The 57,671-nt window shown below is 57.0% G+C and carries 58 protein-coding genes (2 of these 58 running past the window's edge); 16 read left to right on the plus strand and 42 right to left on the minus strand.

Annotated features, from left to right (window positions below; translation table 11 throughout):
* Both dnaN and dnaA read right to left on the minus strand, forming a co-directional pair.
* Nucleotides 1–387: the beginning of a DNA polymerase III subunit beta gene (dnaN, locus tag SB13_RS00905; RefSeq protein WP_026738549.1), read on the minus strand. The gene continues 714 nt to the left of window position 1, outside the view; the window shows 387 of its 1,101 coding nt (coding positions 1–387); its start codon is at nt 385–387; its stop codon lies off the left edge, out of view.
* Between the two features lie 4 nt (nt 388–391).
* Nucleotides 392–1,792, minus strand: a complete 1,401-nt coding sequence (gene dnaA, locus SB13_RS00910) for a chromosomal replication initiator protein DnaA (RefSeq protein WP_051616362.1) — start codon at nt 1,790–1,792, stop codon at nt 392–394.
* 663 nt (nt 1,793–2,455) lie between these two features.
* On the opposite strand from dnaA, the gene rpmH reads away from it, so the two are divergent.
* From rpmH to kdpC, 9 genes are all read left to right on the plus strand, one after another.
* Nucleotides 2,456–2,596, plus strand: a complete 141-nt coding sequence (gene rpmH / locus SB13_RS17095) for a 50S ribosomal protein L34 (RefSeq protein WP_015842368.1) — start codon at nt 2,456–2,458, stop codon at nt 2,594–2,596.
* An 18-nt stretch (nt 2,597–2,614) separates the two neighbouring features.
* Nucleotides 2,615–2,974 carry a ribonuclease P protein component gene (gene rnpA / locus SB13_RS00920; RefSeq protein ID WP_071999804.1) on the plus strand — a complete coding sequence of 120 codons (360 nt, stop codon included), beginning with the start codon at nt 2,615–2,617 and terminating at the stop codon, nt 2,972–2,974.
* Nucleotides 2,938–3,195 carry a membrane protein insertion efficiency factor YidD gene (gene yidD, locus SB13_RS17100; RefSeq protein WP_071999803.1) on the plus strand — a complete coding sequence of 86 codons (258 nt, stop codon included), beginning with the start codon at nt 2,938–2,940 and terminating at the stop codon, nt 3,193–3,195. Before rnpA ends, yidD begins: the two co-directional genes overlap by 37 nt.
* 2 nt (nt 3,196–3,197) lie before the next feature.
* Nucleotides 3,198–4,832: a membrane protein insertase YidC gene (gene yidC / locus SB13_RS00925; protein WP_026738553.1), complete on the plus strand. Its 1,635-nt coding sequence runs from the start codon at nt 3,198–3,200 to the stop codon at nt 4,830–4,832.
* Between the two features lie 82 nt (nt 4,833–4,914).
* Complete coding sequence (gene mnmE / locus SB13_RS00930) at nt 4,915–6,279, plus strand: tRNA uridine-5-carboxymethylaminomethyl(34) synthesis GTPase MnmE (RefSeq protein WP_026738554.1); 1,365 nt, start codon at nt 4,915–4,917, stop codon at nt 6,277–6,279.
* 589 nt (nt 6,280–6,868) lie between these two features.
* A complete protein-coding gene (gene kdpF / locus SB13_RS17105) occupies nt 6,869–6,958 on the plus strand; it encodes a K(+)-transporting ATPase subunit F (protein WP_071999802.1) in 90 nt (29 codons plus the stop codon).
* Nucleotides 6,958–8,631, plus strand: coding sequence for a potassium-transporting ATPase subunit KdpA (kdpA, locus tag SB13_RS00940; RefSeq protein WP_026738555.1), 1,674 nt, complete (start codon nt 6,958–6,960; stop codon nt 8,629–8,631). Before kdpF ends, kdpA begins: the two co-directional genes overlap by 1 nt.
* A 30-nt stretch (nt 8,632–8,661) precedes the next feature.
* Entirely contained in the window at nt 8,662–10,710 is a 2,049-nt protein-coding gene (gene kdpB / locus SB13_RS00945) for a potassium-transporting ATPase subunit KdpB (protein WP_026738556.1), read from the plus strand.
* Nucleotides 10,711–10,721: 11 nt separating this feature from the next.
* Nucleotides 10,722–11,303 (plus strand): potassium-transporting ATPase subunit KdpC, encoded by a 582-nt coding sequence (kdpC, locus tag SB13_RS00950; RefSeq protein WP_026738557.1) that lies wholly within the window; start codon nt 10,722–10,724, stop codon nt 11,301–11,303.
* Between the two features lie 80 nt (nt 11,304–11,383).
* Here the strand turns inward: kdpC and SB13_RS00955 are convergent, their stop codons facing one another.
* The 7 genes from SB13_RS00955 to nac form a co-directional block, all read right to left on the minus strand.
* Nucleotides 11,384–12,121 (minus strand): amino acid ABC transporter ATP-binding protein, encoded by a 738-nt coding sequence (locus SB13_RS00955; RefSeq protein WP_026738558.1) that lies wholly within the window; start codon nt 12,119–12,121, stop codon nt 11,384–11,386.
* 10 nt (nt 12,122–12,131) lie between these two features.
* Nucleotides 12,132–12,887: an amino acid ABC transporter permease gene (locus SB13_RS00960; protein ID WP_026738559.1), complete on the minus strand. Its 756-nt coding sequence runs from the start codon at nt 12,885–12,887 to the stop codon at nt 12,132–12,134.
* 4 nt (nt 12,888–12,891) lie between these two features.
* Entirely contained in the window at nt 12,892–13,587 is a 696-nt protein-coding gene (locus SB13_RS00965) for an amino acid ABC transporter permease (RefSeq protein WP_026738560.1), read from the minus strand.
* A 35-nt stretch (nt 13,588–13,622) separates the two neighbouring features.
* Complete coding sequence (locus tag SB13_RS00970) at nt 13,623–14,375, minus strand: SDR family oxidoreductase (protein WP_026738561.1); 753 nt, start codon at nt 14,373–14,375, stop codon at nt 13,623–13,625.
* A 119-nt stretch (nt 14,376–14,494) separates the two neighbouring features.
* Nucleotides 14,495–15,295: a LamB/YcsF family protein gene (locus tag SB13_RS00975; protein WP_235202352.1), complete on the minus strand. Its 801-nt coding sequence runs from the start codon at nt 15,293–15,295 to the stop codon at nt 14,495–14,497.
* Complete coding sequence (locus SB13_RS00980; RefSeq protein WP_026738563.1) at nt 15,295–15,723, minus strand: acetyl-CoA carboxylase biotin carboxyl carrier protein; 429 nt, start codon at nt 15,721–15,723, stop codon at nt 15,295–15,297. Before SB13_RS00980 ends, SB13_RS00975 begins: the two co-directional genes overlap by 1 nt.
* Before the next feature lie 254 nt (nt 15,724–15,977).
* Nucleotides 15,978–16,901 carry a nitrogen assimilation transcriptional regulator NAC gene (gene nac, locus SB13_RS00985; protein WP_026738564.1) on the minus strand — a complete coding sequence of 308 codons (924 nt, stop codon included), beginning with the start codon at nt 16,899–16,901 and terminating at the stop codon, nt 15,978–15,980.
* A gap of 382 nt (nt 16,902–17,283) precedes the next feature.
* Between nac and SB13_RS00990 the strand changes: the two genes are divergently transcribed.
* The gene (locus SB13_RS00990) at nt 17,284–18,486 is read left to right on the plus strand and encodes a pyridoxal phosphate-dependent aminotransferase (protein ID WP_026738565.1); all 1,203 of its coding nucleotides are present in this window, start codon (nt 17,284–17,286) and stop codon (nt 18,484–18,486) included.
* A gap of 277 nt (nt 18,487–18,763) precedes the next feature.
* Here SB13_RS00990 and SB13_RS00995 read toward each other — a convergent pair whose 3' ends face one another.
* From SB13_RS00995 to SB13_RS01005, 3 genes are read right to left on the minus strand one after another with little or no spacing between them, the layout of a single operon-like run.
* A complete protein-coding gene (locus SB13_RS00995) occupies nt 18,764–19,753 on the minus strand; it encodes a 5-oxoprolinase subunit C family protein (protein ID WP_026738566.1) in 990 nt (329 codons plus the stop codon).
* Entirely contained in the window at nt 19,750–20,454 is a 705-nt protein-coding gene (gene pxpB, locus SB13_RS01000) for a 5-oxoprolinase subunit PxpB (protein WP_051616379.1), read from the minus strand. The genes SB13_RS00995 and pxpB overlap by 4 nt, the downstream gene beginning before the upstream one ends.
* 9 nt (nt 20,455–20,463) lie before the next feature.
* A complete protein-coding gene (locus SB13_RS01005) occupies nt 20,464–21,306 on the minus strand; it encodes a transporter substrate-binding domain-containing protein (protein WP_026738568.1) in 843 nt (280 codons plus the stop codon).
* A gap of 340 nt (nt 21,307–21,646) precedes the next feature.
* On the opposite strand from SB13_RS01005, the gene SB13_RS01010 reads away from it, so the two are divergent.
* The 5 genes from SB13_RS01010 to SB13_RS01030 all read left to right on the plus strand — a co-directional run bounded on the left by SB13_RS01010 (nt 21,647) and on the right by SB13_RS01030 (nt 28,138).
* Nucleotides 21,647–22,570, plus strand: coding sequence for a DMT family transporter (locus tag SB13_RS01010; RefSeq protein ID WP_026738569.1), 924 nt, complete (start codon nt 21,647–21,649; stop codon nt 22,568–22,570).
* A gap of 475 nt (nt 22,571–23,045) precedes the next feature.
* Nucleotides 23,046–24,143: an FUSC family protein gene (locus SB13_RS01015; protein WP_026738570.1), complete on the plus strand. Its 1,098-nt coding sequence runs from the start codon at nt 23,046–23,048 to the stop codon at nt 24,141–24,143.
* Nucleotides 24,144–24,598: 455 nt separating this feature from the next.
* Nucleotides 24,599–26,605 (plus strand): formate-dependent uric acid utilization protein AegA, encoded by a 2,007-nt coding sequence (gene aegA, locus SB13_RS01020; RefSeq protein ID WP_026738571.1) that lies wholly within the window; start codon nt 24,599–24,601, stop codon nt 26,603–26,605.
* Nucleotides 26,602–27,126, plus strand: a complete 525-nt coding sequence (locus tag SB13_RS01025; RefSeq protein ID WP_026738572.1) for a 4Fe-4S dicluster domain-containing protein — start codon at nt 26,602–26,604, stop codon at nt 27,124–27,126. Before aegA ends, SB13_RS01025 begins: the two co-directional genes overlap by 4 nt.
* 292 nt (nt 27,127–27,418) lie before the next feature.
* Nucleotides 27,419–28,138, plus strand: a complete 720-nt coding sequence (locus tag SB13_RS01030; protein WP_026738573.1) for a 4'-phosphopantetheinyl transferase family protein — start codon at nt 27,419–27,421, stop codon at nt 28,136–28,138.
* A 113-nt stretch (nt 28,139–28,251) separates the two neighbouring features.
* Here the strand turns inward: SB13_RS01030 and SB13_RS01035 are convergent, their stop codons facing one another.
* Nucleotides 28,252–29,589 (minus strand): NCS2 family permease, encoded by a 1,338-nt coding sequence (locus SB13_RS01035; protein WP_026738574.1) that lies wholly within the window; start codon nt 29,587–29,589, stop codon nt 28,252–28,254.
* 261 nt (nt 29,590–29,850) lie between these two features.
* Here SB13_RS01035 and yieH point away from each other — a divergent pair, with 261 nt between their 5' ends.
* On the plus strand, nt 29,851–30,525 hold the full coding sequence (gene yieH, locus SB13_RS01040) for a 6-phosphogluconate phosphatase (protein WP_026738575.1): 675 nt from the start codon (nt 29,851–29,853) through the stop codon (nt 30,523–30,525).
* A 4-nt stretch (nt 30,526–30,529) separates the two neighbouring features.
* Here yieH and SB13_RS01045 read toward each other — a convergent pair whose 3' ends face one another.
* The 29 genes from SB13_RS01045 to SB13_RS01185 form a co-directional block, all read right to left on the minus strand.
* Nucleotides 30,530–31,246, minus strand: coding sequence for an amino acid ABC transporter permease (locus tag SB13_RS01045; RefSeq protein WP_036150115.1), 717 nt, complete (start codon nt 31,244–31,246; stop codon nt 30,530–30,532).
* Nucleotide 31,247: 1 nt separating this feature from the next.
* On the minus strand, nt 31,248–31,997 hold the full coding sequence (locus SB13_RS01050) for an amino acid ABC transporter permease (protein WP_051616377.1): 750 nt from the start codon (nt 31,995–31,997) through the stop codon (nt 31,248–31,250).
* A gap of 64 nt (nt 31,998–32,061) precedes the next feature.
* Nucleotides 32,062–32,898, minus strand: a complete 837-nt coding sequence (locus tag SB13_RS01055) for an ABC transporter substrate-binding protein (RefSeq protein WP_026738577.1) — start codon at nt 32,896–32,898, stop codon at nt 32,062–32,064.
* Nucleotides 32,899–33,080: 182 nt separating this feature from the next.
* Nucleotides 33,081–33,812: a phosphate signaling complex protein PhoU gene (phoU, locus tag SB13_RS01060; RefSeq protein ID WP_026738578.1), complete on the minus strand. Its 732-nt coding sequence runs from the start codon at nt 33,810–33,812 to the stop codon at nt 33,081–33,083.
* A gap of 13 nt (nt 33,813–33,825) precedes the next feature.
* A complete protein-coding gene (gene pstB, locus SB13_RS01065; protein ID WP_026738579.1) occupies nt 33,826–34,602 on the minus strand; it encodes a phosphate ABC transporter ATP-binding protein PstB in 777 nt (258 codons plus the stop codon).
* Nucleotides 34,603–34,654: 52 nt separating this feature from the next.
* The gene (pstA, locus tag SB13_RS01070) at nt 34,655–35,542 is read right to left on the minus strand and encodes a phosphate ABC transporter permease PstA (protein ID WP_026738580.1); all 888 of its coding nucleotides are present in this window, start codon (nt 35,540–35,542) and stop codon (nt 34,655–34,657) included.
* Nucleotides 35,542–36,501 (minus strand): phosphate ABC transporter permease PstC, encoded by a 960-nt coding sequence (gene pstC / locus SB13_RS01075; protein WP_026738581.1) that lies wholly within the window; start codon nt 36,499–36,501, stop codon nt 35,542–35,544. The genes pstA and pstC overlap by 1 nt, the downstream gene beginning before the upstream one ends.
* 123 nt (nt 36,502–36,624) lie before the next feature.
* Nucleotides 36,625–37,665, minus strand: a complete 1,041-nt coding sequence (gene pstS / locus SB13_RS01080) for a phosphate ABC transporter substrate-binding protein PstS (RefSeq protein WP_026738582.1) — start codon at nt 37,663–37,665, stop codon at nt 36,625–36,627.
* A 607-nt stretch (nt 37,666–38,272) separates the two neighbouring features.
* Nucleotides 38,273–39,499: a beta-ketoacyl-ACP synthase gene (locus SB13_RS01085; protein ID WP_026738583.1), complete on the minus strand. Its 1,227-nt coding sequence runs from the start codon at nt 39,497–39,499 to the stop codon at nt 38,273–38,275.
* A complete protein-coding gene (locus SB13_RS01090) occupies nt 39,499–40,230 on the minus strand; it encodes a 3-ketoacyl-ACP reductase FabG2 (protein WP_026738584.1) in 732 nt (243 codons plus the stop codon). Before SB13_RS01090 ends, SB13_RS01085 begins: the two co-directional genes overlap by 1 nt.
* On the minus strand, nt 40,227–40,703 hold the full coding sequence (locus SB13_RS01095) for a hotdog family protein (RefSeq protein WP_026738585.1): 477 nt from the start codon (nt 40,701–40,703) through the stop codon (nt 40,227–40,229). Before SB13_RS01095 ends, SB13_RS01090 begins: the two co-directional genes overlap by 4 nt.
* Nucleotides 40,696–41,853 carry a beta-ketoacyl-[acyl-carrier-protein] synthase family protein gene (locus SB13_RS01100; RefSeq protein WP_026738586.1) on the minus strand — a complete coding sequence of 386 codons (1,158 nt, stop codon included), beginning with the start codon at nt 41,851–41,853 and terminating at the stop codon, nt 40,696–40,698. The genes SB13_RS01095 and SB13_RS01100 overlap by 8 nt, the downstream gene beginning before the upstream one ends.
* Nucleotides 41,850–42,425 (minus strand): DUF3261 domain-containing protein, encoded by a 576-nt coding sequence (locus tag SB13_RS01105; protein ID WP_200873529.1) that lies wholly within the window; start codon nt 42,423–42,425, stop codon nt 41,850–41,852. Before SB13_RS01105 ends, SB13_RS01100 begins: the two co-directional genes overlap by 4 nt.
* Nucleotides 42,425–44,746, minus strand: a complete 2,322-nt coding sequence (locus SB13_RS01110; RefSeq protein WP_026738588.1) for an MMPL family transporter — start codon at nt 44,744–44,746, stop codon at nt 42,425–42,427. Before SB13_RS01110 ends, SB13_RS01105 begins: the two co-directional genes overlap by 1 nt.
* Nucleotides 44,718–45,299, minus strand: a complete 582-nt coding sequence (locus tag SB13_RS01115) for a LolA family protein (protein WP_036150133.1) — start codon at nt 45,297–45,299, stop codon at nt 44,718–44,720. The genes SB13_RS01110 and SB13_RS01115 overlap by 29 nt, the downstream gene beginning before the upstream one ends.
* A 20-nt stretch (nt 45,300–45,319) precedes the next feature.
* Nucleotides 45,320–45,748, minus strand: a complete 429-nt coding sequence (locus SB13_RS01120; RefSeq protein ID WP_026738590.1) for an acyl-CoA thioesterase — start codon at nt 45,746–45,748, stop codon at nt 45,320–45,322.
* Entirely contained in the window at nt 45,745–47,454 is a 1,710-nt protein-coding gene (locus tag SB13_RS01125) for a glycosyltransferase family 2 protein (RefSeq protein WP_026738591.1), read from the minus strand. Before SB13_RS01125 ends, SB13_RS01120 begins: the two co-directional genes overlap by 4 nt.
* Nucleotides 47,445–47,798 (minus strand): ApeI family dehydratase, encoded by a 354-nt coding sequence (locus tag SB13_RS01130; RefSeq protein ID WP_026738592.1) that lies wholly within the window; start codon nt 47,796–47,798, stop codon nt 47,445–47,447. The genes SB13_RS01125 and SB13_RS01130 overlap by 10 nt, the downstream gene beginning before the upstream one ends.
* On the minus strand, nt 47,785–49,143 hold the full coding sequence (locus tag SB13_RS01135) for an AMP-binding protein (protein ID WP_026738593.1): 1,359 nt from the start codon (nt 49,141–49,143) through the stop codon (nt 47,785–47,787). Before SB13_RS01135 ends, SB13_RS01130 begins: the two co-directional genes overlap by 14 nt.
* Nucleotides 49,143–49,736, minus strand: a complete 594-nt coding sequence (locus tag SB13_RS01140) for a COG4648 family protein (protein ID WP_051619044.1) — start codon at nt 49,734–49,736, stop codon at nt 49,143–49,145. The genes SB13_RS01135 and SB13_RS01140 overlap by 1 nt, the downstream gene beginning before the upstream one ends.
* Entirely contained in the window at nt 49,723–49,974 is a 252-nt protein-coding gene (locus SB13_RS01145) for an acyl carrier protein (RefSeq protein WP_026738595.1), read from the minus strand. The genes SB13_RS01140 and SB13_RS01145 overlap by 14 nt, the downstream gene beginning before the upstream one ends.
* Before the next feature lie 2 nt (nt 49,975–49,976).
* Nucleotides 49,977–50,261 carry a phosphopantetheine-binding protein gene (locus SB13_RS01150; protein ID WP_026738596.1) on the minus strand — a complete coding sequence of 95 codons (285 nt, stop codon included), beginning with the start codon at nt 50,259–50,261 and terminating at the stop codon, nt 49,977–49,979.
* Between the two features lie 33 nt (nt 50,262–50,294).
* A complete protein-coding gene (locus tag SB13_RS01155; protein WP_026738597.1) occupies nt 50,295–51,083 on the minus strand; it encodes a lysophospholipid acyltransferase family protein in 789 nt (262 codons plus the stop codon).
* Nucleotides 51,076–51,804, minus strand: a complete 729-nt coding sequence (locus SB13_RS01160; protein ID WP_026738598.1) for a beta-ketoacyl synthase chain length factor — start codon at nt 51,802–51,804, stop codon at nt 51,076–51,078. The genes SB13_RS01155 and SB13_RS01160 overlap by 8 nt, the downstream gene beginning before the upstream one ends.
* A gap of 47 nt (nt 51,805–51,851) precedes the next feature.
* On the minus strand, nt 51,852–52,934 hold the full coding sequence (locus SB13_RS01165) for a methyltransferase (RefSeq protein ID WP_026738599.1): 1,083 nt from the start codon (nt 52,932–52,934) through the stop codon (nt 51,852–51,854).
* 63 nt (nt 52,935–52,997) lie between these two features.
* Nucleotides 52,998–53,390 (minus strand): hypothetical protein, encoded by a 393-nt coding sequence (locus tag SB13_RS01170; protein ID WP_026738600.1) that lies wholly within the window; start codon nt 53,388–53,390, stop codon nt 52,998–53,000.
* 317 nt (nt 53,391–53,707) lie between these two features.
* Nucleotides 53,708–55,543, minus strand: coding sequence for a glutamine--fructose-6-phosphate transaminase (isomerizing) (glmS, locus tag SB13_RS01175; RefSeq protein ID WP_026738601.1), 1,836 nt, complete (start codon nt 55,541–55,543; stop codon nt 53,708–53,710).
* A gap of 252 nt (nt 55,544–55,795) precedes the next feature.
* Nucleotides 55,796–57,166, minus strand: coding sequence for a bifunctional UDP-N-acetylglucosamine diphosphorylase/glucosamine-1-phosphate N-acetyltransferase GlmU (gene glmU / locus SB13_RS01180; protein WP_026738602.1), 1,371 nt, complete (start codon nt 57,164–57,166; stop codon nt 55,796–55,798).
* 268 nt (nt 57,167–57,434) lie between these two features.
* A protein-coding gene (locus tag SB13_RS01185) for a F0F1 ATP synthase subunit epsilon (RefSeq protein ID WP_026738603.1) crosses the window boundary here: on the minus strand, nt 57,435–57,671 show its 3' portion. Its footprint extends 177 nt past the window's final position; only the last 237 of its 414 coding nucleotides appear in the window; the start codon falls outside the window, past its right edge; it ends in the stop codon at nt 57,435–57,437.

Here is a 57,671-nt window from a genome sequence, read left to right on the forward strand (position 1 = left end):
AGAAAACTCCACCTCGCTCTGCCAGTCATCCAGATTGGGAAAGTCTTCCGCCGGCAGCGTGGACAGCGAAAAGCGGCTGCGCCCGGAGCGCACCAACATGCGATCGCCGTCCAGCATGATGGTGATTTCGGCGCCGTCCGGCAAACCGCGACAGATGTCGAACAGCTTGCGGGCCGGCACCGTGGTCGCACCCGCCTCGTGGGGCTGAGTCAGCGCCACGTGCGCCACCATTTCCATTTCCAGATCGGTGCCAGTCAGCGACAGCCGACCTTCACTGACCTGCAATAACAGATTCCCCAGGATCGGCAACGTCGGCCGGCCTCCCAAGGGACTGCTGACCTGCTGTAGGGGTTTTAACAGATGCTCGCGTTCAATAATAAATTTCATGATATTAGGAAGATAATGTTCTGATTAAATTGGAAAAATCTTCTTTAATGTCGTGACTTTCCTCGCGCAGCTGCTCAATCTTGCGACAGGCATGCAGCACGGTGGTGTGGTCTCGACCGCCAAAAGCATCACCGATTTCCGGCAGGCTGTGATTCGTCAATTCTTTCGCCAGCGCCATCGCCATCTGACGTGGACGAGCCACCGAGCGCGAGCGACGTTTGGACAAAAGATCGGCGACTTTGATTTTATAATATTCCGCTACGGTCTTCTGAATGTTGTCGATAGTGACCAGTTTTTCCTGCAACGCCAGCAGGTCGCGCAGCGCTTCGCGCACGAAGTCGATCGTGATGGAGCGTCCGGTAAAGTTGGCGTTGGCGATGACGCGGTTCAGCGCCCCTTCCAGCTCACGCACGTTGGAACGCAGGCGCTTGGCAATAAAGAAGGCTACTTCTCCCGGCAGACGGATATCGTTCTCATCCGCCTTTTTCATCAGGATCGCCACGCGGGTTTCCAGCTCAGGCGGTTCGATGGCGACCGTCAGCCCCCAGCCAAAGCGGGACTTCAGGCGATCTTCCACTCCGTTGATCTCTTTTGGATAGCGGTCTGAGGTCAAAATAATCTGCTGATTGCCTTCCAGCAAGGCATTGAACGTGTGGAAAAACTCTTCCTGAGAACGCTCTTTGTTGGCAAAAAACTGAATATCATCGATCAGCAGCGCATCGACGGAGCGGTAGTACCGTTTGAACTCTTCTATGGCGTTGTTCTGCAGGGCTTTCACCATGTCCTGCACGAAACGCTCCGAGTGCATGTACACCACTTTGGCATTGGCTTTGCGAGCCATGATGCCGTTCCCTACCGCATGTAATAAATGCGTTTTACCCAGACCGGTACCGCCATACAGAAACAGCGGGTTGTAGGCCCCGCCCGGATTATCCGCCACTTGCCGCGCAGCGGCGCGCGCCAGCTGGTTGGATTTACCTTCGACGAAATTATCAAACGTGTGCTTCGGGTTAACGTTGGAGCGATAGGTGTGCTCGGCATGTAGTGAAGGCGCATCCCAGCTCGGACGAACCGGAGAAGAGACCGGACGAGCCTGCGGCGCAGCCGCGGGGATCACGGTAGCAGCAGCGTTGCCCGCCGGAGCAACCGTTGCCATCGCCGGTTTGCTGCCCACTTCGAACCGCAGCAGCGGAGCATCCAGACCACAGAAATCATTCAGCAGTCCATTGATATTATTAAGATATTTGTCACGCACCCAATCCAGCACGAAGCGATTAGGGGCGTAAAGCGCCAGAGTGTTGTCACTCAGTTCCGCCTGCAATGGGCGTATCCACATACTGAATTCTGTGGCAGGTAATTCATCCTGCAAACGGGCAAGACACTGCTGCCAAAGCGAAAGTGACACGGCGGACTCCACTCGAACAAGATAAAACAAAGAAAAGAAACAGAATCGTTAGTTATGTAACTCATGATTTTTGGCACCCGCTCCCCGGATCAGAAGAGCCAGCGTGCGCCGCGCATTGATGCGGCTTACCGTGACGATCCCGACGGAGGATCGCTAGCGGGACGGCGGATCATAACCTAAACGCCAACAGAGATCTTCCCCTTCTGCACAGTTTTGATCCTTTTTATCCACAGGCTATTCTTATTCCCCTGCCTGCCCGAACGCTGAGGAATGGAGGTCATGATTGAGGTTACCCACACCCGGCGGGCTTCCCCAAGGCGTCTATAAGGATAGACGGAATTTTCGCCAATGGCGGTGAGGGAGATCATGATCTTCTTACCAGGATCTGGGCTCGATCCTTGCGCTTTAATATGGAGTACGTATAATTCCCGCCCTGCGCGTGGCGCCTGCACGCTGTGCTGAGTTAGGCAGGTGTGTTTCTCAAGCGGGAAACATTGGGTGGGTGAAACGCGGATGTTAATTGACTCGGGACTGTACAATTATTACAATCCCGCCTCATTTTATATATATGTATATGCGATTGAGGCGTCGGTCATTTTCTTCACGCCGAGTAGCCAAACGCGTTAACTATGAAGTTTTAATCAAGTTTAGGTAGAAATCGCCATGAAACGCACTTTCCAACCGTCCGTACTGAAGCGTAACCGTAGCCACGGTTTCCGTGCTCGTATGGCCACCAAAAATGGTCGTCAGGTTCTGGCCCGCCGTCGTGCGAAAGGCCGTGCTCGTCTGTCCGTTTCTAAGTAATAAAAGCTAACCCAACGAGTGGTTAAGCTCGCTTTTCCCAGGGAGTTACGTTTGTTAACTCCCAGCCATTTCTCTTTCGTCTTCCAGCAACCTCAACGGGCTGGCACGCCGCAAATCACCATTCTCGGCCGCCTGAATACGCTGGGGCATCCCCGCATCGGTCTTACCGTCGCCAAAAAGCATGTTAAACGGGCTCATGAACGCAACCGCATCAAACGTCTGACGCGCGAAAGTTTCCGCCTGCATCAGCACCAGTTGCCTGCCATGGACTTTATCATCATCGCGAAAAAAGGCGTGGCCGATCTGGATAACCGTGCGCTGACGGAAGCGTTGGAAAAATTATGGCGTCGGCACTGTCGATTGGCTCCCGCCTGCTGATCGGGTTGATACGCGGATATCAGCGCTTTATCAGTCCACTGCTGGGACCCCACTGTCGTTTCCACCCGACGTGTTCCCAATATGGCATTGAGGCAATACGCAGATTCGGCATGATAAAAGGCTGTTGGTTGGCGCTGAAACGCGTATTAAAATGCCACCCTTTGAACCCTGGTGGTGATGACCCCGTACCGCCAAAAACCGACAATAACAGAGAACATTAACGATGGATTCGCAACGCAATCTTCTTCTCATCGCTCTGCTATTCGTAACGTTCATGATCTGGCAGGCCTGGGAAACGGACAAAAATCCGCCAGCCACAACACAGACCACGCAACAGTCTACGAACAATGCAGTCGGCGATGCCGCCAACCAGGGCGTCCCCGCCAGTGGTCAGGGTAAACTGATTACGGTGAAGACCGACGTACTGTCCCTGACGATTAACACTCGCGGCGGCGACATCGAGCAGGCCAACCTGCTGTCTTACCCGGCAACGCTGGGCTCCACCGAGCCTTTCCTGCTGCTGGAAACGACACCGGCCTTCGTCTATCAGGCGCAGAGCGGTCTGACCGGGAAAAATGGTCCGGACAATCCGGCGAACGGTGCGCGTCCTCTGTATCAAGCAACGCAGGATCACTTTGAACTGACCGACGGTCAGAGTGAACTCCGCATCCCGCTGACCTATACCGACGCCAACGGTGCGACTTTCACCAAGACATTCGTGCTTAAGCGCAGCGACTATGCGCTGGGCGTGGAATACGGCGTCAACAACGCCAGCGCCCAACCGCTGGAGCTGACGCTGTTCGGCCAGTTGAAGCAGTCCATCGATCTGCCTTCGCACCGTGACACCGGAAGCAGCAACTTTGCGCTTCACACCTACCGCGGCGCCGCGTTCTCTTCCAGCGACGAGAAGTACAAAAAATACAGCTTCAGCGATATGAAAGAGCCGCTGAACATCGTCACGCAGGGCGGCTGGGTCGCCATGCTGCAGCAGTATTTCGCCACCGCGTGGGTACCGCAGGCCAACAGTAACAACACGTTCTACAGCGCCAATCTGGGCAACGGTCTGGCGGCCATCGGCTTTAAAGCCGCGCCGGTTGTCGTTCAGCCAGGTAGCCAGCAACAGCTGCAAGCTACGCTGTGGGTCGGACCGGAAATTCAGGACAAAATGGCCGCGGTCGCGCCTCATTTGGACTTGACCGTTGACTACGGCTGGTTGTGGTTCATCTCCCAGCCGCTATTCAAACTGCTGAAATTCCTGCACGGCTTCATCGGTAACTGGGGCTTCTCCATTATCGCCATCACCTTCATCGTGCGTGGCATCATGTACCCGCTGACCAAAGCGCAGTACACCTCGATGGCCAAAATGCGCATGCTGCAGCCGAAACTGCAGGCGATGCGTGAACGCATCGGTGATGACAAACAGCGCATGAGTCAGGAAATGATGGCGCTATACAAAGCGGAGAAGGTCAACCCGCTGGGCGGCTGCTTCCCGCTGCTGATTCAGATGCCGATCTTCCTGGCGTTGTACTACATGCTGATGGGCTCCGTGGAGCTGCGTCATGCGCCGTTCGCGCTGTGGATCCATGACCTGTCTGCTCAGGACCCGTACTACGTACTGCCGATCCTGATGGGTCTGACCATGTTCTTCATCCAGAAGATGTCGCCGACGACGGTCACCGATCCGATGCAGCAGAAGATCATGACCTACATGCCGGTCATCTTCACCGTGTTCTTCCTGTGGTTCCCATCCGGTCTGGTGCTGTACTATATCGTCAGCAACCTGGTGACCATCGCTCAGCAGCAGCTGATCTACCGCGGGCTGGAGAAACGGGGCTTACACAGCCGTGAGAAGAAATAACGCTGGCTGATTGCCAACCTCATTTCTAACGTAAGGCGGTCACTGACCGCCTTATTTTTTTATGTAATTTAGAGAGATGACCATGAGCCATACCGACACCATCGTCGCTCAAGCCACGCCCCCGGGACGCGGCGGCGTAGGTATTCTGCGTATTTCCGGTTCCGCCGCGTCGGCCGTGGCGCAAGCCGTGCTGGGAAAACTGCCGCGTCCGCGTTATGCAGACTACCTGCCTTTCATGGATGCCGACGGCAGCGTGCTCGACCAGGGCATAGCCCTGTGGTTTCCCAATCCCAACTCGTTTACCGGCGAAGACGTGCTGGAATTACAGGGGCACGGCGGCCCGGTGATTCTGGACCTGCTGCTGAAGCGCATCCTGACGCTGCCGGGCGTACGCATCGCCCGTCCGGGCGAGTTCTCAGAGCGCGCCTTCCTCAACGATAAACTAGATTTGGCGCAGGCCGAAGCCATCGCCGACCTGATCGACGCCAGCTCCGAACAGGCCGCGCGCTCCGCCGTGAACTCCCTGCAGGGCGTTTTCTCCAGTCGAATTCATCAGCTGGTCGAAGCGTTGACGCACCTTCGTATCTATGTTGAAGCGGCGATTGATTTCCCAGATGAAGAAATTGATTTCCTTTCCGACGGCAAAATCGAGGCTCAGCTCAACGCGGTCATCGCCGATTTGAATGGCGTCCGGGCCGAAGCCCGACAGGGCAGTCTGCTGCGCGAGGGCATGAAAGTGGTCATCGCCGGCCGTCCTAACGCCGGTAAGTCCAGCCTGCTGAACGCGCTGGCAGGCCGAGAGGCGGCCATCGTCACCGATATCGCAGGCACCACGCGCGACGTGCTGCGCGAACACATTCATATCGACGGCATGCCGCTGCACATCATCGATACCGCCGGTCTGCGCGATGCCAACGACGAAGTGGAACGTATCGGTATCGAGCGCGCCTGGCAGGAAATCGAGCAGGCCGATCGAGTGCTGTTTATGGTGGACGGCACGACCACCGAGGCCAGCGAACCTGCCGCCCTCTGGCCGGAGTTTATGGCGCGACTACCGAAAACGTTGCCGATCACCGTGGTGCGCAACAAAGCGGACATCACCGGAGAAACGCTCGGTATCGAGGATGTGAGCACCCACTCGCTCATCAGGCTGTCGGCGCGTACCGGGGAGGGCGTAGATCTGCTGCGCAACCATCTGAAAGAGAGCATGGGCTTTACCAGCAGCACTGAAAGCGGCTTTCTGGCTCGTCGCCGTCACCTACAGGCGCTGGAACGCGCGGCCGAACATCTGGAACAAGGCCGCGACCAGCTGGTCAGCGCTTACGCGGGCGAGCTGCTGGCGGAAGAACTGCGGCTATCGCAACAGGCGCTCAGCGAGATCACCGGGGAATTCACCTCCGACGACTTATTGGGCCGCATATTCTCCAGCTTCTGTATCGGCAAGTAACGCTGCGTCCGTAAGCGTCCACTCACTTCCACTCATCCCGCATATCTGACTGTTATGCGGGATTTTTTGTTCCATCAATGTCTGTTCGCTTCCATCGAGAGCCAGGTTTTTTTGTGTCCATCGCTAATTTTTGAGCGAGACATGGCGTGGGTGAAGGACAAACCATCCAATGATAAAAAAATGCCAATCTCGCGAATGATGGGACGTCAGGTGATTGATAATGGCGAGCTGGCACAGAAGAATTGCCCAGCCCTATTCAAATTATATTGGGTGCCTCGACGTTTCCTTTTTGTGTCTCGCCACCTCTGGGTAAAAGAACCCTGATAAGGGCACCTGCCATCCGGTCAATAATCGTCTCTCCCTGGTCTGCGGGCCGTCCAGAATACGGAGACAAGCCACAAACACGCATTACACGCCATAGGCGTTAACATTATTTTCACCGGTTATAGCGCGTGAAGATCATTCCAGCGAGATGCCGGTTTTCCGCCATTTATACAAAATTTTTATACCGCCCTTCCGCAATTTGACGACATTTTTATTTCCCTTTCTCTACCCTCCTCCGTATTCCCTTCACACCTGGAGAATCACCGTGAGCGCAGGAATCATCGCCGGCATCGTGCTGGTCTTTTTATTACTGGGCTACCTGTTTTATGCCCTGTTTCATGCGGAGGCGCTGTGATGGCCGCCGACGCTGTTTTACTCCTCGCCGTCTACCTGACGGTGTTGCTGCTATTGGCGCAGCCGCTGGGACGCCTGCTGACGGGACTCATTCATGACAGAACGCTGCCGGGCACGGCGGGAATTGAGCGTGCTATCTGGCGACTGTGCGGCATCTCGGACGGCGACATGAACTGGCGTCAATATCTGGCGGCGGTGCTGGCGTTCAACCTGCTGGGCATCGTCGTGCTGTTCGCCATCCTAATGCTACAGGGATGGCTACCGCTCAATCCGCAGGGACTGCCGGGCCTGTCGTGGCATCTGGCGCTGAATACGGCCATCAGTTTCGTCAGCAACACCGACTGGCAGGCCTACGCCGGGGAAAGCACCATCAGCCACTTCAGCACGATGATGGGGCTGACCGTGCAGAACTTCCTCTCCGCGGCGACCGGTTTCGCGGTGCTGTTCGCACTGATTCGCGGGTTCGCCCGTCACGCCACCGACAAGCTGGGCAACGCGTGGCGCGACCTGACGCGAACGACGCTGTTCGTACTGCTGCCGCTGTCTCTGCTGACAGCGCTGTTGATGGTCAGTCAGGGCGTACCGCAAAACCTCAGCCCTTATCTGACCTTCACTACGCTTGAGGGGGTGCAGCAAACGCTGCCGATGGGACCCGTCGCGTCGCAGGAAGCTATCAAAATGCTCGGCGTCAACGGCGGAGGGCTGTTTAACGCCAACTCGGCGCATCCGTTCGAGAATCCGACGGCGTTGACGAACTTCGTGCAGATGCTGGCGATGTTGCTGATCCCCGCCGCGCTGTGTCTGGCGTTTGGCCGGGCGATCCGCGATACCCGACAAGGGCACACCGTGCTGTGGGCGATGCTGATGATGTTCGTCGTCGCCGCGGCCGTGGTCATGTGGGCCGAAGTCGACGGCAATCCGCATCTGGCCGCCTACGGTGCGGACAGCGTGCTGAACTGGGAAGGCAAAGAGAGCCGCTTCGGCATCCTGCAGTCCGCGTTGTTCGCGGTCATTACGACGGCGGCGTCGTGCGGCGCGGTCAACGCGATGCACGACTCCTTCACCGCGCTGGGCGGATTGGTGCCGCTGTGGCTGATGCAGATTGGCGAAGTGGTGTTTGGCGGCGTGGGTTCCGGCCTGTACGGCATGCTGATGAACGTGCTGCTGGCGGTGTTTGTCGCCGGACTGATGATCGGCCGTACGCCGGAGTATCTGGGGAAAAAAATCGGCGTATCGGAAATGAAAATGACGGCGCTCGCCATCCTGATCGCCCCAACGCTGGTTCTGCTCGGCACCGCGTTGGCGATGATGACCGACGCAGGCCAAGCCGGCATGTTGAACCCCGGCCCCCACGGCTTTACCGAGGTGCTGTATGCGCTCACGTCCGCCGCCAACAATAACGGCAGCGCGTTCGCCGGGCTGTCCGCGAACACGCCGTTCTACAACCTGTTGCTGGGAGCCGCCATGCTGATTGGCCGCTTCGCCCCCGTGATCCCCGTCTTAGCCATCGCCGGATCGCTGGCAAGTCGACCTACGCAGCCCGCCAGCGTCGGGACGCTGCCGACCCACGGCGCGCTGTTTGTCGGGCTGATTATCGGCACCGCGCTGCTGGTCGGGGCGCTGACCTTCATTCCATCGCTGGCCCTGGGGCCGATTATCGAGCATCTGCAGTGATGACACTGTTCATTGCCGGAGACACATTTTATGGGACATAACACGCTTTCCCAGCCGCACAACACGCTGTGGCGCGCCGCGCTGGTCGAGTCATTCAGGAAACTGGACCCTCGGATGCAATATCGCAATCCGGTGATGTTCGTCGTTTTCCTGGGCAGTATTCTGGCGACGCTGCTGGCCGTCGGCATAAGCATGGGTTGGCTGGCGGGTGAACTGACGTTCACCGCGGCGATCAGCCTGTGGCTATGGTTCACCGTGCTGTTCGCCAACTACGCCGAGGCGCTGGCCGAGGGGCGCAGCAAGGCGCAGGCCGAAAGTCTGAAAGGCATCAAACGCACCAGCTGGGCGAAAAAACTGGCGGAGCCGAAACACGACGCGCCGAACCAGCAGGTGGCGGCCGAAAACCTGCGAAAAGGCGATTGGGTGCTGGCGAAAGCCGGCGACATTATCCCCTGCGACGGCGAAGTGCTGGCGGGCGGCGCTTCCGTGGATGAAAGCGCGATCACCGGCGAATCCGCGCCCGTTATTCGCGAGGCCGGGGGCGATTTCGCCTCGGTGACGGGCGGGACGCGGATCCTCTCCGACTGGCTGGTAATCCAGTGCAGCGTCAACCCCGGCGAGACCTTTCTGGACAGGATGATCGCGATGGTGGAAGGAGCCAAACGCCGCAAAACGCCCAATGAAATTGCGCTCTCTATCCTACTGATCGCGCTGACCATCGTCTTCCTGCTGGCGACCGCGACGCTCTACCCGTTCTCGGCCTGGGGCGGTTCGCCGGTCAGCGTCATTGTGTTGGTGGCGCTGCTGGTCTGCCTGATCCCGACCACCATCGGCGCGCTGCTGTCGGCGATTGGCATCGCCGGGATGAGCCGAATGCTGGCCGCCAATGTGATCGCCACCAGCGGACGGGCGGTGGAAGCGGCGGGCGACGTGGACGTCTTGCTGCTGGACAAAACCGGCACCATCACGCTGGGCAACCGGCAGGCCAGCCAGTTTCTGCCCGCGCCCGGCATCACGGAAGAGGCGCTGGCGAACGCCGCTCAGCTCGCGTCGCTGGCGGATGAAACCCCGGAAGGCCGCAGCATCGTGGTGCTGGCTAAGCAGAAATTCAACCTGCGCGAACGCGACCTGCAGAGCCTGGACGCCACGTTCATCCCCTTTACCGCGCAAACCCGCATGAGCGGCGTGAATATCGGTTCGAAGAGATTGCGTAAAGGTGCGGCCGACGCCATTCGCCGTCATGTCGAAAGCCAGGGCGGACGCTTCCCCTCAGCGGTCAACGCGCTGGTGGAGTCGGTGGCACGCGCTGGCGGAACGCCGCTGATCGTGGCGGAGGATAACGCCGTGATGGGGGTGGTGGCGCTGAAAGACATCGTCAAAGGCGGCATCAGGGAACGCTTCGCCGAACTGCGTCGGATGGGCATCAAAACCGTCATGGTCACCGGCGACAACCCGCTGACCGCGGCCGCCATCGCCGCCGAGGCCGGGGTCGATGACTTTCTGTCGGAGGCGNCGCCGGAAGCCAAACTGGCGCTGATCCGCCAATACCAGGCCGAAGGCCGCATGGTCGCGATGACCGGCGACGGCACCAACGATGCGCCCGCGCTGGCGCAGGCAGACGTGGCGGTGGCGATGAACTCGGGCACGCAGGCGGCCAAAGAAGCGGGCAATATGGTGGATTTGGACTCCAACCCCACCAAGCTGCTGGAGGTAGTACGCATCGGTAAACAGATGCTGATGACGCGGGGATCGCTGACCACCTTCAGCATCGCCAACGATGTGGCCAAGTATTTCGCCATTATCCCAGCGGCGTTCGCGGCAACCTATCCGGCGCTCGACAAGCTGAATGTGATGCATCTGCACTCGCCGAACTCGGCCATCCTTTCCGCGGTGATTTTTAACGCCCTGATTATCGTGCTGCTGATCCCGCTTGCGCTCAAAGGCGTTCGCTACCGGCCGATGTCCGCGGCGTCACTGCTGAGCCGTAATCTGTGGATTTACGGCGCGGGCGGCCTCGCGGCGCCGTTTATCGGCATCAAACTGATCGACATGTTGTTGACCGTTCTGGGTCTGGGCTGAGGAGCCAAAGTATGAACCTGATTCGTCCCACGCTTTCCCTGTTTTGCCTGCTTTCCATCGTCACCGGCGCAGCCTATCCGCTGCTAACGACTTCGTTATCCCAGTGGGCCTTTCCAGACACCGCCAGCGGGTCGCTGATCGTACGCGACGGCCAGCTTCGCGGCTCAGCCTTAATCGGCCAGCACTTTACTCGGCCGGACTATTTCCACGGCCGTCCGTCGGCAACCGCCGACACGCCGTACAACCCGCTGGCCTCCTCCGGCAGCAATCTGGCGGCGAGCAATCCGGCGCAGGACGAGGCCATCAAACAGCGCGTGGCGGACCTGCGCGCCGCCAATCCGCAGGCGAGTGGCCCGGTTCCCGTCGAGCTGGTCACCGCCTCTGGCAGCGGTCTGGACCCGCACATTTCACCCCAGGCCGCGCTATGGCAGGCCCCCCGGGTGGCGTCGGCCCGCCATCTATCGGAAAGCGACGTGCGGCGGCTGGTGGATGAGCACACGCAGCCGCCGCGCCTCTACTTTTTGGGCGAACCGGTGGTCAATGTGCTGGCGTTGAATATGGCGCTGGACGAATTACAGAAAAAACGGCCGTAAAAAAACCGGGAAGCGTCAAATGACATCGCGCCGTCGTATTCACCAGCGACGGCGCGATGTCGTTCCACGATGGATGAGCCTTAGTGTTGGCGCAGATCGCTCAAAAAGCGCTGCGCGCGCGGATGCTGCGGCGATCGGAAGAAGTTTTCAGGCGCGGCCTTCTCCAGAATCTGCCCCTGATCCATGAACCAGACGGTGTCGGCCACTTCGCGGGCGAAATTCATCTCATGGGTCACGCACATCATCGTCATGCCTTCCTGAGCCAGCCCGCGCATCACGTTCAGCACCTCCCCCNCCATCTCCGGGTCCAGCGCCGAGGTCGGTTCATCGAACAGCATGACCGGCGGCTTCATCGCCAACGCGCGCGCTATCGCCACACGCTGCTGCTGGCCCCCGGAAAGCTGGGCCGGATAGGCGTTCGCCTTGTGCGACAACCCGACGCGCTCCAGCAGTTCGCCTGCATGCTTGCGCGCTTCCGAACGTTTGACGCCCAGCACCTTCACCGGCGACATCATGATGTTGTCCATGACCGAGACATGCGGGAACAGGTTGAAATTCTGGAACACAAAGCCAATTCGGGTGCGCAGCTGGTTAAGACGGGTGCTGGTGCCGTGTATATCAATGCCGTCGAACAGGATTTCCCCTTTTTCAATCGGTTCCAGTCGGTTGACCGTCCGAATCAGCGTCGATTTGCCGGACCCCGACGGTCCGCACACCACCACAACCTCGCCGCTTTTGATCTCGGCATTCAAATCGGTCAACGCCTGATAATCGCCATACCATTTGCTGACCCGGTTAAACATAATCATCGGTCTCATCATGCATTCCTTATAGCGACGGTGTTTCGGTCAATAATTCGGTTTTCTCAACCGGCGTGCCTGCGGGGTTTTCATTGCGCCGCTTGCGCTCGACATGCGCTTCCAGCCGGTTAGCCAACCACGTCAGGCTGAAGCAGATGACGTAGTAGCTCAGCGCCACAATGGCGAACACCTGAAACGGCTTGGTCAGCAGTTGATTGTTGACCTGATTGGCGGCGAAGGTGAGCTCCGGCACGTTGATCACGTAACCCAACGTGCTGTCCTTGATGATGGACACCAGTTGGCTCACCAGACTGGGCAGCGTGTTGTAAAGCGCCTGAGGCAGGATCACCATGCGGAAGGTTTTGATGTAACTCATGCCCAACGCGCGCGACGCTTCGTACTGCCCGGACGGCAGCGCCTGAATGCCGCCGCGAATGATCTCGGCGATGTAGGCGCTTTGATAAATCACCAGCGTGCACAGCATCGTCGCGAAGCCGCTGATGTTATGGCCGATCAGCAAAGGGATGCAGAAGTAGGTCCAGAACACCACCATGAGCAGCGGAATACCGCGCAGCGCGTAGACCCAGCAGGCCGCCGGCCAGCGTAACCAGCGGAAAGGAGAAATGCGCGCCATGCCGAGCAGCATGCCGACCGGGAAAGCGAACAGCATTGCCAGCAGGGAGATCAATAACGTACACAGCACGCCGCCGAGGGGACCATTCGGATACTGCCCCATCAGAAACAGCATCCCGTTGTCGTGCAAAATCGTGAAGATATCGGCCACGGGATTACCTCGCATAGACGCGCTGGAAATGGCGAGCCAGCAGAGCGCCAGCCCCCATCAGCAGCAAAGAGAAGACCAAATAGCCGACGGAGGCCACCAGATAGGACTCGAAGGTGCGGAACGTCTGGTTTTCGATATCGCGGGTGACGTAGGTCAGCTCCGCGACGCCGATGACCATCGCCAAGCTGGTGTTCTTGAACAGCAGCACGGTGTGGTTGATTAACGACGGCAATGAGTTGCGCAGCCCCTGCGGCAGGATCACCAGTCGCATCGCGCGGCCGTAGCTCATGCCCAGCGCGCGCGCCGCCTCGTTCTGTCCGTCAGGGATCGCCCGCAGTCCGCTGCGGATATCCTCGGAGAAATAGGCGGCCTGACACAGGCCAAGTGCGAACATCGAGAACAGGAACTCCGCGTTGAAGTCGTTGATCCACATCTGCACCGACTCCGGCAGCAACGTGGGGATCGCGAAGTACCACATCATCAGCTGGATCAGCGTCGGCACGTTACGGTGGTAAGACACATAGGCCGACACCAGGAATACCGCCGTGCGTTTATGCGTCAGGCGGATCACGACCAACAGCAGCGCCAGCGTCATGGCCAGCAGCCAGGACCCCAGCGCTAGCTTCAGGGTAACGATGACCCCCTCGCCGAGCATCGATCCAAATTGACCGGTGAAAACAGCGGAAAAATCGAGCGTCATCGTTTAGTCTCCCTCAGCGCCTGATAGTACTTATATTACTCTACGGAATCGCCCGGACGCATGGTCGACAAGCCGCCCATTACCTGCGTAGTCGGCGTAATCTCAATATTGCCGAAGTTAACGTTGACCGGTGCGGAAAGGACGAATGCCACGGTATCCGCGATATCCTTCGGCGTCGGTAAATCGAAACCATCAATGTAGCGACGGCGGGCATCTTCAATATCACCCATCGCAATTCCGATAATGTCGGTTGCGACACGGCCGGGACAAATTTCCGTTACCCGCACCATTTTGCCGTAACAATCCAACCGCAGTTGGCGGGAGAGGGCATGTACGCCCGCTTTGGTCGCGTGATAAATGGAGTTGCCGTTGAAGTTGTAAACTGCGGCAATAGAAGTGACGTTAATGACGTGTCCGCAGTTTCGCTCCTTCATGCCTGGCACGACTAAGCGGCTGAGGTGCAGCACCGCCCGCAGGTTGACGTCCACCAGCGTATCGATCACCTCTTCGTCGGCATCCAGAATTGAACCCGACCGGGAAACACCCGCGTTGTTCACCAGCACGTCGATCTGAATTTCACTACAGAGGCGCGTCAGCGCATCCGTATCGCTGACGTCGATGGCATGAGGAATACAGCCGGTACGCGCGGCCAGCGCCGCCAGTTGCTCTTCACGACGCGCCACGGCATGCACCGTCAGCCCTTCCTGGCACAGGCGTTCGACAATCGCTTCGCCAATACCGGCGGACGCACCGGTTACCAATGCAGTTTTATAATCTGAAAATGGCATATCTAATCTCCTTGTAAGATGACAGGACATCCGTGTTGGGCGTCCTATCTTTTTTCCTACTCTAACTAGCAAGGACAAGCAAGCATAAGACATAAACGGTTTGAGGCGATAAGGGCGACTTATAACGCGGTGTGCTCCCAGCTCTGCTGGCGAATTTGCTCGGAGACCGGCGCAATACGCAGGCCGGTTTCTTCAATCGTCGCGCGCAGCGTTTTGACCATCTCGATCGCCTCAGGCGTATCACCGTGGACCAGAATCGAGGAGACATCGAGCGTCAGCGTGTCGCCCTCGATGCTCTCGATCGTGCCTTCCGTCAGCAAACGGCGAACACGCGCCTTGACCTGTTCCGTATCGTGAATGACCGCGCCCGGCTTGGCGCGGCTGACCAGTAGTCCGTCGCTTTCATAGGCGCGATCGGCCAGAAAAACGCACACCACGCGTAAGCCAAGGCGTCGCGCCACGCGATCCACCGCATTTCCTGCCATCGTGCTGATAATCATGTTCGGATCGAAGGTTTTGACCGCACGGAGCAGGACGTCCGCCAGCGCTTCATCCTCTGACACCATGTTGCCTAGAGCGCCGTGAAAGCTCATATGAGTCAGCGGGTAACGCGCCGCGTGCGCGAACGCCGACAGGGCGCCGAGCTGATAGGTGACGTAGTGCGCCAGCGTGTCCGGGTCGATCTGCATACGACGGCGGCCGAATCCCATCAGATCGGGAAAACCAACGTGCGCGCCGAGATCAACATCATGCTGTTTGGCCAGCGCGACGGTTTTCGCCATGATCGCCGCATCGCCGGCATGAAAACCGCATGCCACGTTGGCCGAAGAGATCAGCGGCATCAGCGCCGCATCGTCCGCGATCTGATAGTCGCCGAAGCCTTCGCCTATATCGGCATTCAAATCTATCGATTTCATCATTAAGCCTCTGTTTTTCTCAGGGTGAGAATGACGCTGTCATACTCGACCACATCGCCTTGCCTGACCGGCATCGACGTTACCGTGCCATCGGCCGGACTCAGCACCGGCAGGTAGGCCAGCCCAACCTTCAACAGCGCCAGCAGCGCGCCTTGCCGGACTGTGGCGCCGAGCGAAACAAACGTCTCATCGCGTCCCGGATAGTGCAAACAGACCGTGCCAGGCATGCAGGCCCGCAGAATCTCCGTCTGCGGCCCCTCTTCGTCTTCCCACGCGCGCGCGGACATCGCAGCCGAGACATCGCAAGCCGGTTCAAACCTCAGGCGAACATGGTAATCGCTGCCGCCGATCTCTATCTGGGTTAACCCCGAGCGGCGCATTGTGTGGGCCACCGCGCGTAGCTCACGGAGTGCTAATGGGCTGTTTTGCATAAGTATCCTGTCAACTCGTCCGACATTATTTCGCCACGCGACGGGCGCTTCCCGTGGGTAGCTGGACAGACAGGCGGTCAACACAGGAAAGGAGGACGTTGGCAGGCAAAACGCGAATACGACCGGAATCGTCGCCTGTCGCCGACGTCCGACAACCGCCCGTCGCCCCGGCGTACTGGGGATATCCGCACTCTAACGTGGCGACAGGTTGATTCGGTAAGAGGGTTTCGCTTTGCGACGATAAGGGAGACTTATTACCCCACCAGCGCCAGCGGACGGTTGTCCGTGGTGCGTTTCACCATCAGCGATAACAGGATGTCTTTGACGACTTTCGCGGGCTGCGAGAGCGGCAGATGGTCCGACATGCAAAACGTCAGGGAGACCTGAATGTTCGGATCGACAATTTTCGCCATCCAGGCGTTACTGGCCTGCAGCATGGCGCGCGCGGCGGACTCTGGCATGATCGTACAGCCCAACCCCTCGCCCACGGCAGCATTCAGCGTGGTTTGCGACTCGATTTCACAGTTAACCTTGTAGGATACGCCCGCCTGAACAAAGGCATCGTCCACCCCCTTGCGCATCGTATTGTAAATTCGCGGCAGGAACAGGTCGTAGCGCGCGACGTCAGCCAGCGAAATGCTGCTTTTCGGCGCGTCCAGCACGTGTGGACAGACAAAATAGAGGTCTTCCTTCATCAGCGGCATAAAGCGCAGGCCGTGGATCTCGCGGCTACCGTAAATCACCGCCATATCCATACGCCCGTTCATGATGAGTTCACTCAGCGTAGTGCCGAAATTTTCATTGAAATACAGCACGATGCCGGGATGCTGCCGATGCACTTCCTTCATCAGCGGCAGCGCCAGCTGCTGGGCGGCCGTCCCCGGAGCCAGACCGACGGACACGCTGCCCGAAATGGTCAGCCCGGCGCCGTCGATGGCGATTTGCGCCTGATCGCACTGGCGCAGGATCGCCTGTGCGTGCGTATAAAGAATTTTACCCGCTTCGGTCGGCGTGACGCCGCGCTTGGTGCGGATTAACAACTGCTGATTGACCTCGCCTTCCAGCGTCGCCAGCTGCTGGCTGAGAGCGGGTTGCGCGATATGAAGAACATCGGCGGCCTGCGTCAGGCTGCCCACGTCAACGATTTTGATGAAGTATTTGAGTCGACGGAGATTCATCGTGGCTTCCTCACTGCGGGATCTTGACCTTAATCAAAGCAAGATCGGGGCCAACGCGAACGGCCATGAAAAAGGCGCGATACACACAAGAATTTCAGCCGGTTAGGTCCTCTTCGCTTGCCTTGTCTTGCGCGCTTCGTCCCTTCATTTGCACCATAGTGATGCAAGACGGCAACCCCTTACGCTGCGCCGACACGCGCAACCATTGCATTAGGTTATGTCACCACAACAAAGCGCTATTGGCCTCTGCGTTGGATTCACTTTTATGCTCTTCCCAACCTGGGTCATCCATCGACCTGCTTTTCGCACCGTGCCGCTCGCCTGATCCTGCCGTGGCAGGCCTCACCGGCATGACGCCCCTGACTGACTGGAATCTCCGCACATGCCTGAAATTGCCGATCGCCTAAAAAATGTCACCGTATCCGCCTCTGTGGCTATGACGCAGAAAGCGCGAGATCTCGCCGCACAAGGTATCCACGTTATTGGCTTATCTACCGGCGAACCGGATTTTCCCACGCCGCGACATGCCACGGAGGCCGCCTACGCCGCCGCGCTGGCGGGCGATACCCGCTATCCGCCCACCGACGGGACACCGGCGTTGCGCGCGGCTATTCAGCGTAAGTTCAAGCGCGACAACCATCTGGACTACGACATCAGTCAGATCATTACCGCTGGCGGCGCCAAGCAGATTATTTTCAACGCCTTTATGGCGACGATCAATCCGGGCGACGAAGTGCTGCTGCCGTCTCCGTCGTGGATCAGCTATGCCGATATCGTGAAGTTCGCCGGCGGTGTTCCGGTCCCTGTCGCCTGTCCGCAGGAAAATAACTTTAAGCCTTACCCGGAAGACATCGAAGCGGCTATCACCCCGAAAACCAAATGGCTGCTGCTCAACTACCCCAGCAACCCCACCGGTTCGGTCGCCAGCCGGGCCGATTTGCAAGGCATCGCGGACGTCATGCTGCGCCATCCCGACATCTGGATCCTGAGCGACGATATTTATGAGCACTTGATTTACGACGACGTGACTTTTTACACAATGGCGGAAGTCGAACCCCGTCTGCAAGATCGCGTCCTGACGGTCAACGGCGTCTCCAAAGCCTGGTCGATGACCGGCTGGCGACTGGGCTTTTGCGGGGGACCGAGCAATCTGATCAAAGCGATGAGCAACGTCAATACGCAGAACGCCGGCGGCGTGACCACGCTCACTCAGGCCGCCGCCGTCGCGGTGCTGGACGGCCCGCAGGATCTGCTGAAAGAGCGCGCGGAGATTTACCGCCAGCGGCGCGACTATGTGCTGGAACGCCTGACCTCCATTCACGGTCTGCTATGCCACAAACCTCAGGGCGCGTTTTACCTGTTCGTGAACATCGCCGCGTTTATCGGTAAAACCACCCAGGGCGGCCGTTACATCGCCAACGACGCCGACTTCGTGTTGGCGCTGATGGAAGAGCACCACGTGGTGACGGTACAGGGCGCGGCCTACGGCATGAGNCCGTTCTTCCGCCTCTCCTACGCGACCAGCATGGAGATACTGCAAAAAGGCTGCGACCGCTTGGCGACCTTTTGCGAAGGGATGCGTTAACGCCGTCTCACCGAAGCCGACGGATGAACGGGGCCGATTTCGCGCCCCGTTTTTTTATGCCCGCAGGCCATACAATAGCCAAATTCGACGCCCACAGAATCCCTTTCAGCGGCACGTCATGCCGCCAGACTGGGTGTTATCAAAGAGGAGTCATTGGGGGAGCTCGGCGCGGAAGCGATGAGAGCCGATCATCGAAAAGAAGTGGCGGGGACCCGCCCGCGATGATGCCGCGGCATGATGGACGGCTGCGCGGCATGAAAAGCCGAACGGCGGCGATCTAGCCGTTCAGCGCCGCGACAGCGACCTGATGACAACAGCGGGAGACGCCAAGCAAATACGCATTCACCGCGCGGTTGACGGCAATCGCCTCGGCGGCATCGCTTTCAACCAATTGCAGGCGATCGCCCGCCTGCGCCTGACCCAATCGCCAGAGATCGTCTTCGATGACGCCCGCAATTTTAGGATAGCCGCCCGCCGTATTGGCGTCGCTCAGCTGAATAATGGGTTCTCCCGCCGGAGGCACCTGCACAATGCCAGGGATTAACCCGTAGGAGCGCATTTCCACCGTTCGGGACGGGACGAGCGGCTCGCCGCTCAGGCGATAGCCGGTGCGATTGCTGTGCCGGGATATGGTCCATGACTGTGACCAGAACCGCGCGGCGTCGTGGGCAAACAGGTCGAATTCGCCGGAGGGGATCGCCCGTAGTTGAATGACGCCTTCCGGGCTGACCGGAAAGAGGTCGGCCAAAGCCACCGACGGCGGCACCGCGCCAATGCCGCCCGGCGGCAGCGAACATGGGTTTGCGTCTCCCGTCGGCAGGCGGTCGCCCTGCGTCAACGGTCGGCCGTCCAACCCGCCGAAGTTACCGCGCAGCGCGGTGCTCCGCGACCCCATGACCACGGGCACATCAATCCCCCCCGCCACGCACAGATAACCGCGGGCGCCCTGGCGGGGATACGACATTTCCAGCACCTGTCCGGCTTGCACCTCGCAGGCCCACCAGGGCGGGAGCGCTTTGCCGTCCAGAGCGGCGCGGCAATCGGCGCCGGTCAGGGCAATGGCGCCATCAGCGGTGAAACGCACGCGGAAAGGAAAAAGCTGCACTTCGATCCCGGCCGCGTTTTCGTCATTGCCGAGCATAAGATTGCCGACGCGCAGCGCCAGCGCATCCATCGCCCCGCTGACCGAGACGCCGATATGGCGAAAGCCGGTGCGGCCAAGATCCTGAATGGTATTCAACGGACCGGTTTTCATCACCTCAATCACAGTTCAATCCTCTCAGGCAGAAAACGGATGCTGTCTCCGGGCGCCATGACCGCAGGCGTTTCCGCCCAAGGGTCGAACAGCGGCATATCGGCGAAGCCGATCGCGTTCCAGCCGTTCGGTCCGGTTAACGCCGATACCCCCGTCTGCGCGCCGCCGATGGTCACGGTGCCTTTCAACATATTCAGCGACGGCACTTTTTTGCGTGGCGTCGCCAGCGCCGGGTCCAGGCCGTGCAAATAGCCGAATCCCGGTGCGCTGCCGAGCGCGAAAACCGTGTACTCACCCTGATAGTGACGGCGGATGACCTCTTTTGCCGTCAGCCCGGTGAACTCGCACACGGCATCCAGATCCGTCGCGTGCTCGCCGCCATAACAGACGGGAACATCAATCCGTTTACCCTGCGAGGTGGCGGCCCGCGCGCGCTCCCAACCGTCCTGCAGCAGATGGACGATGGCGGAGGGCTCCGGCGGGATGTGCTTGAACAGCACTAGTAGGTTGGTTACGCCGGGGATCAGCGATTCGATATCGTCACGTTGCCGCAGTAACGCCGCCAGCGCCCAGATGCGCCTTTGCGCCGGAAGATCGAACTCGCCCGGCGCATCGACCAGATAGGCCCGACCGCCAATCGTAGACACTTTTACCTGCTCGCCCTGACTGACGAGCGTCAAGGAGACGCGCTCCGGCACGTCGCGCGACAGCATGGTCATGAGTTATTCCAGCGGTTCGAATTTCAGACTTGAAAGCGGCTGCACTTTTTCTTCGCGCACCATCTTGTACTCGGTGTTCGGCCCAATCCAGGTATTCCAGATAGCATCGATAGCGCCGGCGTCGTCCATCGCCTTCAGGCTGCGATTCACTTCCGCCAGCAGCGCGGGCTCGTCTTTCTTCATCCCCACGCCAATCGGCTCCAGCGCCATCGGCTCTTTAATCATACCCAGCTCGATGCCGTCTTTTTTCGCCTGAGAGATCATTTTGATGGCGGTCATGGTGTTGGTGACGAAGCCCACGACCTTGTTCTGCTCAAGCGCCAGAAAGGCGGAGGCCGCATCCTGAAAGGTGACGGCTTTCGCGCCCGCCAAATGGATGGATTGTTCGGAGGTGGTGCCTTTGGTCGCGCTGATGCGTTTATCTTTAAAGTCCGCCCGCGTTTTGTTCTCGTTCGGCTTCTTCACCACCAGCATCTCTTTCGCGACATAGTACGGGTCGCTGAACTGGATTTGGTTGCCGCGCGTTTTGGTATACGCCAGATTGGCAACCAGCACATCGGCGCGGCCGGTGGCGATGACGGCGATACGCGCCTCAATCGAGGTCGGCATCAGATTGGCCTTGACCCCCATCTCCTTCGCCAACGCATGACAAAGATCGACATCCATCCCCACGAGCTGACGCGTTTTGGGGTCGGGAGAAGAAAATGGCGGCACGTCGGAATAGACCGCACAGTTTAATTGGCCGCGAGCGTGGATATCCGCGAGTAAATCCGCATGGGCGGCGGGTGACAACGCCGCCAGCAGAGGCATGGCCAAGACGGCACCCGAAAGCAATTTCAATTTCATCACGAATTCCCCGCTATTTTAATTAAGATTCAGAGTTCTTCTGACGCAGGCGCGGCAGAAGCAGAATGAAATAACTTACTAAAAATAAAGAGATAACCGCTAAAACTTTGCGTGACTCTTCCAGCAGTCTGACTATAGAAGCGATGAAAGCCGATGTATAAGACGGAAAGCGTGTGTGGTGATATGCAATTTGTATGACGGGGAGAAAATATAAGGAAAAACTATCCAGACAGAACGAAATTATCTTAACGGCCGCGAAGACAGTCACTTTATGGTAAGGACGATTTCCCGCATCAGGAAAGCGAATGCCGATATTGCAGCCAGAGAGTGAAAATAGACAATGAATTCCAAAATGGGCGTACTCCTGAAAATAATGTCGGCGCTGTGTGCGACATTAATGCTGGCATGCGTCAAAGGATTAAACGGCGCGATCCCCACCGGCGAAGTCATTTTTTTCCGTTCGTTCGTAGCGCTATTTCCCCTGCTTATCTGGCTCAAGTTCCAAGGTAATATTCTCGATTTAATCAAAACTCGCAATTTGTTTGGCCATCTCATTCGTGGTTTTTCCGGCACGGGCGGTATGTATTTTAACTATCTCGCACTGGTCTATATTTCGTTGGCGGACGTGACCGCCATTAGCTACGCCGCGCCGTTATTTACCGTCATCATGGCGGCGATATTGTTGAAAGAGATCGTCCGCTTTTATCGTTGGCTGGCCGTCGTGGTTGGTTTCTCAGGCATTCTTGTGATGCTGTCGGCGTATCTCGGCGCCAGCGGGTCTGTCTTTTNGTCTACCTCCGGCGTCGCAAACGGATCGATCATCGGCGTCGTTTTCGCGCTGCTGGCCGCGCTCTGCACCGCCGCGTCGTCAATACAAATTCGCTTCCTCAACGGTGTGGAAAAGCCCGGCGCCATTGTCTTCTACTTCTCGCTGATGACCATGTTCATCGGTCTGGGAACGCTGTATTTCGGCTGGCTGATGCCGACGTTTCCGCAGCTCCTCCTGCTGATTGGCTGCGGTTTTTTCGGCGGTATGGCGCAGATACTGATTACCCTGAGCCTGCGCTACGCCGACGCCTCGCTGCTGGCTCCCTTCGACTACACCACGCTGGTGTGGTCAATGCTGATCGGTTATCTCTTCCTTGATAGCGTGCCGGGAGGCTCAACCATCGCCGGCGCGGCGATCATCGCCTGCGCCGGTATCTTCACCGTATGGTGCGAACGACGTCAGAGGAAAACGGTTATTCGGCGCTCAGTTGTTTAGTCGTGAAATGATTAAATAACCTTTCTCTTTTTACCCGCCACGCTGAATGATCCGCGGTGAGAAATCATCTCAACCTAATGTATTAATAATATTTTCACCCCAGGATCATTTTTCTTAAAAGTAATCACTGTTTTTTTTATTTACAGCGCCACCCATTAAAGTCATTCACCTTTCCCTCCATAAAAAAGAATTCCATTCACCATAAATATGAGAAATTTCGCATTGCCTTGCGTTGAAAACATCAATTTACAATTCATTACTGCTGATGGAGGAAATTATCTTCTTATAAGAACAAGGTTGGGTTTCCGGAGGCTGGCCCATTGTTAACTTTAGTTAAAAAAGATGCTATCCTCTCTATCCGTTGTTGGATGACATCATTTCGTACCGGTGGAAATAGGGGTTTTCGCGATCGACAATTAACTTTACAACACAGAAGTTAATAGTGATTTAGCGGGTGCTTTTAAAAGAAAAGACCATGAAAGTAGAGAATTTACAATACAAATATTATCGCACCTTCCATGCGCTGCGCTTAACGATTTCTTTTATTTTCGCTTTACTCCTATTGGCAAAACTGGATTTGGTCAAAGACGTCTCGTGGATCCTGATCACCATGGTCGTCATCATGGGCCCGATGTCCTATAAAGGCAGCGTCTATCCCCGCGCCATCCAGCGCTCGACCGGCACCTTGATTGGCATCATCTTCGGTATTCTTTCGTTTTATGCGGGGAAATACACCTTTTCGGGCATGATTGTGATCATCGCGCTCGGTATATTTACCTGCGGCTATTTGACGCTAAGTAAAATCCCTTATGCCGGGATACTCATTGGTATTACGCTTTCAGTGACCGTCAGCGCGTCGGGCGGGAATTTGGATATCGCGTTGTGGCGAATTTCCGACGTATTTATCGGCTGCGTCATCGCCGTCATTTTTTCCAGTATTTTACCGCACAAAGCGAGTATTCACTGGAATATAGAGCTGTACAAACTCATATCCAATCTGCATCAGCTTTACTGTGCCAATTTATCTCGCAATCTATTTAACCGGCCCGAATTAAAAAATCTTAACAGTACTAATAAAAAAACCATCTCCAATATATTAAAACTCTCCACACCAGCCCAGAAAGAAACCAGAATAGATAAAAAAATTTATACTTCACTGCAGGAAACCATTCTCGATATTATCTCTTATCTCAATTTGATTGAAAAAGCCTTCTGGGACTGTTCTGTTAGTCACCATATTATTTGCGCCTCTTCGCTGTCGAAAAAAATTAATTACGCGATCGATTACCGCTTTAAAATTTTACAAGCGCTTATTCGCGACGATATTAACGATCCGGATGCCATAAAGAAATTCCACCATAAAGAGTTTGAACAGGAAGTGATGCAGGAACTGCGTTCAACGCTGCTGGACCAGCACGCCGGAAACGACATCGCGATAGAGAACAAAATTTACGGCTATTTTTATCTGGGCACCCAGATTATCGACAAGCTGGATGCGCTGGCCCTGCTGCTGAGCACGATGAAGTCACAGCAGCGCAGGCACGTCCACCTGCGCGTCAGGAATCGCGCCTAATAACGCTTTCGCCTCCTGACGCCGACGGCGCCCGCAGCTTATCTGGACCTTCAGCGACCGCGTGGGACGCTGAATACCTTTGAAAGACTTTACGCAATCGTTCTCTTTCTTCCGCGCCGGGTTTTGTGTACAAGATAATGACTCTCAATACGCTAACATACTGAATAAATTTGATTATTCTTCTTTTTGATTCTCTGTTTTATATCAAAATAACCGGAGCGGGTAGCCGCTAGGATAAAAATTCCACGCCAGACCACGAAGCCGCTATCCTTGATATGACTTCGACACCTGCCCCAAGCTTTTCGCTCTGGCCGGACAATTAAAAAGTGTGACGGTCGTCACCCAAAAAGTAAGCAAGCGCTTACTTTTTGTTATTTTAAAGATAAAGTAAGACGCGGTATCGGCCTTTATGCAATGCCGTATCCTGCATCAACACGATCTTATCGGGAGAAGATATGAATCGGTTTATCGTCGCAAACGCCAAGGACTGCATCGGCTGTAAAGCCTGCGAGATTGCCTGTGTGATTACCCATAACAATGGCGCTTATCCTGAAAGCGCGGAAAACTTTACCCCTCGTATCCACGTCTTTCATAAAGCCGAGCTGCATACGGCGGTCACCTGCCATCACTGCGAAGATGCTCCCTGCGCCGCGATGTGCCCGACACAGGCGCTGGTGAGAAAAGAGAACAGCATTCAAGTTATCGCCGAGAAATGCATTGGATGTAAGACCTGCGTCATCGTCTGTCCTTTTGGCGCGATATCAGTCGAAACGACAGAAAAAACGCCGGATACCGCCTCCGCTCACAAATGCGACCTCTGTATCGGCAGAGCCGAAGGTCAGGCTTGCGTTGAAGCCTGTCCCACCCACGCGCTGCGTTTGGTTAGTGAGCACACACTAGAGCAGCAGCGTCAGGAAAAACAGCGTGAAACGGCTCAGCGTTCCGCGCCCGGTAACTGGCGGGCCGCGCCGCCCTATAACCCATCGCGCCCCNCTCTGCTGAATAAACGCAAAGGCTGGCCGCGAATGGACGCCATCAAGAAACCGCTAAATGAGCGCGTTTCCACGTTCAATGAAATCTACCTGGGCTTTACGCCGGAGCAGGTCCAGGATCAGGGCGGACGCTGCATGACCTGCGGTCAGCACTCCGTCTGTGAATGGACTTGCCCGCTGCATAACAACATCCCTGAACTGCTGCGTCTGGCGAAAGAAGGCCGCATCATGGAAGCGGTCGAGCTGTCGCATCGCACCAGCAGTCTGCCCGAGATCTGCGGACGGGTTTGCCCGCAGGATCGTCTATGCGAAGGCGCCTGTACGCTCGGAAAAGAAGCATATGGCGCGGTGACCATCGGCAACATCGAACGCTACATCACCGACAGCGCGCTGAAAATGGGCTGGAAACCCGATCTGAATCAGGTCAAGCCGACCGGTAAACGGGCGGCGATTATCGGCGCGGGCCCCGCCGGGCTGGCCTGTGCGGATGTCCTCACGCGTAACGGCGTCAAAGCGGTGGTCTTCGATCGGCATCCCGAGATAGGCGGCCTGCTGACGTTCGGCATTCCCTCCTTCAAGCTGGATAAAGACGTACTCATCCAGCGCCGTGTCCTGTTTGAGGGCATGGGCATCGAATTTCATCTCAATACCGAGATCGGGCGCGATATCTCGCTGACGCAACTGTTGGATGAATTCGACACCGTTTTCGTCGGCGTCGGCACCTACCGCTCCATGAAAGCCGGTCTGGATAATGAAGACGCACCGGGCGTTTATGATGCGCTGCCGTTCCTGATTGCCAATACCAAACGAGTTATGGGCCTGCCGGACCTGGAAGATGAGCCTTATGTCTCGATGCAGGGCAAACGCGTGCTGGTGCTCGGCGGCGGCGACACCGCCATGGATTGCGTACGCNCTTCAATCCGACAGGGTGCGGAGTTGGTCACCTGCGCCTATCGTCGCGACGAGGCGAATATGCCGGGGTCGAAAAAAGAGGTGAAAAACGCCCGCGAGGAAGGGGTGGAGTTCATGTTCAACGTACAGCCGCAGAAAATCTGCCTCAACGATCAAGGCGAAGTCTGCGGCGTCAGCCTCATCCGTACCGAGCTGGGAGAGCCGGATGCCAGCGGCCGCCGCCGTCCGCAGCCGGTTGAAGGTTCCGAGTTCATCCACCCGGTGGATGCCGTGATTACGGCGTTCGGCTTTCAGTCTCACGCGATGCCGTGGCTGGATGACGCAGAAGTACAGCGCAACAAGTGGGGGCAGATCGAGGCTCAACCGCTCGGCCGCAATGCCTGCCAGACCAGTCATCCACGCATTTTCGCCGGCGGTGACGCCGTACGCGGCGCCGACCTGGTGGTCACGGCGATCGCTGACGGCCGTAAGGCGGCGCGCAGTATGATCAACGCGATGAGCGAAGCGCAAACTGCCGCGGCGACATCTCGCGTCGACTCGCAGGAGCTGGTGCGATGAATTCGTTCGTCATTGCCGACGCCAGCCAATGCATTGGCTGCCGCACCTGTGAAGTCGCCTGCGCCGTCGCCCACACCAGCGGCGGGCTAAGCAGCCTGAATACCGCGTCATTCGCCCCCAGGCTAACGGTCATCAAAAGCGCCGAGGTCAGCGTGCCGGTGCTCTGCCACCAGTGCGAGAACGCGCCCTGCGCCAGCGCCTGCCCGCAAGGCGCCTTGGTCGCCCAGAACGACAGCATTCAGGTAGTTTCGTCGCGCTGTATCGGCTGTAAAAGCTGTGTCATTGCCTGTCCCTTCGGCGCAATTCAGGTGGTGACCTCGCCACAGGAGAAGGGTGAACCGCCCGCCCGCAGCGAAGTGCACAAGTGCGATTTGTGCCGTGGCGTGGCAGATGGACCGTCCTGCGTCAGAGTCTGCCCGACTTCGGCCCTGCGGCTGGTGACGCCCGACGTTCTGCGCCAACAAAGGGAAGAGCGGCAACGGCAGTCGGCTGGAGAGCGTTCCCATTCGCACAGGCAGTAGCGTTTCAGGCAGTTTTAGCGCCACGACAGCAGATTGGACATAACTAAACATCGGTCATCCCACCCCGCCGTGCCCTTGTCTCATGGGCGATCCTGCTGACGGCGACTCTCCTTGTTTCAACGAGGCAAGGAGAGAATTTTGACGAAAACAACACATGCACTCACTGTTGAATATTAATCCGTTAATTTGTGCTTAGTTAATATTTTTGTCTGTGATATATAGCATCACAGCGTTTATATCGTCTCAGCTAACCTCGGACGCCCCAATTTGCGTCATTATCATGGAGTGAATTATGACCTGCCATTTCGTCAGGTGGACCAGCACGGAAGTTTTGCCCAGTCTGCAACGCCTGTCTGACGACCTGATCGCCTCAACGCAGAGTTTTTCGATGAAGCGGCGCGAACGCTATCTGAAAAGCCGGGCGTTATTGGCAGAACTCATGTTTTATCTGTTTGGCTATCCGATGCTGCCTCCTTTGATGACTGCGCCTAACGGCCGCCCCTGCTTTAGCGATATCAACCTGCCCAGTTTCAGCTTGGGCTACGCGGGGAATACCATCGGACTGCTATTGAGCGAGACGGGCAGTGTGGGGATGAGTATGGAGATCGTTCACGTGCGGGCGTCGCAACAGCCGCAGTCAGAGTGGCAGACGCAGGCGGAGAAGGCGTGGGTAGACGCACAAATCGACCCGCTGGAAGCTGCCTCTCAGCTCGCCGTCATCCGCCAGTCCGTGCTCAAAATACCGGGATTCAATCTGGACGGCAGTAAGTCGTTGAAGCTTCATCCGGCGTCAGGGAGACTGCGCGTGGCGCATTTGCCGGAAGTGGAGGCGATGAGCGACATTGACGATTATCTGGCGTGGGCCTGCGCCCGGACGCCGCAGCTAAACCGGCTGGTGCTGTGGAACTACACGGTGGCGGGAGGGCTTAGTAAAACGTCGGAGATTATCCAACAACAGCGCCAGTCGACCCGGTTTATGAAACTGACCAGCCGCTCGGCGGAGAAAAAATAACGCGGCGACAGCCGCGTTATTTTTGTCATCGTCAGAAAAGCGACAGCGTGTTGTCATCGCCCCGAACTGACAGCATCAGGTGATGACTCCACGCCGTGTTAGCCGGGCAAACATTAATGCGCGTCGACGAAGACAATTTTCAGCAGGAACAGCACCGCGACTACCACCACGCAGGGGCTGATTTCACGCCAGCGTCCGGTCGCCGCTTTCATCACACAGTAGGAGATAAACCCAAGGGCGATCCCTTCGGTGATAGAGAAGCTGAACGGCATCATGACGGCGGTGATAAACGCCGGCACGGCTTCCGTCAGGTCTTCCCATTTCACGCGTGAAAGGCTGGACGTCATCAGTACGCCCACATAGATCAGCGCGCCCGCAGCCGCGTAAGCCGGCACCATCCCCGCCAACGGCGACAGGAACATCACCAGCAGGAACAACACGCCCACCACAACGGCCGTGAGGCCGGTACGACCGCCGACCGAAACGCCGGAGGAGCTTTCGATATAGGCGGTAACCGAGGACGTTCCGATAAAGGCGCCCGCGACTGAGCTGATGCTGTCCACATAGAGCGCGCGCTTCATCCCAGGGAACTTGCCCTTTTCGTCCGCCAGCCCGGCTTTCTCGGTCACGCCGATCAGCGTACCGGAGGAGTCGAACAGGTTAACCAGCATGAAGGAGAAAATGACGCCGGAGAGTCCGAGGTTTAACGCCCCCGCCAAATCGACCTGACCAACGACGTTAGTGACGCTCGGCGGAAGCGAGAAGACGCCGGAATATTTCACATCACCCAGCAGCAGGCCGATGGCCGTTGTGATAACGATGGAGATCAGCACCGCGGCATGAATGTTGCGGGAGGCGAGCACTACGATGATGAAAAAACCGAGTACGCCCAACAACACGCTGTGCGAGGTCAGTTTACCCACCGCAACCAGCGTGTCCGCATTCGGCACGATGATCCCGGCGTTTTTCAGCCCCATCATCGCGATAAACAGGCCGATGCCGCTGGCGATACCCAGACGCAGACACTGTGGGATATTAGCGATCATCCAGTAGCGGATCTGGAACACAGACAAGAGCAGGAAACCGATTGCGCCCCAGAAAATAGCGCCCATCGCCACCTGCCAGGGCAGGCCCATCGCGCCGACCACGGCAAAAGCGAAAAAGGCGTTAAGCCCCATCGCAGGCGCCAACGCCACCGGCAGGTTCGCCAGCAGGCCCATCAGGATACTGCCGAAAGCGGCGATCAGACAGGTGGTGACAAAGACGGCCTGCGTATCCATACCGGCCACGCCGAGGATTTGCGGGTTAACGAAAACGATGTAGACCATCGTCAGGAACGTCGTAAAGCCCGCGATCGTTTCAGTACGCGCCGTGGTGCCGTGCTGACGTAATTTGAACACGCGTTGCAACAGCCCACGCTCAGACGCGGAGCCAGTTTGAGATTTATCCATGAGTCATAATAGCCTGAAGAAAGGGAAAGATTATCCGTCAGGTATCCTATACCAAAATTCTCAGTGGTTGACGCTGTTGCCCCGTTTTTTTATCTACCATAAGGACATCCTATGCATAGGCGAGAAAAGGCCGCAGGGTGACTCAAGGAACACGTCGCGTTCGCGGGCGAATCCGACCTTTTCCTGCGGACACAAGCAATTACAACCGCATCATTGTGCAGTAAAGTAAGGTTATCTTTTGTCTCCCCGGTAAGGACGGTCATGTCCCAGATTGAGTGCGTTTTCTTTGACTGCGACGGAACGTTGGTCGATACCGAAGTTCTGTGCTGTCAGGCCTATGTCAATGTGTTTGCCACCTACAACGTATCGCTGGCATTAGAACAATTCATCGCCGAGTTTAAAGGCGTCAGGCTCCACGACATTATTCTCCGCACCTGCGAACGCTATCATTTGACGCAAGAAACCGCCGTATTGGAGCAGGAGTATCGCGACGAAATCGCCCGTTTGTTCGATGCGGCCCTGCAACCTATTCCCGGCGTACGCGAACTGCTGGAAACCCTACAGGTCCCAACGGCGGTCGTCTCGAACGGACCGGTGAGTAAAATGCAGCGCACGCTGGGAAAAACGGCGCTTCTGCCCTTTTTCGGCGATCGCCTTTACAGCGGCTACGATATTCAAACCTGGAAGCCAGACCCGGCGATCCTCTACTACGCCGCCGACCAGATGAAGGTGGCGATTGAGCGCTGCATTTTGGTGGAGGACTCAGAGGCCGGCGTACAGGCGGGCATCTCCGCCGGGATTCCGGTGTTCTACTACTGCGCCGATACGCTTAACCGGCCCATTCATCACCCGCTGGTCACCCAGTTCGATGATATGCGCGCGCTGCCCGCGCTCTGGCGCGAACGCGGCTGGGCTCAGTTAACGCGCGACCGCTGAGCGGTCAGGCCGTCACCTTTCCTCGCGCGACTTTCTGGACACGGCGGCCCCCATAACGACGGCTGATGCCGGTCGCCAGCACATCCAGCGCCAGACACAAGACAAAATAAACCAACGCCACGAACAGAAAGACCTCCAGCGGATAAACCATGCTGCGGTTGTTGACCTGCGTCGCCAAAAACGTCAGCTCGCCGACGCCCACGATATACGCCAGCGACGTATCTTTAATCAGGGAAATCCACTGGTTGATGAACGAAGGCACCATCATGCGGAGCGCCTGCGGCAAGATGATGTAGCCCAACGTCTGCCAGCGATTAAAGCCAAGCGACAGCCCCGCCTGCCACTGACCACGCCCAATAGCCACAATCCCGGCCTTAACCCCGTGCGCCAGATAGGCAGAGGCGATCAGCGCCAGCGCGCAGACCACGGTGGTGATCTCCGGGATATCCACGCCAAATAGCACCGGCAGCAGGAAGTAGGTCCAGAAAATCAGCATGATGACGGGAATGGCGCGGAAAAATCCCAGCACCATCGCCAGCAGCGCGGCCAGCCAGCCCCGGGACATGGCGAGTGCGATGCCGAACAGCGTGCCCAGCACGGCCGAGGCGACGCCCGCCATCAGGCTGATCGCTAACGTCAGCGCCGCCCCGCCCAGCGGCCCTTCGGGAAACGTGCCCCACATCAGATAGGTAACGTTATCGCGGATGATCGTAAAATCCATTTCAGCGCCCCTCCGTCGACTTCCGCTGTTGACGCCACATGCCCCACCCTTCGAGCACGGCAATGGCGCCGATATAAAACACCGTGGCTACGCCGAAGGCCTGGAAGGTGCGGAGCGTTTCGGTTTCCACCTGACGTGATGCGTATGACAACTCCGCCACGCCGATCGCCATCGCCAGCGACGAGTTCTTGATGACGTTCATGTACTGTCCCAGCAGCGGCGGAAAGGCGATGCGCAGCGCCTGAGGCAACAACACATAGCGCATAGCCTGCCAGCCGGTCAGACCGAGCGCCTGGGCGGCATACTTTTGACCTGTCGCGACGCCGGCCATCCCCGCGCGCAGTTCTTCGGCGATAAAGGCGCTGGAATAGAGCGTCAATCCCAGCAGTCCGGCGAGAAATTCAAATGAGGGCCACGGGAGCGCGAACCCCAGTGCGGAAAGTTCATGCGGGGTGTTCAACCACTGCATCACCGACGACGGAAACAGCTGCCCGGCCCCGAAGTACCAGAAAAACAGCTGGACCAGCAGCGGCGTGTTGCGAAACAGCGCGCTATAGGCGATAGCCAGCCAACGCGCGACGTGTACGTGACTGTCGCGGGCGGCGGCCAGCACCATGCCGAATAGCGTGGCCATGACCACGGTGGCGGCGGAGAGGCCGAGGGTCATCAGGAAACCTTGCCACAGCCATGCCAGATAGTTCGGCGCAAGCAGCCACTGCGTCAGCCAGTGTTGTATCGATTCAGGAAACATCATAAACAACGATGCCCTCCGAGGTACGGAGGGCGAATGAGAACGTCAGTCATCTGTGGGGAAATCAGCTTTTAGGTTGTTGATCTAACGGCGCGAATTTAAAGTCGCCGCGCGGCTGGGCGGAAAGCGTATCCGGCCCGAACCAACGGTTGTAGATCTTCTCTGCCTCGCCGCGCTTTTCCAGATCCGACAGCGCGTCATTGACCTTTTGCGTCAGCGCCTCTTCCCCTTTGGGAATACCCACCCCCTGATATTCGCGCGTGATGCTGAACGGGGAGATTTCAAACTCGGCCTTCTGCGCCGCCGGGACGTTCGCCAGCAGACCGACCAGTTTGGCGTCATCCTGCGTTATCGCCTGCACATTGCCGTTACGCAAAGCGGCGAAGGCCAGCGGGGTGTCGTCATAAGAAATGACTTTCGCCGTAGGGTAGTGCTCGCGCAGCGTAATTTCCTGCACGGTGCCTTTATCCGCCCCAATGCGCAGATTTTTGATGTCTTCCGGAGTCTTCAACACGCCTTTACGGGCGATGAATTTTTGTCCGGTGGAGAAGTAAGGAATACTGAAGTTCACCTGTTTGGCGCGTTCGTCGGTGATGGTGAAGTTGGCGGCGATAAGATCGACTTTTTTCGACACCAGCAGAGGGATGCGGTTAGCGGGGTTGGTCGCGCGCAGCTCGACTTTGACGCCCAACGCTTTGCCGACGGCTTCAGCAATATCGACATCGTAGCCCACCAGCTTTTTGCTCTCTGGGTCCACATAGCCAAACGGCGGATTACTGTCGAAAACGGCGACTTTCACCACGCCGGACTTCTGAATATCCGCCAATTTATCCGCCTGCGCGGTCCCTGAAATCGCGGCCAGTCCGGCCACCAGCGTTAACGCCAAAAAGTGATGTTTCATGTGTTATCCCTGCCCCATTTTTTATTGGTTATAGGCTAACACCCGACTAAATATAGGGAAATAACATATACGACTATAATATAATCTTATGTTACATATCTCGCCGCGCGTCCGATTTCGCCGGACGGGAAAAGAAAAAGCCCCGCAGTGCGGGGCTGATAGGTCATACCGGAACCAAGACGTTAGTGGTCTTTTTTCGCGTCGTTTTCGATGAGCAGTTTTTCCAGCGCATCGCCGCCGACATGGCGAAAATCCTGACCTTTGACGAAATAGAAAATAATTTCGCAAATGTTCTGGCAGCGATCGCCGATTCGCTCGATGGAGCGCGCGCAAAACAGGGCGGTCAGCACGCTCGGGATGGTGCGTGAGTCTTCCATCATGTAAGTCATGAGCTGACGCACAATGCCCTCGTATTCCTTGTCCACCTTGCGATCTTCCCGGTAGATGCGGATCGCTTCTTCCAGATCCATACGGGCAAAGGCATCCAGTACGTCGTGCAGCATCTGCACCGTGTGCAGCCCCATCGACTCCAGGCTGACCAACAGCGGCTGATGCTGGTGGGAGAATTTCTCCAGCGCCGTGCTGCAGATTTTGTCCGCCACGTCGCCGATGCGTTCCAGTTCGGAAATCGTCTTGATGATCGCCATGACCAGACGCAGATCGCTCGCCGTGGGCTGACGTTTGGCAATGATGCGCACGCAGGCCTCATCAATGCTCACTTCCATCATATTGACCTTGGCGTCGCCTTCGATGACGCGCTTGGCCAGATCTTCATCCTGGTTATGCATCGCCGTGATGGCGTCCGTCAGTTGCTGTTCGACCAGCCCGCCCATCGTCATCACCTGAGTGCGAATATGCTCAAGTTCGGCATTGAACTGACCGGAGATATGTTTATTCAGATTGAGGTTTTCCATCAAACTCCCCTGATCAACCGTAGCGACCGGTGATGTAGTCTTCGGTCTGTTTCTGCTGTGGCGCAGTAAACAGCGTATCGGTGTCGCTGAATTCAATCAGCTCTCCCAGGTACATGAACGCCGTATGATCGGAACAGCGCGCTGCCTGCTGCATGTTATGGGTGACAATCACCACGGTGTACTCTTTCTTCAATTCAGAGATCAGCTCTTCGATGCGACCCGTCGAGATCGGGTCCAGCGCCGAGCAGGGTTCATCCAGCAAAAGGACGTCAGGCCGGATAGCGATCCCGCGCGCGATGCACAAACGCTGCTGCTGACCGCCGGACAGGCTGTAACCGCTCTGGTGCAGCTTGTCTTTCGTTTCCTGCCACAGCGCCGCCTTGGTCAGCGCCCATTGCACACGTTCGTCCATCTCAACGCGAGACAGCTTCTCGAACAGACGAACGCCGAAGGCGATGTTGTCATAAATCGACATCGGGAACGGCGTGGGTTTCTGGAAAACCATGCCCACTTTCGCACGCAGCAAAGCGATATCCTGACTATCGGTGAGGATATTGTTTCCGTCCAACAGGATTTCTCCTTCGGCGCGCTGCTCCGGATAAAGCTGATACATTTTGTTCAAGGTGCGCAACAGCGTCGATTTACCGCACCCTGACGGACCGATAAACGCAGTGACCTGATTCTGTGCGATATCCAGCGTGATGTTTTTCAGCGCGTGAAATTTTCCATAATAGAAATTCAGATCACGCACCTGGATTTTGCTGGTGGATGTCTCAGTAACGATACTCATCAAGACTTCTCTCTTCTAGCGGTGGTGCTGCTTCGCAACACTCGACAGGGTTTTAGGCGCTTTTCTTAGCGAACAGCACGCGCGCCACAATATTCAGCAACAGAACGCAGAGCGTAATCAGCAACACCCCTGCCCAGGCCAGATCCTGCCACTCTTTGAACGGACTCATGGCGAACTTGAAGATCGTGACCGGCAGGTTGGCTATCGGGTTCATCAGATCGGTGCTCCAGAACTGATTCGACAGCGAGGTGAACAGCAGCGGCGCCGTTTCCCCGGCAATACGCGCCACCGCCAGCAAAATCCCGGTGATGATGCCGGATACAGAGGCTTTCAGGGTGATGGCGGAAATCATTTTCCACTTCGGCGTTCCCAGCGCGTAAGCCGCTTCTCGCAGGCTGTCCGGCACCAGCTTCAGCATGTTTTCAGTCGTGCGGATCACGATAGGCACCTGCAGCAACGCCAGTGCGATCACGCCGGCCCAGCCGGAAAAGTGCTCCATCTTCGCCACGACCAGCGTGTAAACGAAGAGGCCGACCACGATGGAAGGCGCCGACAGCAAAATATCGTTAATGAAGCGAATCACTTCGGCGATCAGCGACTTACGGCCGTACTCCGCCAGGTAGATCCCGGCCAAAATGCCCAGCGGCGTGCCGAACAACGTGGCCCATAGGATGAGCAACCCGCTGCCGACGATCGCATTCGCCAGACCGCCTCCGGGAGTATTGGGCGGCGGCGTCATTTCAGTGAACAGCGCCATCGACATTCCGTCGAATCCCCGGGTAAAGGTGGAGAACAAAATCCAGATCAGCCAGAACAGTCCGAACGCCATGGTCAACATGGACAAGCACAGCGCGATGCGGTTTTTCTGGCGACGCCAGGACTGCATTTTGCGTCGATTACGCGCGACCTCGTCGCTGCGTTCGATTTCCATCGTCGCCATCAGCTCGCCCCCTCATTTTTCGCCAGACGCATGATCATGAATTTTGAGCAGGCCAGGACGATGAACGTAATCACAAACAGAATCAGCCCCAGCTCCATCAGCGCCGCGGTATGCAGGCCGGTATCCGCCTCGGCGAATTCATTGGCCAGCGCGGAGGTGATGCTGTTGCCGGGCATAAACAGCGAAACGCTGTCCAGCTGATAGGTATTACCGATAATGAAGGTCACCGCCATGGTCTCACCCAACGCGCGCCCCAGACCCAGCATGACGCCGCCAATGACCCCGTTTTTAGTGAATGGCAGCACGATGTGCCAGATCACTTCCCAGGTGGTGCACCCAATGCCGTAAGCCGACTCTTTCATCATCACCGGCGTCTGCTCGAAGACGTCGCGCATGACGGCGGCGATATAAGGGATGATCATGATGGCCAGAATCACGCCTGCGGCCAGAATACCAATGCCGAAGGCAGGACCGGAGAACAAGGAACCCACGAACGGGATAGCGGACAACACGTTTCCTACCGGCTGTTGGAAATATTGCGCGAACAGCGGCGCAAAAATAAACAGCCCCCACATGCCGTACACAATGCTGGGGATCGCCGCCAGCAGCTCGATAGCGACGCCCAGCGGGCGCCTCAACCAGCCGGGAGCCAGCTCCGTCAGAAACAGCGCGATACCGAAACTGATGGGAATAGCGATGATGAGCGCGATCAGGGAGGTGACGATAGTGCCGTAAATCGGCACCAAAGCGCCGAATTTTCCAGCAGGCGCATCCCACTCTTTCGTCCACAGGAATGAAAAACCGAAGGTTTGAATACTGGGCCACGACGCAATAATCAGCGAAACGATAATACCGCCCAGCAGCAGCAACGTTAACAGCGCCGCCAACCGGACCACCGCGCCGAAGATCACGTCGCCATGTTTTCCTGGTGGAGTAATGGTTGGCTTATATTCAGCCATACAACTCTCTTCCTAATAAACTGGGATAACCCAATGAAATGTTCAAAGGTGGATAGGCCGTTTCCGGTTTATCCACCTCTCAGTTACTGCCTAATGGGAAACGTTCTATCGTACAACGTACGATTAGTACAGGGCTTTACCCTCACTGTCTTTAATCTGGGTTTTCCACGCGGCGCGAACCTGTTCGACCACTTCTTTCGGCAGCGTCGCGTAATCCAGCGCTTCCGCCTGAGCGGCGCCTTTATCGTATGCCCAGTCGAAGAACTTCAGCACTTCTTTGCCGATCTCAGGTTTACTCTGGGTTTTTTGCAGCAAGATGAAGGTGGTAGAGGTAATTGGCCACACATCGTCGCCTTTCTGGTCCGTCAAATCCTGCGCGAAGGACTTGCTCCAGTCCACGCCTTTCGCCGCGTTGCTGAACGAAGCGCCAGACGGGCTGACCGCTTTGCCATCTGCGGAAATCAGCTTGGTGTAAACCAGGTTATTCTGTTTGGCGTAAGCGTATTCAACGTAACCGATCGACCCCGGCAGGCGCTGTACAAAAGCGGCGATCCCATCGTTGCCCTTACCGCCCAGACCGGTCGGCCAGTTCACCGTGTTGCCGGAACCGACTTTCTCTTTCCACTGCGCATTCACTTTCGCCAGGTAGCTGGTGAAGACATACGACGTGCCTGACCCGTCGGCGCGGCGAACCACGGCGATATCTTGGTTCGGCAGCGTCACATTCGGGTTCAGCTTGGCGATGGCCGGATCGTTCCATTTTTTGATCGTGCCCAGATAGATATCACCCAGCGTTTTGCCGTCCAGCGTCAGTTCGCCCTGCTTCACGCCTTGAACGTTGACCGCCAGCACGATACCGCCAATGACGGTCGGGAACTGAAACAGATGATCCTGAGCCAGCTTCTCATCCTTCAGCGGAGCGTCGGATGCGCCGAAATCGACGGTTTTAGCCGTCACCTGCTTCACCCCGCCGGAAGAACCAATGCCTTGATAGTTAACTTTATTGCTGGTTTCTTTCTGGTAGGAGTCAGCCCATTTGGCATAGACCGGAGCGGGGAAGGTCGCGCCTGCGCCGGTGATGTTAACGGCAGCGAAGGCAGAAACGGCGGTCAGAGAAACACCTGCTGCAACAAGACTGGCAACAGTGGTACGAATCAGTTTCATAATCCCTCCTGTGGGATATTATCGACGTGTAGACCCAGAGCGAGCGTGTATTATCAGAGTGTAGTTTGCTGGAGCAAAAAATAGGTCAATTCAATGACAGTAAAATGTACGAAATATTACATTTTTATGACACTCCTGGTATTTAAAAGAACGTATCGATCAACGCTCTATTTCGCCGTTAGTTTCCGTTTCTTTTCGCCTTTTTACGCTCATTGATCTTCACTATTCTCAGGCAATAAACGTCGAATTAAACGGTACGTCGGTTTATTTCCTTTCCCCCATCATCATGCGGTGAATAATGCCTTTCACGGTAGCGATGACGAATTAACGTCACTCATCAAGGAAAATAAAAACGCTATATTGACTCGCCAAACAAAAAACCATAATCACCCACAAAATCAATCATTAGCAGCGAAAGCATTCAAAGTATTACGTCACTGAAATATCAAAAAACGGCGTCAACGCCTTTTGAATCGATTAATAGGCTTAAGAATGGAAGGGCGCTGAATAAGTTCTTATAAGAAAGGGAGGGGTTTAAAATTAGACTAAATCGCGATATCGGATAACCTGCGGGTGAAACAGGTTATCCGGTAAATAAGCGCTCGTTTTACTTCCAGCGGTGGAAAATCAGCGAGGTATTGATGCCGCCGAACGCAAAATTATTCGACTGCACATAATCGACCTCAATACGCCGAGGTTCACTCATGATGTAGTCCAATTCGCCACACTCCTCGGCTGGCTGCCGTAAATTCAGCGTCGGCGCAAACCACCCCTCACGCATCATTTCAATCGACATCCAGGCCTCCAGCGAACCGCAGGCTCCCAGCGTATGTCCGAAGTAACTTTTCAACGAGGAGATCGGCGTAGTTCGACCATATACCGCCGCCGTCGCCAGGCTTTCCGCGATATCGCCGCGATCCGTCGCCGTGCCATGCGCGTTGATATAGCCGATATCTTCCGGCGACAAACCAGCGACGCGCAGGGCGCCCTCAATGCACAGCTGCATGGTTTCGCGCTGAGGTTGGGTGATATGCGCCGCATCGCAGTTGGTGTAGAAACCCACCAGTTCCGCATAGATGGTCGCACCGCGCGCCAGGGCATGGTCCAGCTCTTCCAGAATTAACGTCCCCGCCCCTTCGCCAATCACCAGACCATCGCGTCCAGCATCGAACGGCGCCGGGGTCGTTTCTGGGGCGTCATTGCGTTGGCTGGTGGCAAACAACGTATCGAAAACGGCGGCTTCCGACGGACACAGTTCTTCCGCCCCGCCCGCCACCATGACGGTCTGATAGCCATGCCGGATGGCTTCCCACGCATAACCGATGGCCTGACTGCCGGACGTACAGGCGCTGGATGTGGGGATCACGCGTCCCCGCAGGCCGAAGAACAGGCCGGCGTTTACGGCCGTGGTGTGAGGCATCATCTGGACATACGTCGTTCCAGTGATGTTATTGGTGTGTTTCTCCGTCAGCATGGTGGCAAATTCGCTGACCGGCCCGGTGCTGCCGGTGGAAGAGCCGTAGGCAATGCCGGTCTCGCCGTTGGTCAGGACAGGATGCCCCAGCAGACCCGCCTGTTCCAACGCCAGCTCCGTCGCCCGCGTCGCCAATAACGACACCCGGCCCATTGAGCGGATGCGCTTGCGCGTATAGTGATCAGGCAGCTGGAACGACTTTATGGGCGCGCCCAGCAGCGTGTTCAGGCCGTCATAGACCTGCCATTCCGGCATTTTGCTTACCGCGTTGCGGCCGGACAGCAAACCGCGGGAGACGCTTGCCCAGGATTCGCCAAACGCGGTTACCCCGCCCATTCCCGTCACCNCCACACGACGCATTACAGCATGCCTCCATTAATCGAAATCACCTGTCGGGTCACATAAGCTGCGATATCCGACATCAGGTAGCTCGCCAATCCGGCGACCTCTTCTGCTTGCCCCATGCGCTTCATAGGGATCATTTTCATCGCCTCGTCCACCGCAACGGGCTCCATCTGAATCATACCGGTATCAATCAACCCCGGCGCGATGCAGTTCACCGTGATCTTGCGTTTAGCCAGTTCGATGGCCAGCGCTTTCGTCGCGCCGATAATTCCGGCCTTGGCGGCGCTGTAGTTTACCTGACCGCGGTTTCCCATCAGACCGGAGACGGACGATAGCGTGATGATGCGGCCCCCCTGACGCAGGCCGATCATCGGCATGACGCAGGGGTGGATCACGTTGTAGAAGCTGTCGAGGTTTGTGTGAATCACCCGATCCCACGCGTCTTCATCGAGCGCGGGAAAGGCGCCGTCACAGGTGATGCCCGCATTATTGACGAGGCCATAATAAGCCCCGTGACGCTCGATATCCTGCTCAATCTCCGTACGGCATTGCTCACGATCGGCGATATCAAATCCGATAATGCGACCCTGACCGCCCGATTCAACAATCTGGCGCAGCGTCTGCTCGGCGCCTTCCCGATCGCGATGATAATGCACCGCCACCGTAAATCCGTCCGCCGCCAGACTCAAAGCGATGGCCTGGCCAATCCCTTTGCTGGCACCTGTTACCAAGACTGAACGACTCATTCGTTTTTTTCCTGCTCTAATAATTGTTGCAACTCGGCTTTGTCCGGCTGGTAGGTATTCAGCCTGCCGGAAGCGAACGACGCTCCCGCGATCGAGATATCCCCTTCAAAGCTGCCTATCTTCTCATCGCGCATCAGTAGCCTGACGTGAATATCCAGCAGCGATCCAGCGGGAAAGTACTCCTGCTGACAACGATAACCCCGTCCGCCCAAAAGCATGCCGGGCTGTGGCTTAACGTCCTGAACCTGTCGCTGATGCCAGCCGGACCAAACGCCGACGGTCTGGGCGATGATCTCAATGCCGAACCAGGCAGGCAGATTCCCCTCAGTATCCAGAAAAGGCGCCAGTACTCCGTTATCCGAAACACTCACCCGGCAATGGGCGCTATCGTCGTGAATGGCGACCACCTCTTCCACCATCACCATCGGCGTCTGGTGAGGCAGGTAACGCTCTGCGCAAGCATATTCAGCCATCATACCTCCCCAAAATCAGGCAGGCATTGTTACCGCCAAATGCGAAAGAGTTGGACAGAATGACGGGACGCGCCAATTCCGCGGGTTCAGTCAGGACACCGCACGGCGGGAGTTCATCGTCCCGCTCGCTCTGCGAAAAATCCTGCGGCGGCAGCGGCAGGCCACGCGTCAGCAGCAGCCAGCACAAGGCGGCCTCACCAATCCCCGCCGCCCCTAACATGTGGCCGGTCAGATGTTTGGTGGAGCTGCTGGGGACCGTGCTGCCGAACACGCGGTGAACCACATGAGACTCAATCTGATCGTTGAGCTTCGTCGCCGTACCGTGCAGATTGATGTAGCCCAAATCTTGCGGATCCAGGCCAGCGTCGTCCAACGCCATGCGGATCGCCCGCTCGGCGCCCTCGCCCTCCGGGTGCGGCGCGGACATATGATAAGCATCTGACGACTCGCCAACGCCAAGCACGGCTATCTCGGCCGGTTCCCGGCCAATCAACATCAGCGCGCCACCCTCTCCGATGGTAATGCCGTCGCGCTGTTTGCCGAACGGCGTACAGCGTTTTTCGGACAGCGATTCCAAACTATCGAACCCATTTAGCGGCATCCGGCTCAGCGTGTCGGCCCCGCCGACGATGGCGACATCCGCCAGCCCCGCATCGATCAGCCGTTTTCCGCTGATGAGCGCACGCGAACTGGAGGAGCAAGCAGTGGATATGGTGTAAGCCGGTCCGTGCAGCCCGAGGTAGGAGGCCAGAAAACGCGACGGATCGCCCAGCTCCTGCTGTTCATAGTGATAATCCATCGTCTGGTCGCTGACGTAGCAATCCGCCTCATCCAAGCCTGAGGTGCTGGTTCCCATCACGACGGCCACGCGTTCCGCCCCAAACCGGGCTATCGCCGCGTTAACCTGTGGAAGTATCTGCTGCAACGCAGCCAGCAGCAGCTGGTTATTGCGGGTTTTGTGCTTCGCCAGCGCATCGGGGATCGGCGGTAATTCAGCCATCACTTTTCCCGTCCAGCAGGTCTTGCCGTGCAATAACCAGCGGTGATCGGGACTCATACCGGGCGCGACGGAGCGCGACAGATTCCGGGCAATATCGTCATTATCGTTGCCCAAGGCATTCAGCATGCCCGCGGCATGGATATATATCATGACTCGCCGTCCAACGGTTGAATAGCAATCTTGTAGCCGAAGACGAACTGCTGAACGCTGACCGGCTCGCGCAGGTTATTTCTGGTCATATAACGAATTTCCGTAATCAGGTTGCCGCGATTATCACGCAGTTGCCTGACGTCTCCGCGATCGTGTAACGACCATCCCGCCGGAAGCTGGGGCAGCCAGGCGGCGATAGGCCAGTGGCTGAGCATGATGTCCGCCAGCACCTGATTGGCGGGCGGCATTTCGGGCAGAACGATGGCCTGCTCGGTGTGGATGCCCGCCGCATCATACGTGATGAGGAAAAGACGAATCCCCAAAGAGGACAATCCGGCCAGCGAAAGGCGCTGCTCATCCGCGCTCAGCATCACCATCAAAGACTGCTGTTTTCCCTTATAAGTACTGGTCAGCAGCTGCTGCTGATTGACCGCGGGCGTTATCGCCGGCGCGGGCAGAGTGNCCCTCACGCCCGGTTTAAGCCAAGCCTGAGGGCGGTTGTCCTGCGATTTGCCGGCGCAGGCGGCCAATAACAGGCTGAAAAACACCAGCACCACATTGCGTAATAACATTATTTTTTCTTTCCTTTCGAATCCGGTAAAGCCAGCGGCGCCAGTAAAAAGGCGATAAAAATACCACCGCACAGAACGATGCCAAAGCTGCTAATGGCCTGTGTACCGCTAAAGACCAGCATACCGAGCGTCAGCAACGTCGTGCACATCGCCAGCACCACCGCCAACAACGAGGTCATCGGCGTGCCGCGTGGGTTGCTGAAGAACAGCGTGTAGTTGATGCCAATGCCGAGCACAAGCACCAACGCGAGCAGAGAAAACAGGTTAAGCGCATGGCCGCTCAGCGCCAGCAGGGCGAGCGCGCCGCCCAAAGACAGGACCGACGGCACCACGCTCAGCAAGCCCTTGCGTACGCCGAGCCGCACCACATAGCTCAACGTAATCACCGCGACCGCCGCGATCAGCAGCCAGCTCAGCATGACGCGATAGAAGCCAAACAGGTGATCAAAGCTGCTTTTGCGGTCGATCCAGATAACGCCCGTCGTTTCCTGAGCCAGACGCGCCAACGCCGCGCTATCGCGAACGCCATTGACCGGTACCAGAGCACCGCTGCGGCCGTCAGGCAATGTCAGCCAGAGCAGCCGCCATCCCTCGCTCAGGGGACTGTTCAACCAGACCTCCGGCGTCACCGGCATCGGCCTCACATCCGGCGCAGACACGCTCACGCCCGCCTCTTGCAGTCGCGTCACCACGGTCGGCGCGGCGGCGGCGATGAGACTTTCATCCTGCTGTTGCTGCGCCCGCGAGACCAGCGGCAACAACCGGTAGGACATTAACCAGCGCTGATGTTGAGCCTCCCGGAGCCGGGGAGCCAACTGTTCCAGACGCTGCAGCGTTTGCTCAGCGCTGTCGCCGTACACGACGAACCAGGTTTGATCCCCGCCCTGTCCGGTTAACGCGGTGACCTGGCGCTCCTGCTGCATCAGCGCGGCGGGNATGGACTGCAACTGCGAGATATCGTCGTCAATGTTGAGCTGCCACATGCCGATAACGGCGAACACCAGCAGGGCGAAGGGGATGCCCCAACGCACCCGCCGATTTCGACGCCATGCCGCCAGCCAGCGACCCAGCAGCCCCATCGCCGGAATCGGACGCACTGGCAGCCCCCGCACCAAGCGCGGATACCAGCAAATGACCGTCAGGCAGGAGGCAGCCAGCCCCGTCGCGGCGAAAATCGCCAGTTGCTGCAATCCGGGGAACGGCGCCAGCACCATGATCAGATAGGCCACCACGGCCGTCCCTAACGCCAACAGCAGGGACGGCAGAACCTTGCGTAAACTCTCCAGCGGCGATACCGCGCCGCCATGCACCATGCGCTCGGTCAGGTAGTACAGCGTGTAGTCAGCCGAAATGCCGACAATACTGACGCTCATCACCAGCGTCATTAGGTGCAGTTCGCCGAACAGCAGCAGCGTAAAGACCGTTCCGGCCAGCGCGCCAATCGCCACGGAGAGCGCGCACAGCAACAGCGGCCGGGGCGAGCGGAAGACGGAAAACACCAACAGCAGCACGCCCACAATGGTCGCCGTGCCCAGCGTAGAGACATCCTGCTTCGCCTGCTGGCTGGCATGGTGGNTGAAAAGCACGGTGCCGCGCGTCAGCACCTGCGCGTCGGGATACCGGGTTTTCAGCGCTTCCTGTAAACGCGTCAACTTCTCGACCAGCTGCTGTCCCTGCGCCATATCGAACGAGTCGCCGTTCAGCTCGCCATGTAAAAAGTACCAGCGCTGACCGTTCTTATCCTGCGCGCTCAGCCATCCCTGCGATAGCCCAAGCTGGCTGGCCTGCTGCTGCAACGCTAATTGCGAACCTCGAACCAGCATCAGCGGATCGTGCGCCAGCTCCTGACCGCTGACCCCGGAGAAGGCGGAATAGAGCTGCGCCAGCACCCAGTCAGCCTGCGCGCCGCCGCCCTGCTGCAGACGCTGACGCGTGGCGTTGTCGATCAAACCGTTACGATGTTCGTAAGCAAACTTGCCCCACGCCTTCTGCTGCTCGGCGTCGATAGGGCCTTTGACCTGCTTGAGCTCCGGCCACGTCCGCAGTTGCTGCAGCCACCACGCGGCGGGAGCCGGATCGTCCTGTTGCCCCGCCGCGACGAGCCAGACCATCTGCTGATCGAGCCGCTGCATAAACCCCGCCTGCAGTTCCGGCGGGATGTTGCCCATCGACTTATCGGGCAATAACGCCAGCACACTGCTGTTGATGCGAGCCTGCGGCCACAGCAGCGTCAGCGCCACCAATAACGCCACGCAGCATCCGCCCCAGACGAACGCCGCCCGGCGATGCCATTTAGAAAACGAATCGTTTTTGCTCATCATCGCTCAATGTCCGGGGCGTCAGACGCTGGTTGCTAAGGGTTATCCGGGTGAGATCGCCCTGACGGTCGTTGAGCTCTATCTGGTCCAGATATTCACGGCCATTGAGGGTGATGGCGTTGAATAATTTATCCAGCGGCGAGGTTTTCGGCGTTAATACCAGCCGCCACCGCCGATCGCCCAGGTCGGCGAAATCAAGCGTGAAGTTTTGCTCCAGCACCTGACGGTCGGCCTGAAACAGCGCGCGCAACAGGTGGTTGAACTGAAACATCTGCGGATTGCTCTCCGCGGTCACAATCTGCGGCGCCTGCCCGTTCATGACCTGCACCATTCGTTGCTCGTCCAGCACCAGCGTCAGCGGGAAAGGCTTGGCCTGATGCCACCACAGCCCTTTTTGCTGTGCGATCAGCATTTCTCCGCTGGATTTAAGCGGTTGCGCCATCCCTTTAATTTCACGCGTCTGGGTAAACGCCGCCCGCACGACCGGCTGGCTGCTGAAACGCTGCTGTAGCGCTTCCAGCGTCATGGCCTGCGCCGTCAGGCTGAACATCATCATCACGGCAAAACCGAGTATTTTCACAGTGTTACTCCCAGTCGTTCCAGCAGGATATCGGGCGAGACAAAGCTCAGCGTCTGGCTTCCTTCCTCCACCGCCACCTGAATGGTGTAGCCGGTAGTGGTGCGTTGTCCGCTCTCTACATCGAAAATTTGGTAGGCGATCCGCAGCCGGTTCTCCACTTCTTCCACCGTCGCGCGAACGCGAATACGCTGTTCGTAGGTCAGCGGCGAGCGGTATTTAACGCGGGTATCCACGACCGGCCAGACGTAGCCGGATGCCTTCATTTCCCGGTAGCCATAGTTGAACTTGCTCAACAGCGCTTCACGCGCCACCTCGAAAAAGCGGAAGTAGTGGCCATGCCACACCACGCCCATCGGGTCGCAATCGTGGAATGAAACCGTTATCTCCACATCGTGACTCAGGCGGGGATCGTTCAGTGCACTCATTGTTTTTTCCTATCTGCCGACGTCTCGTCCGGCAAACTCCAAAAATCAAAAAAATTAAACCAGTCGAGAGGGGCTTTCAGCGCATAGTGCGCCAGCCTCCCGGCATAGCGGTCGATAACCTGTTGCAACGCCTCCTGGCGCGACCTTCTGGGCAGCACAATCGGATCGGCGAATGGCTCGCAGTAAACCCGAAGCTGGTTTTGCTCACGAAGGACAAACATACATAACACCGGGCAGCGCAGCGCGGCCGCGAGAATAAACGGCCCCTGCGGGAAGGGAGCGGGACGTCCCATAAAATCACTCCAGACGACGCGCTGCTGAACGCCGCGATGACGATGGACGGCAAGGCGGTCGCCGACTATCGCGACCCACTCGCCCGCATCCAGCTTTTGCTGCAACAGCATCGCGGTTTCCGGTCCGATGTCGCGAATGGGGATCAGATTCACGCCCGCCTGCGGCGTCATGCTCTCCTGAATCTGCCGGAAACGCTGGGCATTATCAGTAAATACCAGTGCATTTATCACCAATCCACTGACCTGTTGGGCCATACCACGACACACTTCGATGTCGCCGAGATGTGAGGCCAGGATCAATTGTCCCCGCTCCCGTCCTTGATGGATGACGTCCAGCGCGCCCGGCGCAAAGTCGATCTCCTTACCCCAGTGCAACTCCCCGCGCCAGCTGGCGATTTTATCCAGCATCGCGTAGCCAAAACGCAGAAAATGGCGATAGCTGTTCAAGGGACGCGGCAGCGCAATGCCCTGACCATCCGCATAGTCATGAACCTGAGCCAGCCACTGGCTAGACGCCTGCCGCTGCGACTTTCCGGTTAACCAGTAAAAAGCGATGACGGGCCACAGCAGCAGGGAAAAACCTCGCCGTCCCAGCCATTGATAGACGGCCAACATGAAGCGCATGCCCAGCAAACCTTTACGTTCGGCAATCCGCGCCCAGTGCGTGCGGCGACGGCGGAACAAGAGAGAGGGTATGCGCGGCAACATGCCGAAAAACAGGCGGGTGTGCATCCAGGAGATACGAAGATTGTCTCGCAGCGCGTCAAAATGCGAGATGCCGTTGTCTGGATAGGTGACGCGCGTCTCAATGAAACGGCTGGCGGTGCCTTGCCAGTAAAGCCGGACCATGATTTCCGTGTCGAAATCCATCCGTCGGCCTATCGTCCGTTGAGACGTCAGCGCCAGCGTGGCCGCCAACGGGTAAACTCGAAATCCACACATGCTGTCTTTGATCGAAAGGGAAAGCGTCTCGACCCAGACCCAGAAATGGGTGACGTAGCGGCCGTAGAGGCGAGATTTAGGCACGGAGGCGTCATAACGCGGACGCCCCGAAATCAGGCTCTCAGGGTACGCGCGGGCGTCGTCCAGCAGCCGAGGAATATCCTCAATCTGATGCTGTCCGTCCGCATCCACCTGCAACGCGTGCGTATAGCCTGCGGCCGCAGCGGTTTCGAACCCCACGATCACCGCCGCGCCTTTACCCTGATTCTTCGCAAGACGCACCAGCGCCACGCGATCGTTTTCGCGGGCCAGTTGTTCCAACTGCTGCCGCGTGGCCGTCTCGCTGCCGTCATCCACGATAAAAACAGGCAGATCGAAAGACGCCAGTCGCGCCAGAACGCCGGGCATCATGCCGCCGTGGTTATAGCAAGGGATCACTACGCAGGGTAAGAAATCGCGGTTCACTGACATAGGGTAATTTTCCCGTTGCTTGCCGGCAGTTCGTCACCTTGCGCCTGCACGATGTGGTAGCTAAACGCCAGCTGTCGTTTGTCTTTCTTCCAGTTCAGGGTAAGACGCAGCGTGTTGCCCGGGAGTACGGGGCGTTGAAACTTGAGGCTTTCCACCGCGCTGAAACGCCACTGCGGCGCCAGGATCTCCACGCCATAACGCATCGCCCAGTCGAGCTGAGCGATGCCGGGGAGCAGCGGTTGTTCGGGGAAATGGCCGCGGAACCAAAACAGACGCTCGTCGGCGCTCAGCATCAGCTCCGCCTGGCCCTCATGGGTTGTCCGGGAGATCTCAACGGGCAGCATGGAAAAGCTCCTGTATTTGTGGCCAGGCGCGCTTGCTCTGCGTGTTGACGGGAATGGCCTCGACAATGCGCCATAACCGCGGCATCGCGACCGGTTCCAGCCACTGATGCAGCTCATGACGCCATTTTCGTTTCAGATTCGGCAGGTCGGCGGCCAGATGAGGGGCTTTGAGGACAAGCACCACGCCGATACATGCACGGTCGCCCCGCATGACCTGCACCGCTACCGCGTCTTCAATTTCAGGCAGTGACAGCAGTCGACGTTCGATTTCACTGAGAGAAATACGCTTATCTTCGACTTTCAAAATACGATCGTGACGACCGCACAGTTCGAACCGCCCGTCGCCGGTGAACGCCAGCTTGTCGTCCAGTCGAATCCCTTCCGGCTGTGGAATCAGGGCCGAACGCACCCACCAGTCGCCCGTGTCATCCGCCTGATGCGTCACGCCGTCGAACGGTGTCCAGACGGTCTTTTCTCCGTCACGCGAACNCCATGCCATGACGCCGGTTTCGGTACTGCCGTAGATCTCGTCGATCGGATGGCCTAACCCCTGAGCCGCTTTCTGCGCGGATCCCCAGGGCAGCGCGCCTCCCGCAGAGACAATCAGCTGACAGCGCGGCACCGCCAATGCGTAATCCAGACGCCGTAAGAAGGCCGGACTGCTGATAAAAGCGTAGCGCTGTTCGCGGGGGAATGCCGCCAGCTGTTCGGTGTACATGATTTGTCGGCTCTCGAAGCTCAGGCCTAATGCCATGGGCAACCAGATACAGAATGTCAGGCCGTACATGTGCTGATGCGTAACGGAGGCCACAACGTGGCAATCTTGCAAACGCTCGCCCCACAGCGCCCCCAGCCAACGCGACTCCTCATCAAGGCAGCTGACCGGCTTAACCACCTGCCGGGGTTTGCCGGTAGATCCCGAGGTGAACAGGACCACGCAGGCGTTATCCGGCATCGTCGGCAGATCGCCGGCGGGCGATGCCGGATGCGTTTCGGCATTGAGGGTCACGACGGGACAATCCAAAGGCAGCGCGATATCCGTGAGTACGCCATCGAAATCGCTCATCTGCTCTTGCAGCACCGACGAACGGCAGTGGCCGGGAATAATGGGTGTCTTACCCGCATGCAGCGACGCCAGCAACCCCACGGTAAACAGATAGCTGTCTTCAAAACAAAGCGCCCACCGCTGGGCGTTGTGGGCCAACAGCTGCTCGCACAGTAAAGTCACCTGCTGACGCAGCATGGCAAGCGTAAACACCTGCGAACCTTGGCTGGCCACTCGGCGTTGCGCGCCATTCTCCAGCGATAACCAGTCGCTGACCGGAGAGACTTTTATCGTCTTCATCATCTCTTTCTCAGGCGTTGGCGTATCAACCATTCTCCACCCATCACTATCCCTATCAACACGTAACTCATCAGCCCATTCCACAGGGTCCACCAGCGGATATTGCCCGCCAGACAGGTCCATGCCGCTACGCTGCCGTTAAACACGAAAAACAGACACCACATCTGCGTCACTTTGCGCGTATAGCGAATGGCCTGAGGGGGCAGGTCAGGTTCTTTCAGGCGGGCCAGCCGTTCAACGAGCGGCATGCGGCTGTATAGCGATCCGCCAAATAACCCCAGCATCACCAGATTCACCACCACCGGATACCCCATCAGCCACTGGGTATCCTGCAACCACAGGCTCGCCAGGCAAAGGAGCGCCCCGATGGCCGCCAGCAGGCCCCCGGTTTCTCTGAACAATCGCTTATCTCTGGATAACGCGTAAAAACGCAGTAGAAAAACCAGGGCCAGCAGAGGCAGGATCCAGCGTTGATGGGGGTGCGTGACACTAAACCACACCAGAAAAGGCCAGCTCAGCGTAAGCAGTGCGCTCAGCCCGGCCGTCAATCTGGAGAGGGTTTTCCCTGACGGTGAAGCGCTATTGCCCTTCATTGAGTAGATGTTCGACCGCAGTAACGACGTCCTGCACGGTTCGTACAGATTTGAAGGTTTCCGGGGAGATTTTCCGTCCAATACGTTTTTGCAGGTGAACCACCATATCCACAGCATCGATGCTGTCGAGTTCCAGATCCTCATACAAGCGGGATTCAGGGGTGATATCATCCGCATCAAGCTCGAAAAGCTTAACCAGCAACCCGGTGACTTCCTGATAAATATCGTTCTTATCCATAATTAACCCATTGTTTTATTATCAGAATTAACGGAACTCTGTGCGTTGATGAACGCAGCCAGAGTGGCGACAGAGAAGAAATGCTGACGCATCTCTTCACTTTCTGCGGAAAGCGCGACGCCATAACGGTTTTTAACCGCCAGCCCTAGTTCAAGTGCATCAATAGAATCCAAACCGAGCCCATCGCCAAATAACGGCGCATCGTTCTCAATCTCATCGACGCTCACCTCGTCAAGGTTCAGTGCATCAATAATCATTTGTTTGATTTCAATGAAAAGACTATCCATAACTCATACCTGTTTTTTTGAATAATAATGAAATTAAAGCGTTAACGAATCCCGTAAAAAACGAGTCAGGCGTCGCGCGGCCAAAGAGGGTTCGTCGCCCTGTCCGACAAAATCCTGGCTGCGAATACGCTCCTGAACCGTGACGGTCAAAAACGGTTTTACGCGGGGAATGTGGTACCAGCGGTCGTGTTTACCCAACGTCTGCTGGGTGCTACGAATATGGACGACACGGAGATCGCAGCCGCAGCGAACGGCGATGTTCGCCGCACCGCGTTGCAAGACCAGCGGCCGCCCGGGGTCGGTTCGGGTCCCTTCGGGGAAAATCATGATGGCCTCGCCGCGCTTCAAGCGCCGTTCGCACTCCGGCAGCAATGTGTATGACTGACTGTTGATCAGGTAGTCTGCCGAACGGATCACCCCGCGAAAGAACACATTTTTCTGCAACTCCGCCTTCACGAGACAATCTACCTCAGGCATGACCGATGCCAGCATGACGTAGTCGATCAGCGTTGGGTGATTGGCGACAACGAGACAACCGCGGTCTCTCCTGAGCGTATCCACCCCTTCTATTTTGTAGTCCAGCACGCCCAATGTACGAACGCACCAGAGGAAAAACCGAAAGCTCGCGGAGATGCTGCGACGCGCCAGCTGCCGGCGGCGTAATGCGCCGCAGGGCATCAGCAGCAGTAGGTTGAACCACACCAACGAAAGCAGGAGTCCGCCCAGGCTGAACATGCCGAAACAGAAGCCGGTCATCGCCAGCCGCCAGCCCCGGTTTAGCCAAGAAGAGGGAGCCATTGGGGCGATAGCATCATCACTCATAGCGCGCCTTCCACTGCCAGCTCACGTTGGCGCCCTCAATGTTGAATGCCTTCTTTTGCGCTAATACTGCCTGCAAAAATTGCAGACTTTGGGGCGTTCCAGGCTCTTCCGCCTTACTTGAAGGAGAGGATGCACACGTCAGGTCATCGCCGGGAGCCAGGAGCAGCGCAACCGCATAAGGGTAGCGCGGCACCTGTTCCGGCAGTTTATCGTCGAAAAAGGCAGGCACCGCGCCATCAAAATCCACCAGCACGACATGACGGTATCCCGCCTTATGCAGCGCGGCGACTTCCAGCAGCCCCTGCTGAAAGGAGTCCAGCCCTGCCGCAATCGACGTCGATACTAATGATGATCGGGCGGCGATAGTCAGACTTCCCACCGCGGAGTTATGCACAGACATCGTGAAGTCGGTAGGAGACAAGCTCTCCTGCTGCGACAGCGCCATCAGGATGCGCAGGTTACGCTCCAGTTCGCCGTGACGGCTGGTAAATACGACGGCGTCGCCGCCATGCTGTTGTAACAAAGANAATCCGCAATCAACCGAGAGCCGGCTGCCGCTATTGAGACGTCTCGCCGTCATCATCGGCAGATGGCGGCATTTGCCCACGGGTTGCTCAGGATCGATGGCACAGGGCGTTTTCGCCCAGCGCTGCCAGTCGGTAAGATCATTTAAGCCCGGCGCTCTCGCCTGCCAGTCAAGGAGTGTAAAAGCAAAATTCATACTTGGTTTTCTTCTATTCGTGTCACGATTACCCGCTTTCCCTGACGTTAATTTATTGATACATCAGCTTTTTTACAGACCAATAGCGTATGTCCCACGCCGATATTGTCGACCTGCTGCTCCACGTCCAGCCCCGCCTGAGCCAACAACGGTATAAAGCGCTTCGCGGCATAGAAACGGCTGTTACCGTTGGCAAGACAGGTAAAGTAAAGCGACGACATATTGAGGCTGAACGCGGCCGCTTCCCATTTCTGTCGATCCCAGAATATTTCCAGAATGCAAATCCTGGCTTCCGGCTGCATACTCCGCGTGATCTTGCGTAAAATCCACACAATCTGCTCTTCGCTGAAGCAATCGAGAAATTGGCTCATCCACCAGATATCGGCCTCTGTCGGCAGAGCATCGTCAGAAAGGATGTCGGCGGCCACGCCGCTGATGCGGCCAGACTTGCCGGCTTGCGCCACGGCCGTTTCCGCTAACGCTATCTGTTCAGGTAAATCGACCAGAGTGATGTGGACATCCGGGTTGTAGTCATGGCACAACATCGCCCATTTACCGGTATTGCCACCCACGTCATACAACTGTCGGGGACCATACTGAAACACGTAGGGCAGCGCGGCTTTAAACGCCGCATCCGAGTAAAAGTGGTCGAAAGCAAACCAACTTTCCCGAGCCTTAGGCGGTAACCCGCTCAAAGCCGGATAGATCGTCGGCCAATCGCCAAAAACGCGTAATCCCGCCGGTTTGTTTTCTGATAAGGCTTTATCGAGATAGAACATGCCCTGATAACAAACGTCTTGGGTGAAATCCATATTCACTCGCGTCATGCGATCGTGAAGGAGGAAATAACCGGTTTTACTCAGAATATAATGTTCATTTTTCAGGTAAATAAGACGACCGCTTAATCCCGCATCCAACAAAATCGCGACAGCATAGCGATCTAAATTAACGGCGGAGATAATATCATCCAATAAAGCGCCCGTCTGTCCACGCTCATCTAAGAAAGACAGGATGCCATAATTGCGCAAATTAACGGCCGCCTGAAACAAAATCGGGGCAAATGCGATACGCTGAGCTTCAGTAATCGCATCCAACGCGCTGATATTATCTTTATCGTATCCGTGAAACACCGCATTTCCCTGAAAAATAAACAGAAAGCAAAAGGCCGAATGATAAATATTCGGCCCTGATTGTTATTTAATAAGCTGGGCAGACAGGCGCAATTGAATTTCGCGATCCAAATTGTTTATCCAACGATTGTAATTACGATGGATTTTTCCATTGGCAGCCCTGAGATTCTGGCTACTGACGTAGTTGATGGAATAACCGCTAGTCGAGTAGTTGATGCGGATATCCGCGACATGGCCACGCTGGTTGACATGACCGTTGATCACTCCGGGAGAGACTGGCGTCATAGCCCACTCACGCTGCTGCCCTGCCTGAATAATGGCTGTTTTTACCTGTTCAATGCTGTAATGGGCTGTGATGGGTTGATTCACATTCATAATATAGGCGCTTCGGGAAGAACACCCCACCAACGTGAAAAGACACACCAGACACGCGGCCAAAATACGAAACTTTTTCATAGAATCCCTGTAAGAATGTCACCATTAGGTCTGCCTGGGTTAAGACGGCAGTCTTGGATGCGAAGCCTGAAACGACCATGCACCATTGCGCACATTTTACCCAAGATTAAAATATTTTTACAAAAGTTATCCTAAAACAGACAACCAAATGCTCTTAAAACAACCAACTCAACGGGAAGCCCCCAATAAAAATCGAGTCAGTCAGGCATAAAACGGCGGCGGCAGGGAAAAATTTATAAAGAAGTTAAAGAAAAGGGGAAAATAACGTCAGCCAGAGAATATGAACATGATTTCTCTGGCTGACGAGGCAAGTTTAGTTACTCCACGGTGACCGATTTCGCCAGGTTACGCGGCTGATCGACATCGGTGCCTTTTATTAAGGCAACATGGTAAGCCAGTAGCTGAAGCGGCACGGTGTAGAAGATGGGGGCAATAACCTCTTCTACATGTGGCAGAGAAATGATTTTCATCATTTCGCTGTCCGAGGTGAATCCCGCTTCTTCATCCGCAAAGACATACAGCTCGCCGCCTCGGGCGCGAACTTCCTCAATGTTGGATTTGAGTTTTTCCAGCAAATCATTGTTAGGCGCTACCACCACAACCGGCATATCTGCATCAATCAACGCCAGCGGCCCGTGTTTTAACTCACCGGCAGCGTACGCTTCCGCGTGGATGTAGGAGATCTCTTTCAGCTTGAGCGCCCCTTCCATCGCTATCGGATACTGGTCGCCACGGCCCAGGAACAGCGCGTGGTGCTTATCGGAGAAGCCTTCCGCCAGCGATTCAATCAGCTTGTCCTGAGACAGGATCTGCTCCAGGCGCGCGGGCAAGGCCTGCAGGGCGTGCACGATATCGTGCTCAACCTGAGGTTCCATACCGCGCAGGCGCCCAATTCGCGCCACCAGCATCAGCAATACCGTCAGCTGAGTGGTGAAGGCCTTGGTCGACGCCACGCCGATTTCCGTGCCGGCTTTGGTCATGAGCGCCAAATCGGACTCGCGAACCAGCGATGAACTGGCGACGTTGCAGATCGCCAGCGAGCCAAGATAGCCGAGCGACTTGGACAACCGCAGCGCGGCCAGCGTGTCGGCGGTTTCCCCGGACTGGGACAGGGTAATCATCATGCTGTTACGCCGCACCGCCGGCTTGCGGTAACGGAATTCAGAAGCGATTTCGACATCGCATGGAATACCCGCCAGCGACTCAAACCAGTAGCGGGACACCATACCGGAGTTGTATGAGGTCCCACAGGCGATGATCTGCAGATGCTCGACTTTCGACAGCAGTTCGTCGGCGTGCGCGCCCAGCTCGGACAAATCGATCTCGCCGTGGCTGAAACGGCCTTCCAGCGTGTTTTTGATCGCCAGAGGCTGTTCGTAAATCTCTTTCTGCATGTAGTGACGGTAGGCGCCTTTGTCTCCGGCATCGTACTGCACGTTGGATTCGATCTCTTCACGCGTCACTTCCGCCCCCTGACGATCGAAAATACGTACCGTACGGCGAGTGACTTCAGCAATATCGCCTTCTTCCAGGAAGATAAAGCGACGGGTCACCGGCAGCAGCGCCAGCTGATCGGAAGCGATGAAGTTTTCCCCCACGCCGCGACCAATGACCAGGGGACTGCCGGAACGCGCGGCCACCAGAACGTTGGGATCGCTGCTGTCCATCAGCACCATGCCATAAGCGCCACGCAGCTGAGGAATGACGCGTTTAACGATATCAATCAGCGAGCCGCCGTTCTCTTTCTGTTCCCAACGCACCAGATGCGCGACGACTTCCGTATCCGTTTCAGAAACGAATCGAAAACCCCGCGCGGTCAGCATTTCTCGCAGCGGCTCATAGTTTTCGATGATGCCGTTATGCACGACGACGATGTTTTCGGACACATGCGGATGCGCATTCGCTTCCGACGGTTCGCCATGTGTCGCCCAACGCGTATGGGCGATCCCGGTGCCGCCGTGCAGCGGATGTTCGTCCGCCGCCTGGGCCAGCATCTGGACTTTGCCCAGACGACGCAGACGGGTCATATGCCCTTCGTTATCGACAACCGCCAGACCGGCCGAATCATAGCCTCGGTATTCCAGACGGCGTAACCCTTCCAACAGGATTTCAGCAATATCTCGTTGCGCGACTGCGCCTACAATTCCACACATACAATGGTATTCCTATAGAGGCGACATACTGTGTCACCGATGAAGTCTTTGACCTGATTAATCCGGTTTATTCCGGGCTCCCCGAGCCTTGTAGAGTGGGGAATTATTATGTTTTGGCCTGCCTGTTCGCGCACCAATCTGAAAATGCAGGACAAAACCGTCTTTCATCAAGACAATGCTCATCCCGCCCTGCTGGAGCGGGATGCTTTGTTCGACGAGGGCGCATAGATCAGCGGCCGCCGTCACCACGTTTTATTTCTTTTTCACCGGCCTCTGCCAGCCAGCGATGCTTGTCTGCTTGACGCGGCTGAGCACCAGCTCGTTTTCGCCCACATCGCGAGTCACCGTGGTGCCCGCGCCAAGAGTCGCTCCATTGGCGATGCGAACTGGCGCCACCAGCTGGGTATCTGAACCGACAAAGACATCATCGCCGATGAGAGTTTGGTGCTTGTTGGCCCCGTCATAATTACAGGTGATAGTACCCGCGCCAATATTCACGTTCGCGCCGATATCAGCATCGCCCAAATAGGTCAGGTGGCCGGCTTTAGAGCCTTTCCCCAAACGGGCTTTTTTCATTTCAACGAAATTGCCGACATGAGCGCCTTCCGCCAGCTCGGCGCCAGGCCGCAGACGGGCAAAAGGCCCGATAGTGCACTTCGCTTCCAGCACGGCGTCTTCCAACACCGAGTATGGACTGACTTCACAATCATCACCAATGACGCTGTTTTTGATCACGCAGCCCGCACCAATCGTCACGCGATTCCCCAAAGTGACATCGCCTTCCAGTATGACATTGCTGTCAATGGTGACGTCACGGCCAAACTTCACGTCGCCGCGCAGATCGAACCGCGCCGGATCCTGCAACATGACGCCTGCCAGCAACAGCTTTTCCGCCTGTTCCTGCTGATAAATGCGTTCCAGACGCGCCAGTTGGAGGCGATTGTTGACGCCTTCCACCTCGCTGGGCCGTTCTGGGTGGATCGCGGCGACGTGACGGCCTTCCTGAGCAGCCATCGCGATGATATCGGTGATATAAAATTCGCCCTGCGCATTGTCGTTGGTCAGTTGGCTTAGCCAGCGCTTCAGATCGCGGCCGCCCGCCACCAGAATTCCGGTATTGATTTCGCAGATCTCACGCTGCGCCTCGCTGGCGTCTTTATGTTCCACGATACCGACCACCGCATGGTCCTGCCGTACAATGCGGCCGTATCCGGTAGGATCGTCGACGTTTACGGTCAGCAGACCGATGCCGCCCTCGGGCTTCGCCTGCACCAGACGCTTTAACGTCGCTTCGGCGATCAGCGGAACGTCGCCGTACAACATCAAGACATCTTCATCATCAATAAACGCTGGCGCCGCCTGCTGCATCGCATGCCCCGTCCCCAGCTGTTCGGCCTGCAACACCCAGTTCAGCGCTTCGCTGGACAGCGTCTTTTTCAGGCGATCGCCGCCGTGACCATAAACCAGATGAATACGCTCGGCGCCCACCTTCATGGCGGTATCAATCACGTGTTGAACCATCGGCTTACCGGCCAGCGGGTGGAGAACTTTGGGAAGATCGGAATACATGCGCGTTCCCTTGCCGGCGGCAAGAATAACGACGCTGATAGCACTGTTCGACATAGGCATCCTGACTGAAACTGATTGGTGCCCACCAAGTGGGACGAATGAAAGTTAACCCTATTATTACACCGGATTACTACATATTTTTCAGCGAAAAATCCCGCTTGGCCGCATTTTGCGTGATAACGCCGACGAATTGGCGGTTTCAACCTCAAAGGCGTCCATTTAGCGACGGTTTTGTGTCTTAACCACCCTAAATATCGCCCGGCCACGGGTATAAAAAAAGCCAGCAGGTAAACACCGGCCGGCTTTTTGGAGACTGTTTCTGTTACATCGATTTTCTGGTCAGCTCGATAACGCGCAGTTTGGCAATGGCTTTGCTCAGTTCAGCAGAGGCCTGAGCGTAATCCACGTCACCGTGTGAACTGCGGATATGTTCTTCAGCCTTGCGCTTCGCTTCCAGAGCCCGCGCTTCATCAAGATCCTGCCCACGGATGGCGGTATCAGCCAAAACGGTGACCGCGTTCGGCTGTACCTCAAGGGTACCACCGGACAGGTAGATGAA

Origin of the sequence: Lonsdalea quercina subsp. quercina, assembly GCF_000688695.1 — a bacterium.
Taxonomy (GTDB): domain Bacteria; phylum Pseudomonadota; class Gammaproteobacteria; order Enterobacterales; family Enterobacteriaceae; genus Lonsdalea; species Lonsdalea quercina_D.

Bases quoted from the DNA above. Each gene is read 5' to 3' on its own strand.
- rpmH (WP_015842368.1), top strand. From the start codon at position 2,456: ATGAAACGCACTTTCCAACCGTCCGTACTGAAGCGTAACCGTAGCCAC.
- yidD (WP_071999803.1), top strand. From the start codon at position 2,938: ATGGCGTCGGCACTGTCGATTGGCTCCCGCCTGCTGATCGGGTTGATA.
- yidC (WP_026738553.1), top strand. From the start codon at position 3,198: ATGGATTCGCAACGCAATCTTCTTCTCATCGCTCTGCTATTCGTAACG.
- mnmE (WP_026738554.1), top strand. From the start codon at position 4,915: ATGAGCCATACCGACACCATCGTCGCTCAAGCCACGCCCCCGGGACGC.
- kdpA (WP_026738555.1), top strand. From the start codon at position 6,958: ATGGCCGCCGACGCTGTTTTACTCCTCGCCGTCTACCTGACGGTGTTG.
- kdpC (WP_026738557.1), top strand. From the start codon at position 10,722: ATGAACCTGATTCGTCCCACGCTTTCCCTGTTTTGCCTGCTTTCCATC.
- SB13_RS00965 (WP_026738560.1), bottom strand. From the start codon at position 13,587: ATGACGCTCGATTTTTCCGCTGTTTTCACCGGTCAATTTGGATCGATG.
- SB13_RS00970 (WP_026738561.1), bottom strand. From the start codon at position 14,375: ATGCCATTTTCAGATTATAAAACTGCATTGGTAACCGGTGCGTCCGCC.
- SB13_RS00975 (WP_235202352.1), bottom strand. From the start codon at position 15,295: ATGATGAAATCGATAGATTTGAATGCCGATATAGGCGAAGGCTTCGGC.
- SB13_RS00980 (WP_026738563.1), bottom strand. From the start codon at position 15,723: ATGCAAAACAGCCCATTAGCACTCCGTGAGCTACGCGCGGTGGCCCAC.
- nac (WP_026738564.1), bottom strand. From the start codon at position 16,901: ATGAATCTCCGTCGACTCAAATACTTCATCAAAATCGTTGACGTGGGC.
- pxpB (WP_051616379.1), bottom strand. From the start codon at position 20,454: ATGCTGTCGCGCGACGTGCCGGAGCGCGTCTCCTTGACGCTCGTCAGT.
- SB13_RS01005 (WP_026738568.1), bottom strand. From the start codon at position 21,306: ATGAAATTGAAATTGCTTTCGGGTGCCGTCTTGGCCATGCCTCTGCTG.
- SB13_RS01015 (WP_026738570.1), top strand. From the start codon at position 23,046: ATGAAAGTAGAGAATTTACAATACAAATATTATCGCACCTTCCATGCG.
- SB13_RS01025 (WP_026738572.1), top strand. From the start codon at position 26,602: ATGAATTCGTTCGTCATTGCCGACGCCAGCCAATGCATTGGCTGCCGC.
- SB13_RS01030 (WP_026738573.1), top strand. From the start codon at position 27,419: ATGACCTGCCATTTCGTCAGGTGGACCAGCACGGAAGTTTTGCCCAGT.
- SB13_RS01035 (WP_026738574.1), bottom strand. From the start codon at position 29,589: ATGGATAAATCTCAAACTGGCTCCGCGTCTGAGCGTGGGCTGTTGCAA.
- yieH (WP_026738575.1), top strand. From the start codon at position 29,851: ATGTCCCAGATTGAGTGCGTTTTCTTTGACTGCGACGGAACGTTGGTC.
- SB13_RS01045 (WP_036150115.1), bottom strand. From the start codon at position 31,246: ATGGATTTTACGATCATCCGCGATAACGTTACCTATCTGATGTGGGGC.
- SB13_RS01050 (WP_051616377.1), bottom strand. From the start codon at position 31,997: ATGTTTCCTGAATCGATACAACACTGGCTGACGCAGTGGCTGCTTGCG.
- SB13_RS01055 (WP_026738577.1), bottom strand. From the start codon at position 32,898: ATGAAACATCACTTTTTGGCGTTAACGCTGGTGGCCGGACTGGCCGCG.
- phoU (WP_026738578.1), bottom strand. From the start codon at position 33,812: ATGGAAAACCTCAATCTGAATAAACATATCTCCGGTCAGTTCAATGCC.
- pstB (WP_026738579.1), bottom strand. From the start codon at position 34,602: ATGAGTATCGTTACTGAGACATCCACCAGCAAAATCCAGGTGCGTGAT.
- pstA (WP_026738580.1), bottom strand. From the start codon at position 35,542: ATGGCGACGATGGAAATCGAACGCAGCGACGAGGTCGCGCGTAATCGA.
- pstC (WP_026738581.1), bottom strand. From the start codon at position 36,501: ATGGCTGAATATAAGCCAACCATTACTCCACCAGGAAAACATGGCGAC.
- pstS (WP_026738582.1), bottom strand. From the start codon at position 37,665: ATGAAACTGATTCGTACCACTGTTGCCAGTCTTGTTGCAGCAGGTGTT.
- SB13_RS01090 (WP_026738584.1), bottom strand. From the start codon at position 40,230: ATGAGTCGTTCAGTCTTGGTAACAGGTGCCAGCAAAGGGATTGGCCAG.
- SB13_RS01095 (WP_026738585.1), bottom strand. From the start codon at position 40,703: ATGGCTGAATATGCTTGCGCAGAGCGTTACCTGCCTCACCAGACGCCG.
- SB13_RS01100 (WP_026738586.1), bottom strand. From the start codon at position 41,853: ATGATATATATCCATGCCGCGGGCATGCTGAATGCCTTGGGCAACGAT.
- SB13_RS01115 (WP_036150133.1), bottom strand. From the start codon at position 45,299: ATGATGATGTTCAGCCTGACGGCGCAGGCCATGACGCTGGAAGCGCTA.
- SB13_RS01120 (WP_026738590.1), bottom strand. From the start codon at position 45,748: ATGAGTGCACTGAACGATCCCCGCCTGAGTCACGATGTGGAGATAACG.
- SB13_RS01125 (WP_026738591.1), bottom strand. From the start codon at position 47,454: ATGTCAGTGAACCGCGATTTCTTACCCTGCGTAGTGATCCCTTGCTAT.
- SB13_RS01130 (WP_026738592.1), bottom strand. From the start codon at position 47,798: ATGCTGCCCGTTGAGATCTCCCGGACAACCCATGAGGGCCAGGCGGAG.
- SB13_RS01140 (WP_051619044.1), bottom strand. From the start codon at position 49,736: ATGAAGGGCAATAGCGCTTCACCGTCAGGGAAAACCCTCTCCAGATTG.
- SB13_RS01145 (WP_026738595.1), bottom strand. From the start codon at position 49,974: ATGGATAAGAACGATATTTATCAGGAAGTCACCGGGTTGCTGGTTAAG.
- SB13_RS01150 (WP_026738596.1), bottom strand. From the start codon at position 50,261: ATGGATAGTCTTTTCATTGAAATCAAACAAATGATTATTGATGCACTG.
- SB13_RS01155 (WP_026738597.1), bottom strand. From the start codon at position 51,083: ATGAGTGATGATGCTATCGCCCCAATGGCTCCCTCTTCTTGGCTAAAC.
- SB13_RS01170 (WP_026738600.1), bottom strand. From the start codon at position 53,390: ATGAAAAAGTTTCGTATTTTGGCCGCGTGTCTGGTGTGTCTTTTCACG.
- glmS (WP_026738601.1), bottom strand. From the start codon at position 55,543: ATGTGTGGAATTGTAGGCGCAGTCGCGCAACGAGATATTGCTGAAATC.
- glmU (WP_026738602.1), bottom strand. From the start codon at position 57,166: ATGTCGAACAGTGCTATCAGCGTCGTTATTCTTGCCGCCGGCAAGGGA.